Here is a 55162-nt window from a genome sequence, read left to right as displayed (position 1 = left end):
CGCGGGCGAGCCGTTCGGCCGTGGCGGAGGCGGAGGCCGAGGAAGCAGTGGAGGCGGCGGAGGCCGAGGCCGAGGAAGCAGTGGAGGGAGTGGGGGGAGTGGGAGCGCCGGGGATCATGCGCGGTCCCCCGTTCCGACGGGCACGCCGCGGGCGACGCCGGTGCGCATCTCCAGGGCGAGGGCGACGTCACGGTGGTCAGGCCGGTCGTGTCCGGCCAGGTCGGCGACGGTCCAGGCGACGCGCAGGACGCGGTCGAGGCCGCGGGCGGTGAGCAGTCCGCGTTCGATGTCGCGTTCGGCCTCGGCGAGGGCTCCGGGCGCTGCGTGGTACCGGGTGCGGAGCTCGTGGCCGGGGATCTCGCTGTTGACCCTCCAGGGAGTGTCGGCGAGCCGGGCGGCGGCCCGGGCGCGGGCCTCGCGGACGCGCTCGGCGACGACGGCGGTGGTCTCTCCCCTGCCGCCCTGTCCGAGGAGGTCGGCGCGGGTGACGGGCTCGGCCTCGACGCGCAGGTCGACCCGGTCGAGCAGGGGCCCGGAGAGGCGCGCCTGGTAGCGGCGGACGAGCGCGGGCGGGCATTCGCAGCCGGCGCCGTACAGCGTGTGCCGGCCGCAGGGGCAGGGGTTGGCGGCGAGGGCGAGGAGGAAACGGGCGGGGAGGCGGACGACGCCGGCGGCGCGGGCGATGACGACGTGTCCGGATTCGAGGGGCTGGCGGAGCGCGTCCAGTGCCTTGCCCGAGAATTCGGGGGCTTCGTCGAGGAAGAGGATGCCGCGGTGGGCGAGGGAGACCGCGCCGGGCCTCGGGAGGCCGTTCCCGCCGCCGACGAGGGACTGCATGGTGGCGGAGTGGTGGGGCGCGCAGTAGGGGGCGCGGCGGACGAGGGGTTCGCCGGGCGGGAGGATGCCGGCGACGGAGTGGACGGCGGTGACCTCCAGGGACTCCTGTCGGGTGAGGGGCGGGAGGATGCCGGGGAGGCGCTCGGCCAGCATGGTCTTCCCCGCTCCGGGCGGTCCCGAGAGCAGGAGGTGGTGGCTGCCGGCGGCGGCGATCTCCAGGGCGCGGCGGGCGCGGCGCTGACCGGCGACGTCGGCGAGGTCGGGCCCTTCGGCGGGGTCGGCGGCGAGGCCGGTGCCGATGCCGGCTCCGGGGACGAGGAGCCCGGCGAGCATGGCGTCGGGCCGTCCCTCCTCGGTGGGTTCCTCGTCGGGGACGGGTTCGTCCGTGAGGACGGCGATCAATTGGCGGAGGCTGCGGACGCCGAGGACGGAGACCCCGGGGACGAGCGAGGCCTCGCCCGCGGTCTGCTCGGGGACGACGACCTGCCGGTATCCGGCGTCGGCGGCGGCGAGGACGGCGGGCAGGATGCCGCGGACGGGGCGGACGCGTCCGTCGAGTCCGAGTTCGCCGATGAGGACGAGGTCGGCGATGGTGCGCGGGTCGATCCGCTCGGCGGCGCCGAGTACGGCGGCGGCGACGGCCAAATCGAAACCGCTGCCCCCTTTCGGGACGGACGCCGGGCTGAGGCCGACGGTGAGTTTCTTCTGGGGCCATTCGCCGCCGGAATTGACGACGGCGGCGCGGACGCGGTCGCGGCTCTCGGTGAGGCTCTTGTCGGGGAGGCCGACGAGGGCGAAGGCGGCAACGCCGGGTTCGAGGTCGGCCTGTACTTCGACGACGACGCCCTCGACGCCGACGAGGGCGACGGAGCAGGTGCGGGCGAATCCCATCAGGCCACCCCCTGGGCGTGGGTGAGGACGGGGGCGCCGCGGCGGGGCAGGACGATGCCGACGAGGTCGATGCGGACGCCTCCGGCGGGGGCCGGAGTGCCGCTGCGGTCGAGCCAGCAGTCGGCGAGGCGGCGGAGCCGGGCGGCCTTGCGGGGCGTGACGGCGGCCATCGGGTGCTCGTAGGCGCCGTGGCGCCGGGTCTTGACCTCGCAGATGACGAGGGTGTCGCCGTCGCGGGCGACGATGTCGATCTCGCCCGCCCGGCCGCAGCGCCAGTTGCGGGCGAGGATGTGCATGCCGGTCGCGGTGAGCCGGCGGGTCGCCAGCTCCTCCCCGTACCGTCCGAGCGCGCGGGTGGCGCCGGTCCTGTCCGTCGTGCCGGTCGTGTCGGTCGTGTTCATACGGACCACCTCCGTCACCGACTGTGACGGGTTGGGGCGTTCCGTGTGCGAGGCTGTGGATGACCGAGGTGCTGTGGAGAACCCCCTCACCCGCGGGGGTGATCGTCCGGCGGCTCCCCTGCCGCCGAACCCGACTGCCGCCAGACCCGACTGCTACCGGACCCGACTGCCGCCAGACCCGACTGCCGCCGAGCTCGATTACTACCGGGCTCGACTACCGCCGGCCTCAGCTACCGGGAAGTTCGAGGTCGCTCTTGTTGAGCTCCTCGATGTTCACGTCCTTGAACGTGAGGACACGGACCTGCTTGACGAACCTGGCCGGCCTGTACATGTCCCAGACCCAGGCGTCGGCCATGCTGACCTCGAAGAAGACCTCGCCCTGCACCGAGTGCACCTGCATCTCGTAGTCATTGGTGAGGTAGAAGCGTCGCTCGGTCTCGATCACGTATTTGAACAGGCCGACGACGTCGCGGTACTCCCGGTAGAGCTTCAGCTCCATCTCGGTCTCGTACTTCTCGAGGTCCTCGGCGCTCATGGCATGTTCCCCTTCAGCCGTGCGTCCCCCCATTGTGCGCCAGCCGTACGCGTCCCCTAGACGATTTCCGGGGCGAGGACGACCGGTGCACGCGGAGGCCCCTCGTCGAGCAGCGTGCGCAGCAGCTCGGCGAGCCTGGTCGGGTACACCGTCTCACGGGCGGCCGACAGTTCGGCGGAGGTCCACCATCTCAGGCCCGAGAGACTGCGGGTCTCCAGCTCCGTGAGGGCCCGCGGCCCGGGTGCGGCTCCGGCCCGGCGGGTGCGGGCGAGGTAGTACCACTCGTCCTGGTCCCAGCGCCGTCCGGCGAAGGGGAAGGAGCAGTGCCGGGTCCAGAGGACGGGGCCGAGGTCGACGTCGGTGATGCCGGTCTCCTCCGCGAGTTCGCGCAGCGCCGCCGCTTCCCGGGTCTCGTCGCCCTCCAGTCCCCCGCCGGGGGTGAACCACCAGGAGAGGCCGGGGTCCTCGGGCTCGTGGCCGTGCAGCAGCAGGACGCGGTCCTCCGGATCGAGCAGGACCACCCGCGCGACCTTCCGGACCACGGGCGCCGGACCCGGCACGAACTCCTCCGCGCCCACCGCGGGCTCCCCCGCACCAGGCACAGTCTCCCCCGCACCCACCACGAACTCCCCCGTACCCGTACCCGTCCTCGTCCTCGTCTCCGCCTCCATCTCCGTCTCCCGCACAGGCTCCGTCATACCCCCGCCCCCTCCCGGGCCCCGGTCCCCCGGGCGCCCGGTCGTCGGTTCAGGAGCCGCGCCACCGGCCCGTACGCGGCCCCCACGAAGACCAGGGCGCCGCCGGCCACGATCACCGTGAGGAGGGTCGTGAACGGCCCCGGCCGCGAGACGCCGCCCGGAAGGCCCGCGAAGCCCGTGGGGCGGTCCAGGAGGCCCTTGGCGGGCCAGACGACGGCGTCGACCCTGGCGACGACCGTGGAGCGGGGCACCGAGCCGTGTCCGGCCTCTTCGAGGTGGGTGCGGGAGTCGAGGGAGGTGTGCCGGTCGTCGCCGAGGAGGAAGAGGCTGTCCTCGGGGACGGTCACGGAGAACTCCTGGCCGGAGGCGATCGTAAGGCCGCCCATTCCGGGCCTGAGGTACGGCTCGTCGACGGCCCGGCCGTTGACGGTGAGCCGCCCCTGCGCGTCGCAGCAGGCTACGGTGTCGCCGCCGACGGCCACGACCCGCTTGACCATGGGCGAGGAGCTCCAGAGGGGGTCGTTGAAGACGACGACGTCGCCGCGCTTCACCTCGGCCCCGTCGATGCGCTCGGCGAGCACGCGCGAGTTCACGTCGAGGGTGGGGGTCATGGAGTCGGTGGGGACGGTGAACGGCCGGTAGAGCACGGCGCCCCAGACGAACCCTCCGAGGAAGAGCACACAGCCGACGGCCACGGTCAGCCCCGACAGCACGCTGCCGAGGCGGCCGCGGCCGCCCTTGGTCCGTATGGTTCCGCTCATGTGCACCCCAGAGGTCTGTCGACGGTCCGGGACGGCACACTACCCGCGGGTCGTTACCCGGCGGTATGCCGCGCGAGCTGCTTCTTCCGGCGCCACAGCACCAGCGGGAGCGCTCCGGCGACGCTCGCCGCGCCCAGGGGGGCGGCGGCCACCGCCTTGTTCAGGGCCGGGTTGTCGAAGATGCCGGGCACGGGGAGCGTGGCCCAGCGGGTGACCGGCCAGGCGACGACGACGGCGCGGCCCACGACCAGGTCGTTGGCGACGGTGCCGCCGCCCGGGAGCTCCTGGTGGAAGCGGGAGTCCAGGGAGTTCTGCCGGTTGTCGCCCATGACCCAGATGCGGCCCTCGGGGACCTTGATCGGGCCGAAGGAGTCCTGGCAGGGCACGGAGCCGGGGTAGAGGTACGAGGTCTCGTCGAGCGCCACCCCGTTGAGGACGACCTTGCCGCCCTCCTTGCAGGAGACGGTGTCGCCGCCGACCGCGATGACGCGCTTGATGAGGTCCTTCTCCTCGGCGGACGGCATGAGGCCGATGAAGCTGAGGAACTTCTGGACGACGTTCGGCTTGGGCGTCTCGGCGGTCTCCAGCCAGCCGCCCGGGTCGTGGAAGACGACGACCTCGCCGCGCTCGGGCTCGGAGCCGAACCACGGCGTCAGCTTGTCGACGAGCACCCGGTCGCCCTTCTTGAGGGTGTTCATCATCGATTCCGAGGGAATCGAGAACGCCTGCACCAGGAAGGTCTTGATCAGCAGTGCGAGCACCAGCGCGATGCCGACGAGGAGCGGCAGTTCCTTCCAGAAGGAACGCTGCTTCTTCGGGGCCCTGCCGGACCCGCCCGTCTCGTCGTCGCGCGGCGCGCCGTCGCCGTGCGACACCTCGTCATCCGTCACGTTGCCACCCGTCACGTCGTCGGCCCTGGCCTCGTCGGCCCTCTTCTCGGGCTCATCGTGTCCGGATCGTGCGCCGACGGCCACATCCCCCACATCCACTCCTCAGTCCGTGCGAACGCCTGCCCCGGAACAGGGACAGGCCCACCACTCCCATAACGAGCAGAAGTTCCGCAGGGGTCGGGAGCCCGGGCAATCCGTTCAGATTCCGCGAGGACACACTATGCGACGGACCGAGCGCCTCACCGGAGCCCGCACGGGCGTCCGGGACTCCGGCGAAGGTGCCCCGTTCCTCCAGGCCCCGCCAGTGGCCGACGGGCCAGACGATCGCCACGGCACGCCCCACGACCTGCTCCTCCGCGACCGTGCCGTGGTCCTCCTCGTCGAGGTGGAAGCGGGAGTCGGCCGAGTCGGAGCGGTGGTCGCCGAGGACGAAGATCCGGCCCTCGGGGACCTTCACCTCGAAGGGGATGGTGGACGGCGGGTTCCCCGGGTGGAGGTACGGCTCGTTCAGGGGTACGCCGTTGACGGTGAGCCGCCCGTCCGCGTCGCAGCAGCGGACGGTGTCGCCGCCGACGGCCACGACCCGCTTGATGAGGTCCCGTTCGTCGGCCGAGGGCAGCAGCCCGATGAAGGTCAGCGCCTGCTTGGCCTGTTTGACGCCGACGGGGTCGTCGGAGGGGGGCACGGGGTCCTCGTGGAGCCAGCCGCCGGGGTCCTTGAAGACGACGACGTCGCCGCGCTCCGGGTGGGAGCCGAACCAGGGGGTGAGCTTGTCGACGACCACCCGGTCGCTGATCCGGATCGTCTGCTCCATGGAGCCGGAGGGGATGACGAACGCCTGGACGAGGAAGGTCTTGAGGACGAGGGCGATGAGCACGGCGACCGTGATCAGGATCGGGATCTCCCGGATCGCGGAGCGCTGCCGGCGCCGCTTGACCTTGCGGGCGAGCTTGCGCCGTTCGGCGCGTCCGGGCCGGGCGGAGCCGCGTTCGGGGGCGTGACCGGCCCCGCCGGCCGGGCGGCCCCGGCTACCCACGGGTCCCCGCCCCGCCGCCCGCGGGCCCCGTTGGGTGTCCGCCGGGGGGTGGCGCCGGTACAGCGTCGAAGCCGTCCGTGCCCGCCACGCCGGTCCAGCGGCCGAAGGGCCAGGCGATCCAGTCGGCGCGTCCGACGACCTTGTCGACGGGGACCATGCCTCCGCCGGGGCTGCCCAGGTGGTCCCGGGAGTCGCTGGACTGGCTGCGGTGGTCGCCCATGACCCAGAGCCGGTCCGGGGGGACGACGATGTCGAAGGGCACGCCGGAGGGCGGGTCCCCGGGCATCAGGTACCGCTCCACGACGGTGACGCCGTTGACGGTGAGCCGGCCGTCCCGGTCGCAGCAGACGACCCGGTCGCCGCCGGTGCCGACGACCCGCTTCACGAAGTCGGTCTCGGCGGGCTCCGCGAGTCCGAGGGCGGCCGCCGCGTCGCGCAGCAGGCCGGTGACGGGGTCGCCCTCGGGCTCCTCCCGTACGAAGGAGCCGGTGCCGTCGAAGACGACGACGTCACCGCGGCGCGGCTCGTCGCCGAAGCGGTACGTCAGTTTGTTCACCAGGATCCGGTCGCCGACCCGGAGCGTCGGTTCCATGGAGCGGCTGGGGATGAGGAACGGCTGCACCACGAAGTGGCTCAGGAGCAGCAGGAAGGCCACGCAGGCGCCGCCCACGAGGGCCGTGCGCCGCCAGGAGGACACGATGCCGGCGTCCTCGGTGCCACCGGAGCCGGGGCCAGTGCCGGGGCCGGGGTCGGAACCGGAACCGGGACCGGGGCCGGAACCGGAGCCCTCCGGACCCCCGGAAACGCGCGCGGAGCGCGGCCCTTCCCCCGTACCGGAGTCCCTGTCGGGATCCGTGTCGGAAGAGGGGCCGCGCTCCGTGTGCTGTGCTTCGGTGTCCATCGCCGGGCAAGCCTATCCGGCTTGCCCGTGCGGGGAGTCGGAAGCGTGGTGCGTGCCGGGAGCCGGGGCTCAGCGGTCGCGCTTCTCCTTGATCTTGGCGGCCTTGCCGCGCAGCTCGCGGAGGTAGTAGAGCTTGGCGCGACGGACGTCACCGCGGGTCACGAGCTCGATCTTCTCGAAGATCGGGCTGTTGACCGGGAAGGTGCGCTCGACGCCGACGGAGAACGAGACCTTGCGGACCGTGAAGGTCTCGCTGACGCCCGAGCCCTGGCGGCGGATGACGACGCCCTTGAACTGCTGGATGCGGGAGCGGTTGCCCTCGATGACGCGGACGTGCACGTTGACGGTGTCGCCCGGGCGGAAGGCGGGGAGGTCGGAGCGGAGCGAAGCCGCGTTGACCTGGTCGAGCAGGGAGGCCATGGAGGTCTCTTTCCTCGCTGATGCCACAGGTCATCAGCGGTACGTTCGAAGGTGATGTCAGAGGCCGTCCGCTCCTGGCGGCGTCGTTCCCCCTGTGGCAGGGGCGCGCGCCGGACGGACGACAGCGGCCTATTCTTCCACGCCCTCGACCCTGCGCCAAAATCGGCCGCCGGGCTCGGGGGCCCACCCCATCATGGAGAGGATCTCCCGGTCCTTCTTGTCGAAGGCGGCCGGGTCACAGCGTTCGATGAGGTCGGGCCGGTGGGCGGCGGTGCGGCGGAAGGCCTCGTCGCGCCGCCAGCGGGCGATCTTCCCGTGGTGGCCGCTGAGGAGGACGTCGGGGATGCCCCGGCCGCGCCACTCGGGGGGCTTGGTGTAGACGGGACCCTCCAGGAGGTTGGCCATGGCCCCGGGGGCGAAGGAGTCGTCCCGGTGGGACTCGGCGTTGCCGAGGACGCCGGGCAGGAGCCGGGCGACGGCCTCGGTGACGACGAGGACGGCGGCCTCCCCGCCGGCCAGGACGTAGTCGCCGATGGAGACCTCGTAGACCGGCATCCGGGTCGCGTACTCGTCCGTGACGCGGCGGTCGATGCCCTCGTAGCGGGCCGGGGTGAAGATCAGCCAGGGCCGCTCGGAGAGTTCGACGGCCAGTTCCTGGGTGAAGGGCCGGCCGCTGGGGGTGGGGACGACGAGGACGGGACCGTGGGCGCCGCCCTCGTACCCGTCGGCGAGCGTCTGGTCGAGCGCGTCGCCCCAGGGCCCGGTCTTCATGACCATGCCGGGGCCGCCGCCGTACGGGGTGTCGTCGACCGTGTTGTGCCGGTCGTGGGTCCACGCGCGCAGGTCGTGGACGTGGACGTCGAGCTGTCCGCGCGCGCGTGCCTTGCCGACGAGGGAGACGTTCAGCGGTTCGAGGTACTCGGGGAAGATCGTGACGACGTCGAGCCTCATGCCCGCTCCTCGCCGGAACCGGAACCGGAACCGGACTCGTCCTCGGACTCCTCGCGGGAGGAGGCGATCTCGGCGCGGTCGTCGATCAGGCCGGGCGGCGGGTCGATCACGGCCCGCTGCTCCTCCAGGTCGATCTCGGTGACGATCTCCCCGACGAAGGGGATCATCAGCTCGGTGCCGTCGGGGCGTTCGACGATGAAGAGGTCCTGGGACGGCAGGTGGGAGATCTCGGTGATGCGCCCGATCTCGGTGCCGTCGGCGAGGACGACGTCGAGGTCCATGAGCTGGTGGTCGTAGTACTCGTCCTCCTCCTCGGGCATCTCCGTGGGGTCGACCTCGGCGATGAGGAGGGTGTTGCGCAGGGCCTCGGCGGCGTTGCGGTCGCGGACGCCCTCGAAGCGGAGCAACAGGCGGCCGCTGTGCACGCGGCCGGTCTCGATGGTCAGCGGCCCGGTGGAGGCCGGGTCGGTGAGCAGGACGGCGCCGGGGCCGAGCCTGAGCTCGGGCTCGTCCGTGCGCACCTCGACGGTGACCTCGCCCTTGATGCCGTGGGCGCGCCCGATCCGCGCGACTACCAACTGCACTGCTTCACTCTCTCCTGTCACACAGCTCGTACGACAACGGGCCGGGGCGGGCTCGTAAGCCCTCCCCGGCCCGTGCCGGCACAACTCAAGGTGATGCTGCCGAACTTCTCAGCGGACCTGGTCCACGTCGACGAGGTCGACCCGGATCCCACGGCCGCCGATGGCCCCCACGACGGTGCGCAGCGCACGCGCGGTGCGGCCGTTGCGGCCGATCACCTTGCCGAGGTCGTCGGGGTGGACCCGGACCTCCAGCACGCGGCCCCGGCGCAGGTTGCGCGAGGCGACCTGCACCTCGTCGGGGTTGTCGACGATGCCCTTCACGAGGTGCTCGAGAGCCTCCTCGAGCATGATCAGGCCTCGGTCGACTCGGTGGACGCGGCCTCGGCCTCGTCCGCCTTCTTGTCGGCCTTCTTGGCCTTCGGGGTGATGGCCTCACCCTTGTCGTCGCCGCCCTCGAGGGTCTTCGCGAACTCGTCGAACGAGGCGCGCTTCGCCTCCTTGGTCGCCGGGACGAGCAGAGCCTTCTCGGGGGCCGGGAGGCCCTTGTGCTTCTGCCAGTCGCCGGTGAGCTTCAGGATGGCGAGGACCGGCTCGGTCGGCTGGGCGCCGACGGACAGCCAGTACTGCGCACGCTCGGAGTCGACCTCGATACGCGACGGGTTGTACGTCGGGTGGTAGAGGCCGATCTCCTCGATCGCGCGACCGTCACGGCGGGTGCGGGAGTCGGCGACGACGATGCGGTAGTGCGGCTGGCGGATCTTGCCGAGGCGCTTGAGCTTGATCTTGACTGCCACTGGAGTGGTGTCTCCTGGTCTATGACGTGGTTGGGCACTTGAGATGCCACGTGGGGTTGCGGTACTCGGATGCCCGATGGACGCGTCAGCCGGAGGAGAGAGGGGTCCTGTGCGACTGTCGAGTACAGCTAGCCATTGTGCCACACGCCGCGGGGTCAGTTGGCGGCGCCCACCGTCTCCGGGATGCGGAAGGGCTTGCCGCAGCCGCCGCAGACGATCGGGGCCTGGGCCAGCACCGACGGGACCACGCGCACGTTGCGCCCGCAGTCGCAGACGGCCTTGACGCGCACGCCGCCGCCCGAGGAACCGTGCCGGGCGGCCGGTCCGCGGAAGGAGCGCTTGGTGTCGGCGGCCGTGGCGACCGTGTGGGCCTTGAGGGCGCGCTGGAGCCGCTCGATGGTGGGGCGGTAGCGCCGCCTGGCCTCGGCGTTGAGCGTGACCAGGGAGAAGCCGCTGCTGGCGTGCGGCTCCTCGGGGTGGTCGAGGCCCATCTCCTCGGCGATCGCGAGGAAGCGGCGGTTGTGGTAGCGGCCGGCGCGGGAGGTGTCCCGGACACCTCTGGCGGCGGCGATGCCGTGGACTGCCTCGTGGAGGAGTCGTTCGAAGGAGAGTTCGGCGCCGCAGGCGGACGAGGACTCTCCGATGAGGGATTCGGGCGCGGCAAGGTCGGGCAGCTCGGGGTGGTGCCGCTGAATGTCGGCCCACGCCTGTGCCAGCTCTGCGGCGAGAACAGGTGGTGTCGTGCTCACGTCGGGTACAACGAGCCGGAACGCCCCCGGGTTCCATTCCGGGGCATCCCAAATATTTTGCACGTACCAGTCAGTTGCCGTTGATGCGTCCCGACGAGGGCCAGTGCGCCGATCTGCGGAGAAGCCGCGCAGGGGGCCGCAAGCCCGTACGTAGCGGCGCATACGCCCCGGCGCGCAGTCCGACCGCGTACGCCCCCGTGCTCCGGGGGATCCGAGCGCGTGCACCCCTCCCGCGAGGGGGCCCGGAACGGGCGCGAAGTGTTGCGGGGACATTACCGGGTCGGCGCACGCGGGCGCACACCGCCCCTCCCTCGGACGAATCGGTCCGCTCCGACCACTGGACGCGGCACCGGATGCGCAGTTCCCTGACTACGGGGGGCTGTCGTCCGAGCACTGATTGGGGCGCTTATCCATGACACCTACGCTCGTCCCGCACCACCCCGCGCGCGACTGGGCCGAGATCCAGGAACGGATGCTCGTCCCCCTCTACGAGGCGGTGTACGACCGCCTCGGCGTGGGCGGGAACTCCCGGGTCCTCGGCCTGGGCTGCGGCTCGGGCCTGGCCCTCCTCATGGCGGCCGCGCGGGGCGCCCGGGTGGCCGGCGCGGACCGGGACCACGCGCGCGTGGAGCTGGCCAGGGAGCGGCTCCCGGAGGACGTGGCCGTCACCGACGAGCCGCCGGAGTGCGCCCCGTACGACGTGGTCACCGCCTTCCACGCGACGGACGCCCTGCTCCCGGAGCTCGCGGCGGTCACCCGTACGGCCCAACCGGGCACGACCGTCGTCCTCGCCGGCTGGGGGCCCCCGGAGCGGTGCGCCACGGAGCCGGTCCTGCGGCTCGCGGCCCGGCTCGCCGACCGCCGCCCGGCGGCGGGGCTCGGGCCCGACCCGGACGCGCTCGCGGCCTCGGCGGGACTGCGGCCGGTCGGCTCGGGCCGGGTGGCCTGCCCCTTCGGGTACGCGGACGGGGCCAGCGCGGTGCGGGGCCTCCTGTCGACGGGCGCCTTCGACGAGGCGGTCCGGGCCACCGACCCCTCGCAGGTGGAGAAGGAGATCGAGGAGGCGCTCGCCCCGTACGTCCGCCCGGACGGGACGGTGTGGATGCCGAACGTCTTCCGGTACGTACTCACCCGCACGCCCTGAGACCCGTACGCCCTGAGACCCGTACGCGCCCCTGCCGTCACGCCCTGGGACCCGCGCGCCCCTGCCGTCACGCTCTGAGGCCCGTACACGCCCCTGCCGCCGCGCCCCGGGACCCGTACGCGCCTCTCCCGTCACGCCCCGGAGCCCGCGCGCGCCCCGCCCCGTCACGCCCCCGGCCGCTCCGGGTTCGGGCCCACGCCCGGCTCGGGGCCCGGGGCCGGGCGGGTGATGCCCGCCGCACGGTAGGCCGCGTCCTCCTCCAGGGTCTCGTTCGCCAGGAGGGCCTCGGCCAGGGCGTCCAGCCTGTCGCGGTGGTCGCCGAGCTGCCGCAGGGCGATCTCGTAGCACTCGTCGACGATCCGCCGCATCTCCCGGTCGACGGTGTCGAGGGTCGCGGGGGCCGCCGACAGGCCGTACGCCTGCTGGGCGTCGCTCGGGATGGCGGTGAGGCGGCCGACGCGCTCGCTCATCCCCCACCGGCCCGCCATGCCCCGGGCGATGGCGGTGACCTGCTCCAGGTCGCTCTCGGCGCCGGTGGTGATCACGCCGAAGACGACCTGCTCGGCCGCCATCCCGCCGAGGGCGCCGACGATCCGGCCGCGCAGGTACTCCTCGGTGTAGGCGTACTTGTCGGCGTCGGGGGTCGACAGGGTCACGCCCAGGGCCCGGCCGCGCGGCACGATGGTGATCTTCCGGACCGGGTCGGCGCCGGGCTGGAGCATGCCGAGCAGGGCGTGGCCGCTCTCGTGGTACGCGGTCCGCCGCCGCTCCTCCTCCGGCATCACCAGCGGCCGCTCCGCGCCGAGCTGGACCTTCTCCAGGGCGTCGGACAGATCGGACTGCGTGACGGCCCTCTGCTCGCGCTTGACCGCGAGGAGCGCGGCCTCGTTGGCGAGGTTGGCGAGCTCGGCGCCGGTCATGCCGGGGGTCGTGCGGGCCACCTGCTCCAGGTCGACGTCCTTGGCGAGCGGGATCTCCCGGGTGTGGATCCGCAGGATGGCCTCGCGGCCGCCCCGGTCCGGCGGGTTGACGTGGACGATCCGGTCGAAGCGGCCGGGCCGGGTGAGGGCGGGGTCGAGGACGTCGGCGCGGTTGGTGGCGGCGAGGACGATGACCCCCTCGGAGCCGGTGAAGCCGTCCATCTCGGTGAGGATCTGGTTGAGGGTCTGCTCGCGCTCGTCGTGGCCGCCCGTCCCGGAGCCGCCGCCCCGGGCCCGGCCGATGGTGTCGATCTCGTCGATGAAGACGATCGCCGGGGCGACCTTGCGGGCCTCGGAGAACAGCTCCCGCACCCGGGAGGCGCCCACGCCCACGATCATCTCGATGAACCCGGAGGCGGAGGCCGAGAAGAACGGCACCCCGGCCTCGCCCGCGACGGCCCGCGCGAGGAGCGTCTTGCCGGTGCCGGGAGGCCCGGCGAGGAGCACGCCGCGGGGCATCTTGGCGCCCATCGCCCGGTAGGCGTCCGGGTTCTTGAGGAAGTCGACGACGTCGTTGAGCTCGCCCTCGACCTCGTCGATGCCGGCGACGTCGGCGAACGTGGTGCGCTTCCCGGTCTCCAGCTCGACCGGCTTGGGGGGCTGCTTGCGGCCCAGCATGCCGCCGGCGCCGCCCATGCCCGCGCTCATCCGGCGGGCGATGAACACCCAGAGCAGGACGAGCAGCAGCATCGGGGCGAGCGAGAGGAGCAGATTGGCCAGGAAGCTGCGCTCCTGGACGACCGGCTCGGCGGTGACGACGACGTTCTGCCTGGTGAGCTGCGCCCACAGGTCGTCGTCGGCGAAGGCGGGCCGCTGGGTGGTGAACTTGGTGTAGTCGCCCTTGCCGTCGGGGACGGGCCGCTTGTCCTTGAGCTGTCCCTGGATCGCGTCGCCCTTGGAGTAGATCTTGGTGACGTTCCCGGCGGCGACCTGCTTGTCGAACTCGGTGTACGAGATCGTCGGGCCGTCGCCGTCGTTGAAGAACGACAGGACGATGTTGGTGATCAGGTACACGACGAGCGCGGTGAGGATCAGTCCGCCCCAGCCGCCCGGCATCCGCTTCTTCGGCGACGGGGGCGGCGGGGCCCCTTCCGAGCGCCAGGGCTGGTCGGTCCGGTCGCGCGGGGGTGCGGGGTCGGCCACGTGACTCTCCTCGGGGCGGCAGTGGCCCCAGTATCGAAGAGCGGGAGGAACCGGGCATCGCGGGCGGTCCGGAGGGATGAAGCGGGACGAGAAGGGGCCCGGGGCGGTTTCCCGCCGCCCCGGGCCCCTTCTCGTACGGGCCGTTCAGCCCATGAACTTCTTGAACTCGTCCGGCAGCTCGAAGTCCTTCGGGCTCTGGCCGCCCGCCGGGAGGCCGAAGGCACCGCCCTGCTGCGCCTGCTCGCGGCGCTCGGCGGCGGCCTGCTCCTCGGCCTTCCGCTTCATCGGGTTGCCGCTCTTGCGCTTGCCCTTGGCCTGCTTGACCTGCTTCTTCTGCCGGCCGGGGCCGCCGCCCATGCCGGGGATGCCGGGCATGCCCGGGAGGCCGCCGCCCTGGGCCATGCGGGACATCATCTTGCGGGCCTCGAAGAACCGCTCGACCAGGCCCTTGACCGCGCTGACCTCGACGCCGGAGCCCTTGGCGATGCGGGCGCGGCGGGAGCCGTTGATGATCGTCGGGTCCTGGCGCTCGCCGGGGGTCATCGACTTGATGATGGCGGCGGTGCGGTCGACGTCCTTCTCGTCGATGTTGTTGATCTGCTCCTTCATCTGGGCCATGCCCGGGAGCATGCCGAGGAGCTTCGAGATGGAGCCCATCTTGCGGACCTGCTCCATCTGGGCCAGGAAGTCGTCGAGCGTGAACTCCTGGCCCTTCTTCGACGCGAGCTTCGAGGCCATCTTGGCGGCCTCTTCCTCGTCGAAGGTCTGCTGGGCCTTCTCGATGAGGGAGAGCATGTCGCCCATGCCGAGGATGCGGGACGCCATGCGGTCCGGGTGGAACGCGTCGAAGTCGTCCAGCTTCTCGCCGTTGGAGGCGAACATGATCTGCTTACCGGTGACGTGCGCGATGGAGAGCGCGGCACCGCCGCGGGCGTCGCCGTCGAGCTTGGAGAGCACGACGCCGTCGAAGCCGACGCCGTCGCGGAAGGCCTCGGCGGTGTTGACCGCGTCCTGGCCGATCATGGCGTCGACGACGAAGAGGATCTCGTCGGGGCTGACGGCGTCGCGGATGTCCGCGGCCTGCTGCATCAGCTCCTGGTCGATGCCGAGGCGGCCGGCGGTGTCGACGATGACGACGTCGTAGAGCTTGGTGCGCGCGTGCTCGATCGAGTCCTTGGCGACCTGGACCGGGTCGCCGACGCCGTTGCCCGGCTGGGGGCCGTAGAAGGCCACGCCCGCGCGGTCGGCGACGACGGAGAGCTGGTTGACGGCGTTGGGGCGCTGGAGGTCGCAGGCGACGAGCAGCGGGGAGTGGCCCTGGCCCTTGAGCCAGAGGCCGAGCTTTCCGGCGAGGGTGGTCTTACCGGCGCCCTGGAGACCGGCGAGCATGATCACGGTGGGCGCGGTCTTGGCGAACCGGAGGCGGCGGGTCTCGCCGCCGAGGATGGAGACCAGCTCGTCGTTGACGATCTTGATGACCTGCTGGCTCGGGTTCAGAGCCTTGGAGACCTCGGCCCCGAGGGACCGCTCCTTGACGTTCCGGATGAACTCGCGCACGACCGGCAGGGCGACGTCGGCCTCGAGGAGGGCGATACGGATCTCCCGGGCCGCGCTGTCGATGTCCTGCTCGGAAAGGCGACCCTTGCCCCGGAGGTTTTTGAAGGTCGCGCTCAGGCGGTCGGAGAGAGTATCGAACACGGCGCTCGTCGGTCCTTGAGGTCGGGGGCGGAGAATCGCCCTCCAGGGTATCCGGCTCGGCAAAGGAATCGTCCCCGCCCGCCGGATCGGACGGGCGGGGACGCGTCCCCGGGTCACCCCAGCGCCGTCTCCAGCGTCCTCGCCAGGTCCACCGCCTCCTCCGGCGGCAGCAGGGAGCCGTCCGGCCGGGTCACGTACAGGGTGTCGACGGCGTTGGCGCCCAGGGTGGAGACGTGCGCGCTCCTGACCCGGACCGCCGCCCCCTCCAGGGCGCGGCCGATCCGGTGCAGGAGACCGGGGGCGTCCTGGGCGCGGACCTCGATGACGGTGGCCAGGCGGGAGTCGGCGGCGGCGACGGTGACCCGGGGCGGCGGGGCGGTGAGGCCCCGCCGCCGGGGGTAGGCGGCCTCGCGTTCGGCGAGCCGGGCGGGGATGTCGAGGGAGCCGTCGAGGGCCCGGACGAGGTCGGCGCGGAGCCGGGCGGCCTCGGGCAGGGAGCCGTACTCGGCGGCGACGCGCCAGTCGAGGACGAGGACGGAGCCGGAGCCGGAGCCGAGGCCGGTGGGGAGGTCGACGGCCCGCAGGTCGGCGGCGCGGACGGTGAGGCGGTGCAGGGCGAGGACGCCGGCGACGGCGGGCAGGACGCCGGGCTGGTCGGGCAGGGCGATGACGAGTTCGACGCCGACGGGCTCGGGAGCGGGTTCGCCGGGGTCGGCCGCGTGCTCGCCGGGACCGGCCGCGTGCTCGTCCCGGGCGTGGAGGGCGAGGACGGGTTCGCCGGTGCGCAGGGCCTCGATGGCGAGGCGTTCCTGTTCGGCGCTGGGGGCGGCAGCCTCGGGGTCGGGCAGGGGTTCGCCGGCGAGGACGCCCGCGACCCGTTTGACCAGGTCGGCGACGAGCGAGGCGCGCCAGGAGGACCAGGCGGCGGGGCCGGTGGCGAGGGCGTCGGCCTCGGTGAGGGCGTGCAGGAGCTCCAGGGTGCCGAGGGTGCCGACGGCGGTGGCGACGGCCTGGACGGTGGCGGGGTCGTCGAGGTCGCGCCGGGTGGCGGTCTCGACGAGGAGCAGGTGGTGGCGGACGGCGGTGGCGACGGTGGCGGTGTCGGTGCGGTCGAAGCCGACGCGGGCGGCGAGGTCGCGGGCGATGGTCTCGCCGGCGACGGAGTGGTCGCCGGGCCAGCCCTTGCCGATGTCGTGGAGGAGGGCGGCGACGAGGAGGAGGTCGGGGCGGCCGACGCGGCGGGTGAGCGAGGCGGCGCGGACGGCGGTCTCGACGAGGTGGCGGTCGACGGTCCAGGTGTGGACGGGATTGCGCTGGGGGCGGCAGCGGACGCGTTCCCAGTCGGGGAGCAGCCGGGTGACGATCCCCTCGGCCTCCAGGGCCTCCCAGACGGGGACGGTGGCCTCGCCGGCGCCGAGGAGGGTGACGAGTTCCTCGCGCGCCTCGGCGGGCCAGGGCACCGGGAGGGGCTTGGCGGTGGCGGCGAGCCGGCGTACGGCGTGCGGGGAGAGCGGCAGGCCGGACTGGGCGGCCGCGGCGGCGGCCCGCAGGGGCAGGACGGGGTCGCGTTCGGGCCGGGCGGTGCGGGCGAGGACGACCTCGCCGTCCATCTCGACCACGCCCTCGGCGAGCGGGGTGCGCTCGACCGGAGGTTTGCCGCCGGAGCGGCCGCCCAGGAGGGACCGGAGCCGGGGGCGGGCCGAGCGGGCCTTGAGGACGCGGTTGACCTCGCGCCAGGTGACGTCGGTGGCGTACGAGATGGTCCGGGCGGCCTCGTACACCTCGCGGAGCAGGGTGTCGGCGTCGAGGAGGCCGAGTTCGGCGGCGACGGCGTCCTGTTCCTGGAGGGCGAGCCGGTCGGTGGCGCGGCCGGTGGTCAGGTGGAGGGCGTCGCGGGTGTCGAGGAGGCGGCGGCGGGCGCGGTCGAGGCCCTCGCGGGGGGCGTCGGCCAGCCAGGAGGCGGCGACGGCGCGGAGGGCCTGGGCGTCGCGCAGTCCGCCGCGGGCCTCCTTGAGGTCGGGTTCGAGGAGGAACTGGAGCTCGCCCATGCGTTCGGCGCGTTCGCGGCAGAGCTCGTCGAGTTCGGGGAGGCGCTTGGGGGCCTGGTTGCGCCAGTCGGCGAGGACGGTGGTGCGCAGGGCGGCGACGAGTCCGGCGTCTCCGGCGAGGGGCCGGGCGTCGAGGAGGCCGAGGTGGACCTTGAGGTCCTCGGCGGCGGTGGTGCGGGCCTCGGCGGGGGTGCGGACCGAGTGGTCGAGGGCGAGGCCGAGGTCCCAGACGGGGTACCAGATCCGGTCGGCGAGGGCGGCGATCGCGGCCTTGTCGGCGGTGCCGTCGTGGAGCAGGAGGATGTCGAGGTCGCTGCGGGGGGAGAGTTCGGAGCGGCCGTAGCCGCCGACGGCGACGAGGGCGGTGCCGCGGGGCGGCGCGGCGGCGGCGAAGAGGCCGGCCAGCCAGTCGTCGGTGAGGCGGGCGAGGGCGGTACGGCGCGGCGGCCCGGACCGCTCCTTCTCGTGGAGGAGGAGCAGCCGGGCCGCCGCGTAACCGCCGGGTCCCGCGTCTTCGTTCTGCGTGCTGACTTCGAGGCTCGTCACCCGGCGGCTCCTCACGTGTTCCTACAGTGCGTCCGGACCGCGCTCGCCGGTGCGGACCCGTACGGCGGTCTCGACCGGCACGCTCCACACCTTGCCGTCTCCGATCTTGCCGGTTCGGGCGGCCTTGACGACGACGTCGATGAGCTGTTCGGCGTCCTCGTCCTCGACGAGGACCTCGATGCGGATCTTGGGGACCAGGTCGACGGTGTACTCGGCGCCCCGGTAGACCTCGGTGTGGCCGCGCTGGCGGCCGTAGCCGCTGGCCTCGGTGACGGTGAGGCCGTGGACGCCGAACGCCTGGAGGGCCTCCTTGATCTCGTCGAGCCGGTGCGGCTTCACGACCGCGGTGATGAGCTTCATGCGTCCACCTTCTTGTTCTGCGTGACGGCCGGGGCGGGGGCGGCGGCGGTGGTGCGGGAGGAGGTGCCGCCGCCGGCGCCGCTGAAGTCGTACGCGGTCTCGGCGTGCTCGACCTGGTCGATGCCGGAGACCTCGTCGTCCTCGGCGACCCGCATCCCGATCGTCTTGTCGACGATCAGGGCGAGGATCGCGGAGGCGATCAGAGAGTAGGCGAGGACCGCGAAGACGCCGACGGCCTGCTTGCCGAGCTGCTCCGGGCCGCCGCCGTAGAAGAGGCCCTTGGCGTCGGACTGGACTCCGCCGGTGGCGAAGAAGCCGACGAGGAGGGAGCCGATGACACCGCCGACGAGGTGGACGCCGACGACGTCGAGGGAGTCGTCGTAGCCGAACTTGTACTTGAGGCCGACGGCCAGGGCGCAGAGGAGGCCGGCGATCGCGCCGACGGCGATGGCGCCGAGGGGGCTGACGGAGCCGCCGGCGGGGGTGATGGCGACGAGGCCGGCGACCGCGCCGGAGGCGGCGCCGAGGGTGGTGAAGGAGCCGTGGCGGATCTTCTCGTACGCGAGCCAGGCGAGCATGGCGGCGGCGGTGGCGACCTGGGTGTTGACGAACATCACGGCGCCGACGCCGTCGTCGTTGCCGAGCCAGGAGCCGGCGTTGAAGCCGAACCAGCCGAACCAGAGGAGCGCGGCGCCGAGCATGACCAGCGGGAGGCTGTGCGGGCGCATCGGGTCCTTCTTGAAGCCGACGCGCTTGCCGATGACGAGGATGACGCCGAGGGCGGCGGCGCCGGCGTTGATGTGGACGGCCGTGCCGCCGGCGAAGTCGATGACGCCCATCTCGAAGAGCCAGCCGCCGGAGCCCCAGACCCAGTGGGCGACGGGGAAGTACACGATCGTGACCCAGAGGGTGATGAAGAGGGCCCAGGCGGTGAACTTGACGCGGTCGGCGAGGGCGCCGCTGATGAGGGCGGGGGTGATGATCGCGAACATCAACTGGAAGACGGCGAAGACGTAGACCGGGATGGTGTAGCCGTCCCACAGTTCGGTGATGCCGATGCCGCTGAGACCGACGTAGTCGGAGGACCAGCCGACGATCGAGCCGACGTCGGTGCCGAAGGCGATGCTGAAGCCGTAGAGCACCCACAGGATCGTGACGATCCCGAGGCTGACGAAGCTCATCATCAGCATGTTGAGGGTGGACTTGACGCGGACCATGCCTCCGTAGAAGAAGGCGAGTCCGGGGGTCATCAGCATGACCAGGGCGGAGCAGATGAGCATGAACCCGGTGTTGGCGGCGGACAGCGCGGGGGCGTCTGCGGCCAGGGTCGTGATGGCTGCTGCCATCGGCGTCTCCTCGTCGTCGGTACGGCCTGTGCGGGGCGGGGCCGGAGAGCGGCCGGCCGTGAGGGATGGCCGGTTATGGGCCAGAGATTCGCGCAGCGCGGTTTCCGGCGGTGCCGCTCGATGTTTCGGAGCCGTGACGAAGGGGTGGGGCGTGTTACGTGACCGTGAACACGCGGGTCACGGGCAGGTAACGGCGTACTCTCCGCCCGTACGGCGCAGGGCGGGCGGCCGGTACGGGCCGGGGGACGCGAACCGGCCGCGTCGGCGTCCGTGTGTCCTTGCGGCGGGGGAGCCGAGTCGGGCAGTACGGGACGTCCGGCGCGGCCGGGGTCCTGGCGGGCGTTCGGGGCCCGGGCGGGAGGGGTCAGACCGCTTCGGCGGCCTCGGGGAGGAGCTGGGCGAGCCGGTCGGTGAGCTGGACGACCTCGGCGACGTCGCCGAAGCCGCGGGCGGCGTGGTCGACGGTCTTGCGGAGCCGGGTGTTGACCCGCTCGGAGCGGATGCTGCGGGCGACGCCGAGGGCCTTCTCGGCGAGGACGACGGACTGCTCGGGCTCGCGCTTGAGGAGGTGGACGGTGGCCAGGCCGATGAGGTTGAGGGCGTAGGACCGCTGGTGGTCGGGGTCCTTCTCGAAGAGCTCGACGGCCCGCTCCATGAGGGGCTCGGCGAGCGAGGCGTACGTCGGGGAGCGTCCGGCGACGTAGGCGAGGTCGCGGTAGGAGTGGGAGTTCTCGCCGTTGAGCTCGGCCTCGGAGAAGAACCTGATCCAGTCGGGCTCGGGCTCGCCCTCGAGTCCGGCGTCGGCGAAGGTGTCCTCGGCCATCCGGACGGCCCGCTTGCACTTGGAGGGCTGGCCCATGTTGGCGTAGGCGCGGGCCTCCATCGCATACAGCATGGCCTGGGTGCGGGCGGTGGCGCAGTCGCGGCTGCCGTACTGGGCGAGGTGGATGAGTTCGAGGGCGTCGTCGGGCCGGCCGAGGTGGATCATCTGGCGGCTCATGGACGACAGGATGTACGAGCCGAGGGGCTTGTCCCCGGCCTCCTTGGCGGCGTGCAGGGCGAGCACGAAGTACTTCTGGGCGGTGGGCTGGAGGCCGACGTCGTAGCTCATCCAGCCGGCGAGCTCGGCGAGTTCGGCGGCGCAGGTGAAGAGGCGCTTGGAGACGTCGAGGGGCTGGGCCTCCTGGAGGAGGTCGGTGACCTCGTGGAGCTGTCCGACGACGGCCTTGCGGCGCAGTCCGCCGCCGCACTGGGCGTCCCACGTGCGGAACATGGCGGTGGTGGACTCCAGGAGGTTGAGCTCGGCCTCGGAGAGCCGGTGCGGACGGCGGGCGTCGGCGGAGGGGGCGGGGCGCTCGACGTCGCCGGCCGGGGTGGGGACGAGCCAGCGCTGCATCGGTTCGATGAGGGCGGGTCCCGCGGCGAGGGAGAGGGAGGAGCCGAGGAAGCCCCGGCGGGCGAGCATGAGGTCGCTGCGGGAGAACTCGCTGAGCAGGGCGACGGTCTGGGGACCGGCCCAGGGGAGGTCGACCCCGGAGACGGAGGGCGACTGGTGGGCGGCGCGCAGGCCGAGGTCCTCGACGGCGACGACGGATCCGAAGCGCTCGGAGAAGAGCTCGGAGAGGATCCGCGGGATGGGCTCGCGGGGCTGCTCGCCGTCGAGCCAGCGGCGCACGCGCGAGGTGTCGGTGGAGATGTGGTGCGCGCCCATCTGCCGTGCCCTGCGGTTCACCTGGCGCGCCAGCTCGCCCTTGGACCAGCCGCTGCGCACGAACCACGAGCCCAACTGCTCGTTCGGGCGCTTGCCGGCAGTCGTACCGTCTGCGCCGTTGCCGCCCACTGGAACGCCCCCATCCACCTGATTGCCTGTCGTGCGAACCCCTACCAGGATGCCGTCTCTCGCGGCCCCCGTCCGGCGTTCCCACTCCTTCGAACGGGAAACCGGGTTGCCACCGGCATACCCACGCGTGCAGTGCGCCCCGTGGTTCGAGTACCGAAAGTAACCCTACGATCACCTCTCTACGAGAGGGATTCAAGAAACGCCACCATTCGCCACCCCTTCGAATGAACCCGCCACCCGTGGAACGCGCTTCACTTGACATGCGACGAACCGGAGTCGGCGGACGGATGCGCGGAGAGGCGCGTGTCGCGGTCCGCGCCACCCCCCGTACGGCCGTGCGCCACTCGCGATGACGGAGCGTGACGGGGAGTGACGACGGCACTCCTGGTCGTAACCACCGGCGCGCTCGACCCGTTGGAGGGGACATGGGTTTCACGATCGGCGGCATTCGTGAGATGCGGTCCGGCGCACGCCGCCGCGTACGCGCCACGGAGTGCACAGCGGTGGCGGAGTACACGGGGCTGTGGGGCTGGGACGTGATCCCCGGCGCGCGGGCCGTCTCGGGTCGGTGCTCCTGCGGCGATCCGGTGTGCGCGGCCCCCGGGGCGCACCCGTTCTCCTTCGCGGAGCCGGTCCCGGCGGGCGCCGGGCTCGACGACGCGACCAGGGCGTGGTCGCAGTACCCGGGCGCGGCGCTGCTCCTTCCGGTGGGCCGGGCCTTCGACGTGATCGAGGTGGCGGAGGCGGCGGGCCGGCGGGCCCTGGTCCGCTTGGAGCGCATGGGCCTTCCGCTCGGCCCGGTGTGCGCGACCCCGACCGGCCGGGCGCGCTTCTTCGTGGCGCCGGGGGCGGCGGCCGAGCTGCCGCGGCTCCTGTACCGGATGGGCTGGGACGACGCCGATCTGGACCTGCACTGTCTGGGCCCCGGCTCCTACGTCACCGCTCCCCCGTCGGACCTGGGCGGCCTCGGCCCCGTGCGCTGGCTGCGGCCCCCGACCCTGGACACGGCGGGCGCGCCGCCGCAGGCGCGGCTGCTGCTCGGCACCCTGGCGTACATCTGCCACCGCACGCACTACTGACGGCCGTACGGATGAAGGGCCCCCGCCGATTCCCGGCGGGGGCCCTTCTACGCGTGCGCGTGGACGTGCGGTCAGTCGCCGATCAGGGCGTCGACGAAGGCGCCCGGCTCGAAGGGGGCCAGGTCGTCCGGGCCCTCGCCCAGGCCGATCAGCTTGACCGGGACGCCCAGCTCGCGCTGGACGGCGATGACGATGCCGCCCTTGGCGGTGCCGTCGAGCTTGGTCAGGACGATGCCGGTGATGTCGACGACCTCGGCGAAGACGCGGGCCTGGATCAGGCCGTTCTGGCCGGTGGTGGCGTCGAGGACGAGGAGGATCTCGTCGAGCGGGCCGTGCTTCTCGACGACGCGCTTGACCTTGCCGAGCTCGTCCATGAGGCCGGTCTTGGTGTGGAGGCGGCCGGCGGTGTCGATGAGGACGACGTCGGCGCCCTCCGCGATGCCCTCCTTGACCGCGTCGAAGGCGATCGACGCCGGGTCGCCGCCCTCCGGGCCGCGGATGGTGCGGGCGCCGACGCGCTCGCCCCAGGTCTGGAGCTGGTCGGCGGCGGCGGCGCGGAAGGTGTCGGCGGCGCCGAGGACGACGGACTTGCCGTCGGCGACGAGGACGCGGGCCAGCTTGCCGGTGGTGGTGGTCTTGCCGGTGCCGTTGACGCCGACGACCATGACGACGCCGGGGACGTCGGCGGGGCTCTCGGTCTTCACCGCGCGGTCGAGGTCGGGGCCGAGGAGGGTGATCAGCTCCTCGCGGAGCAGGCCGCGCAGTTCCTCGGGGGTGCGGGTGCCGAGCACCCTGACGCGCTCGCGCAGCCGCTCGACGAGCTCCTGGGTGGGGGCGACGCCGACGTCGGCGGTGAGGAGGGTCTCCTCGATCTCCTCCCAGGTGTCCTCGTCGAGGTGCTCGCGGGACAGGAGCGTGAGCAGCCCCTTGCCGAGCGAGTTCTGGGAGCGGGCGAGGCGGGCCCGGAGCCGTACGAGACGGCCGGCGGTGGGCTCGGGGACCTCGATCACGGGGGCCGGGGGCTCGGCCACGACCGGGTCCTCGACGGCGGTCGGGGTCCCGGTGGCCTCCTCGGCCGTGGGGAGCTCGACCTCCTCGACCGTGCGGCGTGGTTCTTCCCGCGGTGTCTCCGCCTCATCGCCGACGCGCGGTTCGGCGGGCGGAGCGGTGATGGTCGGCGGGGTGGACGGCGGCTCGGCCGGGGGCAGCTTCTTCTTGCGGCCGCTGACCACGAGCCCGCTCGTCACGGCGACCGCGACGACCAGAGCGATGACTACAGCAAGGATGAGTTCCATAACGGGTCCAGTATGGCGTCACCCCGCCCGCGCCCCCCGTACTCCCCGTGGGGCACGCCTCCGGGCAGCGGACCGGTCCGCCGTTCGGCGGTGCCGGACACGAGGACCGCCCCGGTCCGGGGCGCGGGCCTCGGAGCGGGGCGGTCTCGATGGACGAGGAGAGGGGGCAGCGGGGGTCAGCCCATCTCCTCCAACGCCTTGCCCTTGGTCTCCTTGACGTACCGGAGCACGAAGGGGATCGAGAGCACGGCGAAGACCGTGTAGATGATGTAGGTGCCGGAGAGGTTCCAGTCGGCGAGGGACGGGAAGCTGGCGGTGATGGCCCAGTTGGCGATCCACTGGGCGGAGGCGGCGACGCCGAGGGCGGCGGCGCGGATCCGGTTGGGGAACATCTCGCCGAGGAAGACCCAGACCACCACGCCCCACGAGAGGGCGAAGAAGAGCACGAAGACGTGGGCGGCGACGAGGGCCACGACGCCCTGGGTGTTGGGCAGCTTGCCGTCGACGAGGTCGGCGGAGAAGGCCCAGGCCTCGAAGGCGAGGGCGATCGCCATGCCGGCGGAGCCGACGAGGGCGAGCGGCTTGCGGCCGACCCGGTCGACCAGGACCATCGCGATCACGGTGCCGATGATGTTGATGATCGACGTGGTGAACGAGTAGAGGAACGAGCTGGACGGGTCGATGCCGACGGACTGCCAGAGGGTCGCGGAGTAGTAGAACGCGACGTTGATGCCGACGAGCTGCTGGAAGACCGAGAGTCCGATGCCGACCCAGACGATGGGCAGCAGCTTGAAGCGGCTGCCGGAGACGAACAGGTCCCAGAAGCTGGACTTGTGCTCGCGGCGCATGGCCTGCTCGATCTCGTCCACCCGGTGGTCCAGGTTCACGCCCTTGCCCTCGACCTCGGAGAGCACCTCCTTGGCCTTGTCGATCTTGCCGACGGAGATCAGGAAGCGGGGGGACTCGGGGATCGCGAAGGAGAGCAGGCCGTAGAGGAGGGCGGGGACGACCATGACGCCGAGCATCCACTGCCAGGCCTCCAGGCCGCCGATCTTGCCGCGCTGGTCGCCGTCGGCGAGCTGGAGGATGCCGTAGTTGACCAACTGGGAGATGGCGATGCCGATGACGATGGCGGCCTGCTGGAAGGAGCCGAGCCGGCCGCGGTAGGCGGCGGGGGCCACTTCGGCGATGTAGGCGGGGCCGATGACGGAGGCCATGCCGATGGCGAAGCCGCCGATGATCCGCCAGAAGGCGAGGTCCCAGAGGGCGAAGGGCAGGGCCGAGCCGATCGCGCTGATGGTGAAGAGGACGGCGGCGATCTGCATGCAGCGGATGCGGCCGATGCGGTCGGCGATCCGGCCGGCGGTGGCGGCGCCGATGGCGCAGCCGATCAGCGCGATGGCGATGACCTGGGCGAGGGTGCCGGAGCCGATGTCGTACCGGTGGCGGATCGCCTCCACGGCGCCGTTGATGACGGAGCTGTCGTAGCCGAAGAGGAAACCGCCCATCGCGGCGGAGGCCGTGATGAAGATGACGTGACCGAGGTGGTCCGGGTGGGCGGAGCGGCCTTCGGAGGGGGGCGGCGGGGGCGCCTGCTCAGTGCTGGTCACATGGACTCCTGGGGGCTCCGGCAGCGTTGTCGGGGCATGGGGGGCGAACCCTTCCAGTGGCGCACAACTTCACGCCGCCCACCACTTGAAGGTAAAAGCAACGTTGCAGAGACTATGCCTTCAAGTTTCGAAGTCAATACCCACCCTCTCAACGAACAGAGGACAAGGCAGTGCCTCACGCGTTCAATTCTTGAATGCGGGCTCGGGCGGAGCCGCTAACGCAGCCTTTGGCTGATGACCTTGGATACCCCGTCGCCCTGCATGGAAACGCCGTACAGCGCGTCCGCGACCTCCATCGTCCGCTTCTGGTGCGTGATCACGATGAGCTGCGAGGACTCCTGGAGCTCCTGCATGATCCGGATCAGCCGCTGGAGGTTGGTGTCGTCGAGCGCCGCCTCGACCTCGTCCATCACGTAGAACGGGCTGGGCCTGGCCTTGAAGATGGAGACGAGCAGCGCCACGGCCGTCAGCGAGCGCTCGCCGCCGGAGAGCAGCGAGAGCCGCTTGACCTTCTTGCCCGGCGGGCGGGCCTCCACCTCGACGCCGGTGGTGAGCATGTCGTCCGGATCGGTGAGGACGAGACGGCCCTCGCCGCCCGGGAAGAGGCGCGAGAAGACGCCCTCGAACTCGCGGGCCGTGTCCCGGTACGCCTCGGTGAAGACCTGCTCGACGCGCAGGTCGACCTCCTTCACGACCTGAAGCAGGTCGGCCCGGGTCTTCCTCAGGTCCTCCAACTGCTCCGAGAGGAACTTGTGCCGCTCCTCCAGGGCCGCGAACTCCTCCAGGGCCAGCGGATTCACCTTGCCGAGCTGGTGGTGGGCCCGTTCGGCGGCCTTCAGCCGCTTCTCCTGCTCCGAACGGACGAACGGCCGGGGCTCCGCGGGCCCGGCGCCCTCCTCCCCCTCGACCGCGGGCGGCGGGGGGACGGGCTGGTCGGGGCCGTACTCGGCGACCAGGGCGGCCGCCCCGACGCCGAACTCCTCCAGGGCCTTGGCCTCCAGTTGCTCGATCCGCAGCCGCTTCTCGGCACCGAGGACCTCGCCGCGGTGGACGGAGTCGGTCAGCTTGTCCAGCTCGGCCTTGAGGTCCCGGCCCCGGGCCCTGGCCTCCGCGAGCCCCCGTTCCCGGCCGGCCCTGGCCGCCTCGGCGACCGCCCGCTCCCGCTCGGCACGGGACAGCGAGACCTCGACGTGGGCCAGGAGCGTCCGGGCCCCGGCGGCGACCGCGCCGGCGACCTCCGCCTCGTGGCGGAGCCGGACCCGGCGCTGCTCGGCACGCGCGCGTGCCTCCCGTTCGGCGCGGGCGGCCCGGTCGAGGGAGTCGGCCCGCCCGGCGAGCCCCCTGACCCGCTCCTCGTGGGTACGGACCTGGAGCCGCGCCTCCATCTCGGTCTGGCGCGCCCGGGAGCCGTCGGCCGCGAGCCGGTCGCGGACGGAGGCGTCGGGCTCCTCGTCCCCGCCCTCCCCGGTGGCCTCCTCGGCCACCAGGAGCCGTTCGGCCAGCTCCTCGGCGTCCGCGGCGGCCTTCTCCAGGACCTCCCGGGCGCGGGCGACGGCCGCGTCGGCGCGCTCGGCCTCCTCCGCCGCTCCCCTGGCCTGTCCGGCGAGCCGGCCGAGCCGCTGGGCGACGGCGGACTTCTCGCGCTCGGCGGTACGGCGGCGGGCGTCGAGCTCCTCGACGAGCGCGCTGGCGGTGCGGCGCCGCTCGCCGGCCTCCTCCCGCGCGGCCGCCAGCGCCTCGCACCGCGCGCCCAGTTCGTCGAGCTCGGCGGCGGCCTCGGCCACGGAGGCCTGGACCTCCAGGAGGCTGGGGGCGCCGGCGGAGCCGCCGTGCGCGAAGTGCGCGCCGAGCACGTCCCCCTCGGTGGTGACGGCGGTCAGCGCGGGCCGGGTCCTGACGAGTTCCGCGGCCTCGTCCAGGTCGTCCACGACGACGACGCCGTCGAGCAGGCGGCGGACGGCGCCCATGAGTTCGGCGGGTCCCCGGACGAGGTCGGCGGCGAACGGACGGCCTCCGGGCGCGGGGCCCACCGGCTCCGGGGCCGGGTCCCGGGCCCCGGTGAGGAGCAGCGAGGCGCGGCCCGCGTCCTGCTTGCGCAGCAGGCGGAGGGCCTCGGCGGCGGCGGAGGGCCCGGCGGCGACCCCGTCGGCGGCCGCGCCGAGGGCGGCGGCGACGGGGACCTCGTACCCGGGGGTGACGGTGAGGAGGTCGGCCGCCGGGCCGAGGAGTCCGGCGATCCCGGCGGCGAGCAGGGCGCCCGTGCCGTCCTTGCGGCGCAGTCCGAGGGCGAGGGTGTCGTGGCGGGCGCGGGTCGCGGCGCGGCGGCGCTCGGCGGCGTCGAGGGCTTCGCGGGCGGCGCCCAGGGCGGTCTCGGCCTCGGCGAGCTCGCGACGGGCGGCCTCGTGCCGTCCGGCGTGCCCGGTGTCCTCCGCGTCGAGGCCGTCGACCTCGGCCCTGAGCCGTTCGTACTCCTCCTGGGCGGCGGCGGCCCGCTCGGCCGCCTCGTCCCGGGCGGCGGCGAGCCGGTCGATCTCGGCCCGGGCGGCGGCGGCGCGCGAGCGGGCCGCGTCGACCTGGCCGTGGAGGCGGGCGAGGCCCTCGCGGCGGTCGGCGAGGGCGCGAGCGGCGTCCTTGAGGCGGCGCTCCTCGTCCGTCAGCGCCCGCTCCAGGTCGGAGCGGTGGGCGACGGCGTCCTCCAGGGCGCGTTCGGCGGCCTCCAGGGCGGCTTCGAGCTCGGCCTCCTGCTCGCGGACGCGGGCCGCCTCCCGTTCCAGGTCCTCGGGGTCGCGGCCGCGCCGCTCCTCGGGGGGCGCGGTGGTGGCGCTCTTCACGCGCGCGTCGGCCAGGGAGACGGTGCCCCGGACGCGTTCGGCGAGCTGGGAGAGGTCGTACCAGGTCTGCTGGGCGCGCTCCAGGCGGGGCACGAGCGCGCGTGCCTCGGCCTCCAGGGCGGTCTCCCGCGCGAGGGCGGCGCGCAGCTCGGTCCCGGTGGCCTCCTTGCGCGCGAGGAGGGCCGCCTCGTCGGCGACCTCGGCGTCGAGCGCCGCCCTGAGGTGGACGAGGTCGTCGGCGAGGAGGCGCAGGCGCGCGTCGCGCAGGTCGGCCTGGATGACGACGGCCCGGCGGGCGACGGCGGCCTGCCGGCCCAGCGGCTTGAGCTGCCGGCGCAGTTCGTCGGTGAGGTCCTGCACGCGCGCGAGGTTGGCCTGCATCGCGTCGAGCTTCCGCAGCGCCTTCTCTTTCCGCTTGCGGTGCTTGAGGACGCCGGCGGCCTCCTCGATGAAGGCGCGGCGGCCCATCGGGTCGGCGTGCAGCACGGAGTCGAGCTGTCCCTGTCCGACGATGACGTGCATCTCGCGTCCGATGCCGGAGTCGGACAGCAGGTCCTGGAAGTCGAGCAGGCGGCAGGTGTCGCCGTTGATCTGGTACTCGCTGCTGCCGCCGCGGAACATGATCCGGGTGAGGGTGACCTCGGCGTAGTCGATGGGCAGGGCGCCGTCGGAGTTGTCGATGGTCAGCGAGACCTCGGCGCGGCCGAGCGGGGGGCGCCCGGTCGTGCCGGCGAAGATGACGTCCTCCATCTTGCCGCCGCGCAGCGACTTGGCGCCCTGCTCGCCCATGACCCAGGAGAGGGCGTCCACGACGTTGGACTTGCCCGATCCGTTGGGGCCCACGACACAGGTGATTCCGGGTTCGAACCTCAGCGTGGTGGCCGAGGCGAACGACTTGAATCCGCGGAGCGTCAAGGCCTTGAGGTGCACGTCGGGGACTCTACCGGGGCCCGCGCGTTTCACCCGCGAACGTGCAGGGCAGATCCTCGGATGAGAAAGGGGGAGGAGTGGGGGACTCCGGGGAAACAGCGGGTGAAAGCAAGAAGGGACGCCGAAGCGCCCCTTGCGTGTTCAGCCGACATGCGTCGAGCCCCATATGCGGCTGTGTGGCGGCCGGCCTCGCCGACCTGTGTGTTTCCCACCTGGCCCCTCGGGGCTGGGTTGTCAGGTGAGCGCAGGCTCCGCCTGGGGTACGTCGAGGTCGATGCTGTCCAGCAGCGACTCTCCCTGGTGCTGAGCGGCGGCAGCGGCGAGCGCGTCGTTCTCGGACTGGATCCGTACCAGCTCGGATTCGAGGTCCTGGACGCGCTGCTGGAGCCGTCGCATCTCGGCGAGGAGTCGCGGGTCGGAGCCGCCGACGTATCCGAGAAGCGCCTTTGCCATGATGGATGGTCCTCCACAATGAGTGACCGACCGAAGCGGTGTGGGTCGTGAGGGATTGGCACCCGCGGTGTTCGGCAGTGACTTGTTGTGCCGGTTCCACTGCCCCACAGCCAAGGTGCGCGGGGCTTCCAGAGTCTCACCAAAAAGTTTGACGGTCAACACGATCACGCCCCGTTCGGAGGGACGGCCGGGGAGTCCACGGCCGCTCAGGGGCGGCGGTGCGTCTCGACCCGGCGCCTCGGGGCGTCGCGATCAACCTCATCGGGCAGCCTTCCACGGCGGGCGCTCCTTGGCAACCACCAGGCGCTTTTCCCTTCACACGCCCGTTACGGCGCGTTCGCACGGAACCCCGACGGGTCACCGGAAGGGGTGTCGGAGAGTGATCGTCAGCGGATGGCGAATCCTTCGTAGCCTCCGCGCGGGGTGTCCCAGATCTCAGTGACTCCGTCCACGCGTCCGGGTGTGTCGTCGGAGTGGAGCCAGCCGAGCAGACGGTGGCAATTCTCACGCGGTCCCTCGGCCACGACCTGGACCCGGCCGTCGTCGAGGTTGAGGGCGAAGCCCACCAGGCCGCCGATCTCCAGGGCGTTTGCCCTGGTGAACCAGCGGAAGCCCACTCCCTGTACCCGGCCGCGCACCCAGGCGGTCATCCGTACGTCGTCGCTCATGGCTGCACGCTAACGGGCAGCCCGGTCGAAGAGCACATCGCCCCCCGCTTCCCACTCGCGTACAGTCCCGACGAACGCGTCTCACCCGTTCGGGCGCGCGCCGTTCGACGGTCGGACCGCAACGGTACCGACCGCAAAGATCAGCAAAGACCAGCAGGAGGGCAGAGCCATGGGACGCCACCGTCGCTCCGGCGCCGCACCCGCCGCAGAAGACTACGCGGCCGGTACGGACCGCCGGCACCGGGGTGACCGCCGCAGGCGGACCGTGCGCACCGGCCTGCTCGGCGCCTCCGCGGCGGTCGCGGTCGGCGCGGTCGCGGTCGCCTCGGGCCTCCTGCCGGGCGGGGACACCCTCACGGTCGGCAGCACCGACACGGTCGAGCACCGGGCGCCGTCCCGGCAGGCCCCGGAGCTGACCACGCAGGGCGGGGCGACGGAGACCCCGACGACCACGCGCACGGGGACCGGCAGCGGGAAGCCTGCCTCCCCCTCGGCGAAGCCCGGCCCGAAGCCGAAGGCCACGAAGACGGCGACCCCGAAGCCCTCGAAGACCACCGCCTCCCCGAGCGCGAAGCCCAAGCCGAAGCCGACGTCGACCCCCTCCCCCGCGCCGAAGGCCACGAAGAAGACGGCCCCGAAGCCCGTGCGGACGGCCGCCCCGAAGACCTCGGCCGCGCCCACCACCGAGGCGCCCGCGCCGAAGCCCGACCCGACCACGCAGGCCCCCACCGCCAAGGCCCCGGTCCGGAAGGCCGCGCCGGCCTCCACCGCCAACCGGAACGACGCCGCCGAGGCGGAGGTCCTCCGCCTGGTCAACACCGAGCGCGCCACCGTGGGCTGCACCCCGGTGACCGCCGACGCGCGGCTCGCCTCGCTGGCGGGCGCGTTCAGCGCGGACATGGCCGCCCGCGGCTTCTTCGACCACACGGACCCCGACGGGAACACCCCGTGGGCGCGCGCCCAGAAGGTGGGCGTCTCGACCCTGGCCGGCGAGAACATAGCCCGCGGCCAGGCGGACGCGGCGGCCGTGATGGAGTCCTGGATGAACAGCGACGGCCACCGCGCCAACATCCTGAACTGCGACTTCAAGACGATGGGCGTCGGCGTGCACTTCGGCGACGGCGGCCCGTGGTGGACCCAGGACTTCGGCTACTGAGATTCCCGCGGGCCACCGTGCGGGCCGTCTCGGAGCCGTGACCGGCATCCGGGGCGGCCCGCGCCGCGTCGACGGGGCCGACGAGCGGCTCCGCGACCGCATCGGCGCGGTTCTTCAAGCGGTACGCGATCGTCCACGAGGACGTGTTCTTCGGATGCGGCCCGGTCCGCCCGCATAAGGTCGTCGCCCGGGGCGAGACGACCGGGAACCACGACCTCGTGGGCGAGGGCGGCGAGACGTCCGACGGAGCCCGGCGGGTCCAGCGACCCCGGATGCGGTCCGGCAGCACCCGGGAGACCACCGGAAGGAACTTCGACCGTGACGCACACCGACCCCCTCACCGAGATCCTGGCGAACGCCCGCGTCCTCCTCTTCGACTTCGACGGCCCCGTGTGCGACGTGTTCGCGGGACTGCCGGCCCCCGAGGTCGCACGAGAGCTGACCGCACTCCTCTCCGCCCGGGACGCAGCCGCGGGCGCGAAGGCCGCCCGGACCGACGACCCGATCGAAGTCCTGCGCATCGCGCACGAGGCCGGCACCGAACCGGGCCGGAGGATCGAGCAGGCCCTGACGTCCGCCGAGGTACGAGCCGTCGCGGTGGCCGGACAGCCGACTCCGGGAGCGGCCGAAGCCCTCCGGGCAGCACGCGCGGCCGGCCGGGGGGTCGCGGTGGTGAGCGACAACTCCGCCGAGTGCGTCCAGGCCTTCCTGGAACTCCACGGCCTCCAGGAGCACGTCACGCACATCGTGGGCCGCCCCTCCGAACAGCCCCACCTGATGAAGCCGAACCCGTTCCCGCTCATCACGGCGGCCGAACAGATGCACATCGACGTCACGAGCTGCACCCTGATCGGCGACTCCCTCACCGACGTCCGGGCCGCCCACGCGGCCGGGGCGAAGGTCATCGGCTACGCCGACGAGCCCCACAAGGCGGACCTCTTCAGCGAGGCGCAGGCCGACGCCGTCACCGAGCACATGCAGGACATCGCCGACGCCCTCACAGCGGAGTAGCCGGGGAGCAGCGGGGCGGAGTCCCCCACGTCGACGCCGGCCCCGGCTCCGCGCGGCCGGCTCACCCCGTGACGACGCGTGGCGGGCGCTGGCAGCGGGGGCAGAAGTAGCTGGAGCGGTTCATCCAGGGGCGGCGGCGCATCGGGGTGCCGCAACGGCGGCAGGGCTCGTCCTCGCGGCCGTAGGCGTCGAGGGAGCGGTCGAAGTAGCCGGATTCGCCGTTGACGTTGACGTACAGGCTGTCGAAGCTGGTGCCGCCGACGGCGAGCGCCGCGTTCATCACGTCCCGGACGTGTCCGAGGAGTTCGGCCGAGCGCGGCCGGGTCAGGGTGGCGGTCGGCCGGTCGTAGTGCAGCCGTGAGCGCCAGAGCGCCTCGTCCGCGTAGATGTTGCCGACGCCGCTGATCAGCGACTGGTCCAGGAGGGCCCGCTTGATCGTCGTACGGCGCAGGCGCAGCGCGGCCTGGAAGGCGGCGTCGTCGAACGCCGGGTCCAGCGGGTCGCGGGCGATGTGCGCGATGACGTCCGGGAGCCCGTCGGGGCTCTGGTCGTGGAGCGAGAGCCCGCCGAAGGTGCGCTGGTCGACGAAGCGGAGCTCGGTGCCGACGGCGTCGTCGAAGCGGACCCGGATGCGCAGGTGCTTCTCGTCGGGGGCGTCGTGCGGCTGGACGAGCAACTGTCCGCTCATGCCGAGGTGTCCGAGGACGGCCGTCCCGGTGTCGGCCAGCGGCAGCCAGAGGTACTTGCCGCGCCGCCGCGCGCCCTCGACCCGCCGGCCCTTCAGCCGGGCCGCGAAGTCCTCGCCGCCCGCCAGGTGGCGGCGCACGGCCCTGGGGTGCAGGACCTCGGCCTCGGTCACGGTCCGGCCGGCGATCCAGCGCTCCAGACCGCGCCGGACGACCTCGACCTCGGGCAGCTCGGGCACGGTGTTCCTCCGGAGTCGTTCGTCACTTCTTCACTTCTTCGACGGCGGAACCACCCTACTGCCGTCCGGATCGCGCGTGAGAAGCCCGGAAAAGACGGGAACCCCGCCCTGGGGCGGGGTTCCCGGAAGGCTCCGGAAGCGAGCAGGACGAAAGGTCAGGCCGAGGCCCGGTCCTTGGCAGGAGAGGGGTCGGCGACCGCTCCCGCCTCGGCCGCGGCCTTCGCCGCCGCCACACGCTCGTCCGCGGCCGCGCGGATCGCGCGCCACGCGGACTCCGCCGCCTGCTGTTCCGCTTCCTTCTTGCTGCGGCCGGTGCCGGTGCCGTACGAGACACCACCGACGCGGGCGGCAGCGGTGAAGGTCTTCTCGTGGTCCGGGCCCTCCTCGGAGACGAGGTACTCCGGGACGCCCAGGCCCTCGGCCGCGGTGAGCTCCTGGAGGCTGGTCTTCCAGTCCAGGCCGGCACCGAGGTTCGAGGACTTCTCGATCAGCGGGTCGAAGAGCCGGTGCACCAGCTCGGACGCCGCTTCGAGGCCCTGGTCGAGATAGACCGCGCCGATCACCGCTTCGAGGGTGTCGGCGAGGATGGACGCCTTGTCCCGGCCGCCCGTGCCCTCTTCGCCCCGGCCGAGCCGGATGAAGGAGCCGAGGTCGAGTCCGCGGCCCACGTCCGCCAGTGCACGAGAGTTGACCACCGCGGCCCGCAGCTTGGCCAGTTGGCCTTCGGGCAGGTCGGGGTGGGTGCGGTACAGCGTGTCGGTGACCACCAGGCCGAGCACGGAGTCCCCGAGGAACTCCAGACGCTCGTTGGTGGGCAGACCGCCGTTCTCGTACGCGTACGAACGGTGGGTCAGCGCACGCACCAGAAGGGCGGACTCGAGCTTGTAGCCGAGCCGCCCTTCCAGAAGCGTGTGGGACGAGGCATGGTCCGTCTTGTCGTCCGTCTTGCGGGACTCAGACATTGCGCCTCTCACCAGCCCAATCAGACCGAGAGGACCTGGCGCTTGTTGTAGGTGCCGCAGCTCGGGCACGCGATGTGCTGCAGCTTCGGCTCCTGGCAACGCTCACACGAAACCAGGGTGGGGACCGCAGCCTTCCACTGCGACCGGCGGTGGCGCGTGTTGCTGCGCGACATCTTCCGCTTCGGAACAGCCACGGCTACTTCTCCTGCTTCTCGGCGGCGCTTCGGACGTCCCCGTCAGAGGCTTTGCCGCTCATGTTGTCCTTCTCATCGGTTCCCAGCGAACCGGCGAGTCCCTGCAGTGCCGCCCAACGGATGTCGACGGCGTCGTGGTGGTGGTCCGGGTTCTCGTTCAGGTTGGTTCCGCACTCGGAACACAGGCCCGCACAGTCCTCCCGGCACACCGGCTGCATCGGCAGTGCGAGCACCACCGCATCACGCAGCACGGGTTCGAGGTCGAACATGCCGTCCTCGAGGGGGATCATGTCCTCTTCGCCCTCGGCCTCGTCGTCCGCGGCCGCCTTGGAGCGGCCCCGGTCGTCGGACTCGGGGTACGAGAACATCTCCTGGAAGTCCACGTCGAGCTCCAGCTCGACGGGCTCCAGACACCTTACGCACTCCCCCTCGGCCGACGCACGGGCGGTGCCTGTGACAAGCACCCCTTCCATGACCGACTCAAGACGGAGATCGATGTCGATCGGGGCGCCCTCGGGCACTCCGATCACTCCTTCGACGCCCATGGCCGCGGGGGCCTCGACCGATCGCGAGAGCCGCTGCAGGGCACCAGGACGCCGCCCCAGCTCGTGCGTGTCGAACACGAGGGGGTTGCGGTGGTCGAGGCGCGTGCTCAGGGCTCTTCCTGCTTTCGGATCGTTCTGCGTCGTGGAAGGTTCGTGGGCCGCCGACCGTGGGCAGCACGGGTCGCGGACATACGCGCGACCGAAGAGCCAGGATACTGGACGCTTCGCCCAGGGCCCAATCCGGGCCCTTCGCCCGTTCCCGCGTCCGCTCGCCTACTGCTGCTGCCCCTGGTCGTACTGCTGCTCGTACCGGCGCAACTGGTCCAGGTCGATCATGCTCGTGTCGAAGAAGCTGGTCTCGTCGAGCGCGGCGGCCTGCTGGGGCTGCTGGGCCGGCTGCTGGTACGCGTAGGGGTCCTGCTGCTGGTAGCCGTACGGATCGGCCTGCTGCTGGTACGCGTAGGGGTCCGGCTGCTGCTGGACCTGCTGGTACCCGTAGGGGTCCTGCTGGTAGCCGTACGGGTCGGGCTGCTGCTGCGGCGGGTCGGGGACGTGCGCCGGGGGCTGGACCGGGGCCTGCGCCGGGATCGGGGCCGGCTCGGGGTCGGAGAGTTCCGCGAGGCCGGCCAGGTAGTCGGCGTCGCTGGTGTGGACCGTGCCGCCGAGGCCGTCCTGGGCGGCCATGTGCTCGCCGAGGTCGTCGGTGGCGATCCGGCCGTGCAGCTTCTGCCGGCCGCGCCCGACGGCCTCCAGGGTCTTGCTGAGCACCGCCTCGAAGGCGCCCAGCTTGGCGGCGATGAAGTCGTCGGCCCCGTCCGCCCGGTGAATCAGCGTCTGCGGGTCTGCGCTGTACTCGGGGGCGTCCTCGTCGGCGTAGCCGTCCGGCCCGAGCCCCGGGCCGCGGCCGAGGAGCTTCTCGCGGCCCCGGTCGACGGAGCCGATGGTCTTGTTGAGGACGACCTCGAAGTTGGCGAGCTTGGAGTCGACGTAGTCGTCGGCCTCGGCGCGGATCTCCTCGGCCTCGCGGCGGGCCTCGGAGAGGATCCGGTCGGCCTCCTCCTGCGACTGCCGGGCGACCTGCGTGTCGGAGACGATCGAGCCCCGCTCGGCGTGGGCGGCCTCGATGATCCGCTCGGCCTCCCGGCGGGCCTCCTCGACCATCTGCTCGCGGCCGCCGATCAGCTCCCGGGCCTGGGCGAGGGAGCCGGGCAGGGCCTCCCGCACCTCTTCGAGCAGGGAGAGCAGTTCGGCGCGGTTGACCACGCAGGATGCCGACATGGGCATGGAGCGGGCGCCCCGCACGGTCGCCACGATCTCGTCGAGCTTCTTCTGCACGTCCACCTGGTGCTCGCCACTCTCTACAGCCGGTTGGAGAAGGACGGGACGACTGTAAGGGCAGTCGGCGCCCGTCCGACACCAGGTGACGGAGCGTCAGCGGCGGTGGCCGCGCGTCACTTCTGCGCGAGCCGTTCGGTCAGGTGCCCGAGGACCAGCGGCGGGACCAGGTGGGAGACGTCGCCGCCCCAGGCCGCGACCTCCTTGACCAGGGAGGAGGAGAGGAAGCTGTACGTCGGGTTGGTGGGGACGAAGAGGGTCTCCACGCCCGAGAGGCCGTTGTTCATCTGGGCCATCTGCAGCTCGTAGTCGAAGTCGCTGACCGCGCGCAGGCCCTTGACGATGGCGGGGATCTCGCGCTGCTTGCAGAAGTCGACGAGGAGGCCGTGGAAGGACTCCACCCGGACGTTGCCGAAGTCGGCGGTGACCTCGCGGATCAGCTCGATCCGCTCGTCGACCGTGAAGAGGCCCTTCTTCGACTGGTTGATCATCACGGCCACGTGTACGACGTCGTACAGCTTGGAGGCGCGGGCGATGATGTCGAGGTGTCCGTTGGTGATGGGGTCGAATGACCCCGGACAGACGGCGCGGCGCAACGTGGGTCCCTCGCTCTCCGGTCCGGTCATCGTGCGTCTTCGCACGTAGAGGCGGCGCGACCGTACCAAAACGTTCCCTCGCCGTAACGACGGGCCCGCAGTGGCTCGAAACCGGCCGGCCAGCCGAATTCTCCGCCTCGGGTGCTGCGCTCCACGGTGACGAGGGCATCCTCGCCCAGCCAGCCCCCCGAGCGCAGTGTGAGGAGAATCTCCCGGAGACCGGCGTCCTCGACGGCGTACGGCGGGTCGAGGAAGACCAGGTCGTACGGGTCGGCGGGGGCCGGTCCGGTCACGATCTGCTCGGCCTTGCCGGTACGGAGCTCCGCGCCCGGCAGGCCGATCGCCCGGACGTTCTCCCGGATCGTCCGCGCGGCGCGGGGGTCGGCCTCGACGAGGAGGGCGTGGGCGGCGCCCCGGGAGAGCGCTTCGAGGCCGACGGCGCCGGAGCCCGCGTACAGGTCGGCGACCCGGGTCCCGTCGAGGGTGCCGAGGAACGCCTCCCAGGTGGAGAAGAGGCCCTCGCGCGCCCGGTCGGAGGTGGGGCGGGTGCCGTTGCCGGGCGGCACGGCCAGGCGCCGGCCGCCGGCCGTACCGGCGATCACGCGGGTCATCGGTGTCCTCGTCCTGCGTCGTCCAGTGCGTACGTCCAGTGCGTACGTCTCAGGATATGGCCGCGGTCGGACCGGTGGACGGTCAGCCCTTCTCCAGGTACTCCTCCCGGTCCTTGTCGAGGAGGGCGTCGAGGGCGGTGCGCAGGCCCGGGTGGGCGGTGAGGTCGGGGTCGGCGAGGACGAGGGCGGTGGCCTCCTCGCGGGCGGCGGTGATGACCTCCTCGTCGTCGATGACGGTGAGGACCCGCAGGGAGGAGCGGACGCCGGACTGGGCCTGGCCGAGGACGTCGCCCTCGCGCCGCTGTTCGAGGTCGATGCGGGAGAGCTCGAAGCCGTCGAGGGTGGAGGCGACGGCGCCGAGGCGCTGGCGGGCGGGGCTCGCCTCGGGCATCTCGGTGACGAGGAGGCAGAGGCCGGGGGCGGAGCCGCGGCCCACGCGGCCGCGGAGCTGGTGGAGCTGGGAGACGCCGAAGCGGTCCGCGTCCATGATGACCATGGCGGTGGCGTTGGGGACGTTGACGCCGACCTCGATGACGGTGGTGGCGACGAGGACGTCGAGGTCGCCGGCGGCGAAGCGGCGCATGACGTCGTCCTTGTCGTCGGGGTGCATGCGGCCGTGCAGGACGGCGATCCGCAGGCCCGTGAGGGGGCCGGTGCGGAGCTTCTCGGCGACGTCGAGGACGGCGAGCGGGGGCCGCTTCTCGGCCTCGTCCTCCGCGGACGCCCCGGACTTCTTCTTCCGGTCCTCCTCGTCGCCGATCCGGGGGCAGACCACGTACGCCTGGTGTCCGTTCTCGACCTCCTCGCGGACCCGTTCCCACGCGCGCGCGAGGAAGTGCGGCTTGTCGGCGGCGGGGACGACGTGGCTGGCGATCGGGGAGCGGCCGGCGGGCAACTGGTCGAGGACGGAGGTCTCCAGGTCGCCGAAGACGGTCATGGCGACCGTGCGCGGGATGGGTGTCGCGGTCATGACGAGGAGGTGCGGGGGCTGCTTGCCCTTGCCGCGCAGGGCGTCGCGCTGCTCGACGCCGAAGCGGTGCTGCTCGTCGACGACGACCAGGCCCAGGTCGTGGAACTGCACCTTGTCCTCGATCAGCGCGTGCGTGCCGATGACGACCCCGGCCTCGCCGGTGACCAGGTCGAGCAGGGCCTGACGGCGGGCGGCGACGCCCATGGACCCGGTGAGCAGGACGACCTTGGTGGCCCGGTCCGCACCGCCGAGCATCCCGCCCTCGGCCAGCTCGCCCATCATCTCGGTGACGGAGCGGTGGTGCTGCTGGGCGAGGACCTCGGTGGGCGCGAGCATCGCGGCCTGCCCCCCGGAGTCGACGACGGCGAGCATGGCGCGCAGGGCGACCATGGTCTTCCCGCTTCCGACCTCGCCCTGGAGGAGGCGGTGCATGGGGTGGTCGGTGGCGAGGTCGTCGAAGATCTCCTTCGAGACCTTCCGCTGGCCGTCGGTGAGGGTGAAGGGGAGCTTGGCGTCGAAGGCGTCGAGGATGCCTTCGGGGGCCGGCCTCCGGGGGACGGCGGGCAGTTGGGTGTCGGCGTGCCGGCGGCGGGCGAGGGCGACCTGGAGGACGAAGGCCTCGTCCCACTTGAGCCGGTCCCGGGCGGCGGCGATGTCGGCCTTGGTGCGGGGCCGGTGGATCATCCGGAGGGCGTCGGGCAGTTCGGCGAGGCCGCGGCCCTCGCGCAGGGCGTCCGGGAGCGGGTCGACGGCGTCGGTGACGCTCGGCAGGACCGCGTCGACGGCCTTGGCGATCTTCCAGGACTCCAGCTTGGTGGTGGCCGGGTAGATCGGGATGAGGGCCCCGGCCCAGACGTCCACGGCCTCCTCGCGGTCGCCGCGCAGGAGTTCGTACGACGGGTGGGCGAGCTGGAGGCGCCGGTTGAAGAGCGAGACCTTGCCCGCGAACATCGCTCGGGTGCCGGGCAGCAGGTCCTTGTGCGGCTTGTGCACGCCCTTGCCGAAGAAGACGAGCTGCACGCGGCCGCTGCCGTCGGTGATGGTCACTTCGAGGCGCTGGCCGCGCCCCTTGGAGCCGTTGAAGGTGAGCACACGGGCGTCGGCGACCTGCGCGACCACCGTGACGTGCTCGTCGAGCGGCAGGTCGGAGAGGGTGGTCAGCTCCCCCCGCTCGGCGTACCGGCGGGGGTAGTGGTGCAGCAGGTCCCCGACCGTGTGCAGGTCGAGCGCCTCGGCCATGACCTTGGCGGTGGCGGGGCCGAGGGACTTCTTGAGTGGTTCGTCGAGCGCGGGCACGCGTTCCATTGCACACCACGGGACCGACAGTCGGGGCGAGGCCTGTGGACGACCGCCGGGAGCGGCGCCTATTCCACCCCGATGAGCAGCGGCGGAGCCTCCGCGCCCGCGTGGTACGTGGTGGTGTCGACGGCCAGGTAGCCGCGCCGGACGTGGCGTTCGAGGTCGGCGGCGAGGCCGGGCGGGGTGCCGTCGGCGACGACGAGGGTGACGAGTTCGCCGCCCGCCGAGAGCATCCGGTCCAGGACGGTGCGGGCGGTCTCGGTGAGGTCCTGGCCGATGACGGCGACGTCCCCCTCGATGAGGCCGAGGACGTCGCCGGCCTGGCAGACGCCGGCCGAGGTGAAGGACCGGTGCTCGGCGACGGCGAGTTCGGCGTAGCGGGTGGCTCCGGCGGCGGCCGTCATGGCGACGACGTCCTCGTCGAAGCGCCGGTCGGGCTCGTGGACGGCGAGGGCGGCGATGCCCTGGACGGCGGCCCGGGTGGGGATGAGGGCGACGCGGACGCCCTCGGCCCTGACGCGTTCGGCGGCCGCTGCGGCGGTCTCGCGCAGGTCGGTGTCGTTGGGCAGGAGGACGACCTCGCGCGCGTGCGCCCGCCGGACGGCCTCGACGAGTTCGTCCTCGGCGGGGGGTTCGCCGGGGCGGGTCCGGACGGTGGTCGCGCCGGCCTCGGCGCAGAGCCCGGCGAGGCCTTCGCCGGGGACGACGGCGACGACCGCGCGCCGGGCGCGGGGTGCGCCTCCGGCGGGGTCGGTGGGGCCGGGGCGTCCGGTGGTCCCCCGCTCCTCGTTCCCGTGGCCGGTCGCGTGACCGGGTCCGTCACCGGCTCGGGGACCGTCCCCGGCCTCGTACCCCGCTCCGTACCCCGCCCCGTGACCGGCCTCGTATCCGTCCTCCCGGGCCGGAGGAGTCGGCGCGGTGGACGCGAAGTGGGTGATCCGGATGCGGTGGGGGCGGCCGGCCTCGACGCCGGCCTCGACGGCGGCGCCCGCGTCGTCCGCGTGCACGTGGACGTTCCAGAGGCCGTCGCCGCCGACGACGACCAGGGACTCCCCCAGGGCGTCGAGGCGGGCGCGCAGCAGCTCGACGGCCGTGTCGTCGGCCTCCAGGAGGTAGATCACCTCGTAGGCGGGCCCGTCCTCGCCCGCGCACTCCTCGCGGGGGGCGGCCGGCGGGAGCGGCGCGGCCCCGGACCGGTCCGGGCTCCGCCCTGTGACGGTCTCCAGGAGGGCGCCGAGGACGGCCACCAGGCCCCTGCCGCCCGCGTCCACGACCCCGGCGCGTTCGAGGACGTCCAACTGGCCGGAGGTGGCCGCCAGCGCGGTCGCGGCCCCCTCGTGGGCGCAGCGGGCCACCTCCACGAGCGTGCCGCCCGCCGCGCACGCCTCGGCGGCGGCGCTCGCCACGGTGAGGATGGTGCCCTCCACGGGGCGGGCGACGGCCTGCCGGGCCGCGCGCGCGGCCTCGGCGAGGGCGCGGGCGAGGTGATCCCCGTCACGTCCGTCGGCGAGGACGGTCGCCATGCCGCGCAGGAGCTGGGAGAGGATGGTCCCGGAGTTGCCGCGGGCCCCGAGGAGGGCACCGTGGGCCATGGCCCGCACGGCCTCTGCCGTGTCCGGGCCGGAGGCCGCGAAGACGGCTTCGACGGCCCGGTGGGCGGCTTCCGCCGTCAGGTAGAGGTTGGTGCCGGTGTCCCCGTCCGCGACCGGGTAGACGTTGATCGCGTCGATCTCCTCGCGCTCCCGTCCGAGGGCGTCGAAGGCCCTCGCGCACCAGGTCCGGACCGCTTCGGCGTCGAGCTCGACGAGCTCCTCGTCAGGCTGAAGGGCTCGCGACAACGGGGGGTCCTCCTTCGGCGGTGAGCTCACCGCAGGGTAGACCGGAGGTGTCCCGGGCGTGACCGGGGCCCGGGGCGGGGCCGGCGGGGAACATGGTAGTTTCGTTCCACGGAAGCAGGCGTTGTATGCTGCTTCGGTTGCCCGGTTCAGTCCGGGCCGTTCCCCGGCAAGCCACTTCAGACTCCTGATTCCGGTGCGCCGGATTTCACTGTAATTCTGAAGTCTTTGGAGTGACCCGTGGCTGCCAACTGCGACGTCTGCGGCAAGGGGCCGGGCTTCGGCAACAACATTTCGCACTCGCACCGCCGTACGTCCCGTCGCTGGAACCCGAACATCCAGCGCGTGCGTGCCGTGGTCGGTCGGACGCCGAAGCGGCTCAACGTCTGCACCTCGTGCATCAAGGCCGGCAAGGTCTCGCGCTAACCGCGACGTTCCGTCGTAGCGCAGCCCCTGCGGTTGCCTTGAGAGGCCGGTTCACCTCGGTGAACCGGCCTTTTGCCATGCCCTGGGGCAGGTACGGGGCGGGCCCGGGAGCCGTCGGCGCCCCCGGGCCCCTCGTACCGCTCAGTCCCTGATCAGTCCCTGAACCGCCAGCCGTGGTCGACCGGGCCTATGCCCGCGCCCAGGGCGAATCCGGCGGCGATGGCCCCGGTCACGTACCCCTTGGCCTCCCGCACCGCCTCCGGCACCGTGCGCCCCTTGGCGAGCCCGGAGGCGACCGCCGAGGCGAGCGTGCAGCCCGTCCCGTGGGTGTGCCGGTTGTCGTGGCGCGGGGCGCGGAGCCAGTGCTCCTCCTCGCCGTCGGTGAGCAGGTCCACGGCCTCCCCGCCCGTGGGCAGGTGCCCGCCCTTGATCAGGACCCAGGCCGGTCCGTACGCCAGGACGGCCCCGGCGGCGGTCCTCATGTCGGCCTCGTGCGCGACGCGCACGCCCGTGAGCTGCGTCACCTCGTCCAGGTTGGGCGTGGCGACGGTCGCGAGGGGCAGCAGTTTCGTGCGGACGGAGTCGAGCGCGGACGCGGCGAGGAGCGGGTCGCCGTGCTTGGAGACCCCGACCGGGTCGACGACGACGGGCGCTCCGGTGTCCGCGAGGAGTTCCGCGACGGTCTCCACGAGCGGGGCGGTGGCCAGCATGCCGGTCTTCACGGCCTGGACGCCGATGTCGTCGACGACGGACCGGTACTGGGCGCGCACGGCCTCCGCCGGCAGTTCCCAGACGCCCTGGACGCCCCGGGAGTTCTGCGCGGTGACGGCGGTGAGGACGCTCATGCCGTGGACGCCGAGCGCCAGCATCGTCTTCAGGTCGGCCTGGATGCCCGCGCCGCCGCCGGAGTCGGACCCGGCGACGGTGAGGACCAGCGGCGGCCGCCCCGGGTCTCCCGTACTCACTTCATCCCCCGCACTCACTCCGTCTCCCGTACTCACTCCGTCTCCCGTACTCACTCCGTCTCCCCGAAGTGGTCCCAGCCGCCGACCGCGTGCCAGGGCGCGCCGTCCACGGTGACCTGGGGCAGCGCCGAGGGGTTGAGGACCTCGCCGATGACCTTCCAGCGGGCGGGCAGCTTCACGTCCGGCGGGAAGGTGGCGACGATGGCGTGGTCCTCTCCCCCGGTGAGCACCCACTGCATGGGGTCGACGCCGACGGCCTGGCCGATGTCGTTCATCTGGGTGGGGATGTCGATGAGTCCGGAGCGCAGGTCGATGCGGACCTTGCTGGCCTCCGCGATGTGGCCGAGGTCGGCGATGAGGCCGTCGCTGACGTCGCACATGGCGGTGGCGCCGAGCCCGGCGGCGGCGGGGCCCGCGTGGTACGGCGGTTCGGGCCTGCGGTGCGCCTCGACGAAGGCGCGCGGGGAGCGGAAGCCGCGCGAGAGGACCGCGTATCCGGCGGCGGACCAGCCGAGCCAGCCGGTGTAGGCGACGACGTCGCCGGGCTGCGCGCCGCCCCGGGTGACCGGGTCGTGGTTGCGCAGGTCGCCCAGGGCGGTGATGGAGACCGTGATCGTGTCGCCGCGCACGACGTCGCCGCCGACCACGGCCGCGCCCGCGACCTGACATTCGTCGCGCAGGCCGTCCATGAGTTCGGTGGGCCAGGTGACGGGGAGTTCGGCGGGGACGACGAGGCCGAGGAGGAGGGCGGTGGGGACCGCGCCCATGGCGGCGATGTCGGCGAGGTTCTGCGCGGCGGCCTTGCGGCCGACGTCGTACGCCGTCGACCAGTCGCGGCGGAAGTGACGTCCTTCGAGGAGGATGTCCGTGCTGGCCACCACGCGCCGGTCGGGGGCGGAGACGACCGCGGCGTCGTCGCCGGGTCCGATCCGTACCGCCGGGGTGGAGGTGAGCCGGGACGTGAGCTCTCTGATGAGCCCGAACTCGCCCAGCTCTCCGACTGTGCCCTTCACCGCGTCTCACCTCGTGTCGTCGTGCCGGCCGGCGGGCGGGGGCGCGTCCGTGCGCGCCGCGGGTCGCGGGCCGTCACCGTGCTGGGTACCGTCAAGTAGACCGTCAACTTCTGTCCTGCGTACGCCACGCCCCGGGTGCGCCGGGACGCGCGGGTCTCCCCGTGGCCCGCGGCGACGCGGTACCGTGGCGTCCCTTTCTCCCACAAGATCCTCGTGGTCGCCCTGGAGGTTCCGTGGTACAGGCGTACATCCTCATTCAGACCGAGGTGGGCAAGGCGTCGACCGTCGCCGACACCATCTCCAAGATCCCGGGGGTGATCCAGGCGGAGGACGTGACCGGTCCGTACGACGTCATCGTGCGCGCGCAGGCGGACACGGTCGACGAGCTGGGCCGCATGGTGGTCGCCAAGGTCCAGCAAGTGGACGGCATCACGCGCACCCTCACCTGCCCGGTCGTTCATCTGTAGCCCCCGTCTACGCTTGGCCGGTGACGTCTTCCCACCGGCCCTTCGGCCTGTCCGCCGCCGTCGCGGCCGCCGTGCTGCTGCTGGCGTCCGTCGGCTGTTCCTCGTCCGGCGCATCGGCGTCCGTCGCGGTTCCCAGCCCTCCCGCGGAGGAGGCCGCCCTCTGCCAGGCGCTGGCGAAGGAGCTGCCCGACACCGTGGCGGGGCTGGAGCGGAGTGACCCGGAGCCCGGCTCCGAGTTGACCGCCGGGTGGGGTGACGGTGCGATCGTACTGCGCTGCGGCGTCCCCCGGCCCGAAAAGATGAGCGATCCGAAGGCGCAGGGCGTCGAGGTGAACGGGGTCAACTGGATGCTGGAGCGTCCGGAGGGCTCCGGGCCCCGGTTCACGTCGGTGTACCGGAAGACGTACGTCGAGGTGAGCCTCGACGCGCGGTACGAGCACGACGCGGGGCCGCTCGGCGATCTCGCCGCCCCCGTGGCGAGGGCGGTTCCGTGCGCGCTCGCGGAGGAGTGTTCCTGAGGTCGTCCGGACGTGCCCGGGGAAGGCGTGCTCCCGACGCCGTACGGATGTTCCCCCGGAGGTGTGCTCCCGACGCCGTACGGACGTGCCCGGGGAGCCGGTCGCGCGGGCGCGTCCGGCTCCCCGGTCGCGGTCCGCTAGCGCAGGCCCGTGGAGCGGGTCAGGGCGGCCTGGAGGAGCCGGTCGACCAGCTCGGGGTAGCTCACGCCGCTCTCCTGCCACATGCGCGGGTACATGGAGATGGGCGTGAAGCCCGGCATGGTGTTGATCTCGTTGATGACGAACTCGCCGTCCTCGGTGAGGAAGAAGTCGGCGCGGACCAGGCCCTCGCAGGAGACGGCCTCGTAGGCGGCGACGGCGAGGCGCTGGAGCTCGGCGGTGGCCCCGTCCCCGATGGGGGCGGGCACGATGCCGGAGGCGGAGTCGATGTACTTCGCCTCGAAGTCGTAGAAGTCGTGGTCGGTGACGGGCGGGATCTCGGCCGGCACGCTGGCGCGGGGGCCGTCCTCGAACTCCAGGACGCCGCACTCGATCTCGCGGCCGCGGACCAGCGCCTCCACGATGACCTTGGGGTCGTGGCGGCGGGCCTCCTCGATCGCCTCGTCGAGGCCGGAGAGGTCGTCGACCTTGGTGATGCCCACGGACGAGCCGCCGCGGGCGGGCTTCACGAAGAGCGGCCAGCCGTGGTCGGCGGCGAACTCGACGATCTTCTTGCGGGCGGCGGCCGGGTTCTGGTCCCACTCGCGCGGCCGGACGACCTCGTACGGGCCGACCGGGAGGCCGAAGGAGACGAAGACCCGCTTCATGTACTCCTTGTCCTGGCCGACGGCGGAGGCGAGGACGCCCGCGCCGACGTAGGGGACGCCGGAGAGTTCCAGGAGGCCCTGGAGGGTGCCGTCCTCGCCGTACGGGCCGTGGAGGACGGGGAAGACCACGTCGACCTCGCCGAGGGCGCGCGGCACGGCGCCGGGCTCGGCGAGGACGACCTCGCGGTTGGCGGGGTCGACGGAGAGGACGACGCCGCCCTGCTCGGACTCGGCGAGGTCGGCGACGTTCGGCAGGGCGCGGTCGGCGATGGCCATGCGCTCCGGGGCGTCGGCGGTGAGCGCCCAGCGCCCGTCCGTCGTGATGCCGATGGGCAGCACGTCGTACTTGTCCCGGTCGATGGCGCTCAGGACGGCGCCGGCCGTGACGACGGAGATGGCGTGCTCGGAGCTGCGTCCGCCGAAGACGACGGCCACGCGCGGCTTGCGGGGGCTCTGGGTGTTCTCGCTCATATCGCGATGAGGGTACCTTGCGGTTCCCGAACTCCTGAGCGCCCCGCCGCGCGCGCGTCCGAGTCGTCCGGGCTCGCGCGGACTCGCCCCGGTCTCCGGCCCCGGCCCCCGCTCCGGCCCCGGGTCAGCGGCGCTCGGACTTCGCCGAGCGCGACATGAGTTCCTTGAGGGCGACGATCGGCGGCTTGCCCTCGTGGACGATCGAGACGACCGTCTCGGTGATCGGCATGTCGACGCCGTGGCGGCGGGCCAGATCGAGCACGGACTCGCAGGACTTGACGCCCTCGGCGGTCTGCCGGGTGGCCGCGATGGTCTCCTGGAGGGTCATCCCGCGGCCCAGGTTGGTGCCGAAGGTGTTGTTCCGGGAGAGCGGCGAGGAGCAGGTGGCGACCAGGTCGCCGAGGCCGGCGAGGCCGGCGAAGGTGAGCGGGTCGGCGCCCATGGCGAGGCCGAGCCGGGTGGTCTCGGCCAGGCCGCGGGTGATGAGCGTGGCCTTGGAGTTGTCGCCGAGTCCCATGCCGTTGGCGATGCCGACGGCGAGGCCGATGACGTTCTTCACGGCCCCGCCGAGCTCGCAGCCCACCACGTCGGTGTTGGTGTACGGGCGGAAGTACGGGGTCATGCAGGCGGTCTGGAACCGCTGGGCGACCGTCTCGTCGACGCAGGCGACGACGGCGGCGGCGGGCTGCCGGGAGGCGATCTCCAGGGCCAGGTTGGGGCCGGAGAGGACGGCGACGCGCTCGGCGGGGACGTCCGCGACCTCCATGACGACCTCGCTCATCCGCTCGGCGGTGCCGAGTTCGACGCCCTTCATGAGGGAGACGAGGACGGTGTCGGGGGCGAGCAGCGGCTTCCAGGCGGCGAGGTTGCCGCGGAGGGTCTGGGAGGGGACGACCAGGACGGTGAAGTCGGCGTCCGCGGCGGCCTCGGCCGGGTCGGCGGTGGCCGTGATCGCGCCGGGGAGCTCGATCCCCGGCAGGTAGTCGGGGTTGGTCCGGGTGGTGTTGATCTCCTTCGCGAGCTCGGCGCGGCGGCCCCAGAGGCTCACCTCGCAGCCCGCGTCGGCGAGCACCATGGCGAAGGCGGTGCCCCAGGATCCGTTGCCGAAGACGGCTGCCCTGGTCATTTGGCGTTCCCTTCGGCGGCCTTGCGCCGCTGTTCCAGGCGGGCCCTGCGGTGGTCGTACGGTTCGGCGGGCGCCTTCTCGCCGCGGACCTCCTCCAGGAGGGCGGTGATGGCGGCCATGATGGTCTCGGTGGCCTCGCGGAGCACCTCGGGCGTGGGGTCGAGCCCGTGGAAGCGGGAGAGGTCGACCGGCGGACCGGCCTGCACGATCAGCGTCTTGCGGGGGAACAGCCGGAACTTGTTCTCCTTGGCGTACGGCGGCATCGCGAGGTTCGCGCCCCACTGGGCCACCGGGATGACGGGGGCCTCGGTGAGCAGCGCGACGCGGGCGGCGCCGGTCTTGCCGGCCATGGGCCACATGTCGGGGTCGCGGGTCAGGGTGCCCTCGGGGTAGAAGGCGACGCACTCGCCGCGCTCGATGGCGTCCACGGCGGCGCGGAAGGCGTCGAGCGCGTCGGTCGTCTCGCGGTAGACGGGGATCTGGCCGGTGCCGCGCAGCATCGTGCCGACGAAGGAGCCCTTGAAGAGGGCGGCCTTGGCGAGGAAGCGCGGGACGCGGCCGGTGTTGTACTGGTAGTGCGCGTAGGAGAGCGGGTCCAGGTAGGAGTTGTGGTTCACGGCGGTGATGAATCCGCCGTCGGCCGGGATGTGCTCCGTGCCGCGCCAGTCCCGCTTGAACAGAACCACCAGGGGGGGTTTGGCGATGACCGCCGCGAGGCGGTACCAGAAGCCGATTCTGCGGCGGGGCACGCGGACACCTTTCTCCGGGACTGGCTGGCAGGGGGTCAGTGTCGCCCCATGCTCCTGCTCTGTCGAGTGACACCGTACGCCCCGGCCCCTCGGGCGGGCCGCACGGGCGGGACAGAATGGTCGGCGATGAACACCGATGCGGACGACGGCTGGTCCCTCGTCGTACCCCTGAAGCCCCTTGCCCTGGCGAAGAGCAGACTGGCCGCGGCGGCGGGCGCGCGACTGCGTCCCCGGCTCGCGCTCGCGTTCGCCGAGGACACGGTGGGGGCGGTGCTGGAGTGCGCGCGGGTGCGGGAGGCGGTGGTCGTCACCGACGATCCCGCGGCCGGGGCGGCCCTCGCGGCGCTGGGCGCGCGGATCGTGCCGGACGCGCCGGCGGCGGGGCTCAACGCGGCGCTCGCGCACGGGGCGCGGGCCGTGCGGGCCCGGCGTCCGCACGCGCGCGTGGCGGCGCTCAACGCGGACCTCCCCGCGCTGCGCCCGGCGGAGCTGGCCCGGGTCCTGGACGCGGCCCTGGGATTTCCGAGGGCATTTCTCGCGGACGCCGCCGAAATCGGTACGACATTCCTCTCGGCTGCTCCGGGAGTGGAATTGGCACCGGCATTCGGGGGCGCGTCGAGGCGGCGGCATTTGTCGACGGGCGCGGTGGAAATCCGGCTCGCGGGGGTGGATTCCGTACGCCGGGACGTGGACACCGGGGAGGACCTGGCGGCGGCCCGGGAGCTGGGGCTCGGCCCGCGGACGGCCGCCCGGTGGCTGCCGGCGGCCGGATAGGCTGCGGTCCATGCAGGCGACCGCGTACACGTACGACCCCGAGACCCGCAGCGGCAGCGTGCTGCTCGACGACGGCACCCCGGTGGAGTTCGGGGCGGAGGCCTTCGAGGCGGGCGGGCTCCTGCTGCTGCGGCCGGGCCAGCGGGTGCGGATCGAGACGGAGCCGGGCGGCCCGGGGGCCGGCCCGCGCATCACCCTGGTGACGCTCCAGACGTTCTAGGAGCTGTTCGACGCGCCGCGGGCCGGGCTCCCCGAGGGGAGCCCGGCCCGGCGGATCGTTCCCGCACGTCCTACTTCTTGGCGGCGGTCTTCTTGGCGGTGGTCTTGCGCGCCGTCGTCTTCTTGGCGGGCGCCTTCGTCGCCGTGGCCTTCTTCGCGGCCGGCGCGGTCTTCTTGGCGGCCGAGGTCTTCTTGGCCGCGGCGGCCGTGGTGGTCTTCTTCGCGGCGGCGGAGGTCTTCTTGGCCGCGGCGGTGGTCGCGGTCTTCTTCGCCGGGGTGGCCTTCTTGGCGGCCGCCGCGGTGGTCTTCTTCGTGGGCGTCGCCTTCTTCGCGACGGCCGCGGTGGTCTTCTTGGCCGGGGTCGCCTTCTTCGCGGCGGCCTTCTTGGCGGTGGTGGCCTTCTTGGCGGCGGCCTTCTTGACCGTCGCGGAGGCGCCGCCGGTGAGGCTGCCCTTGGGGGCCTTCTTGACGGAGACCTCGCCGCCCTTGGGGAGCTTCTTCGAGCCGCTGACCAGGTCCTTGAAGCCCTGACCGGCGCGGAAGCGGGGGACGGAGGTCTTCTTCACGCGGACCCGCTCACCCGTCTGCGGGTTCCGGGCGTAGCGGGCCGGCCGGTCGACCTTCTCGAACGAGCCGAAACCCGTGACGGAGACCCGGTCGCCCCCGACCACGGCACGCACGATGGCGTCGAGCACGTGGTCGACGGCTTCGGCGGCCTGCTGGCGACCGCCCATCTTGTCGGCAATCGCTTCTACGAGCTGCGCCTTGTTCACGTCTTCCCCTTCGGAGACATTGCCAGAACGAAAGTGTTCAAGCTTTTTCGCACGTTAGGCATGTATATACCGCAAATCAAACACGAAACGGTCTAATCACCCTAGTGCCGCAACGCGGAAGAGCCGTTGCGGAGTTCCTGGTGTCAGTCGTCCTCTGGGAATCGGCCCTCGTCGAGGTCCTTCATCAACCGGTCCAGACGCGTCGCCGCGTCCTTGAGATCGTGCTTCGCCGCGGCCGTCACGACCAGCAGCTTCCGGGACAGCGCCATCCTTACGCCCTCCGGGACTTGCAGTGAGCGCACCCTTGCGTGCGCTTCCTTCAATCGGGCGGCGACTGCCTCGTAGAGCTCGAGTTGGCTGTCGCGTTCCATGCACCGATTGTGCCATCTAGGGCGAGTTGTCGCCCGACAGGGGCCCAACAAGCGACTGCGCCCCCCACCGGAGGGTGGGGGGCGCAGTCGTGGAAAAGCGCTGCTCAGACCGTAATCGTACGGGGTTTGAAGGAGGGCCTGGCCTCCTCGTAGGCCGCGATGTCGGCTTCGTTCTGAAGGGTGAGGCTGATGTCGTCGAGTCCGTTCAGGAGGCGCCAGCGGGCGTTCTCGTCGAGCTCGAAGTCGGCGTCGATCCCGGCGGCCAGGACCTTGCGGCGCTCCAGGTCGACGGTGACCTCGGCGGTCGGGTCGGCCTCGGTCAGCTCCCAGAGCGCGTCCACCGTCTCCTGCGGCAGGACGACGGTCAGCAGGCCGTTCTTCAGCGAGTTGCCGCGGAAGATGTCGGCGAAGCGGGAGGAGATCACGGTCTGGAAGCCGTAGTTCTGGAGCGCCCAGACGGCGTGCTCGCGGGAGGAGCCGGTGCCGAAGTCGGGGCCGGCGACCAGGACCGTGGCGCCCTGCCGCTCGGGGCGGTTGAGGACGAACTCGGAGTCCTTGCGCCAGGCCTCGAAGAGGCCGTCCTCGAAGCCGTCGCGGGTGACCTTCTTCAGCCAGTGCGCGGGGATGATCTGGTCGGTGTCGACGTTGCTGCGGCGCAGCGGGACGGCCCGGCCGGTGTGCGTGGTGAAAGCTTCCATGGTTCCTCAGACTCCCGCGGGCGTGGCGACGTCGGACAGGTCGGCCGGGGAGGCCAGATGGCCCAGTACGGCGGTGGCGGCGGCGACCTGGGGGGAGACCAGGTGGGTCCGGCCGCCCTTGCCCTGCCGGCCCTCGAAGTTGCGGTTGGAGGTGGACGCGGAGCGCTCGCCGGGGGCCAGTTGGTCGGGGTTCATGCCCAGGCACATCGAGCAGCCCGCGTGCCGCCATTCGGCGCCGGCCTCCTTGAAGACCTTGTCCAGGCCCTCCTCGACGGCCTGGAGGGCGACCCGGACGGAGCCGGGGACGACCAGCATCCGGACGCCGTCGGCGACCCTGCGGCCCTGGAGCAGGTCCGCGGCGTTGCGCAGGTCCTCGATGCGGCCGTTGGTGCAGGAGCCTACGAAGACGGTGTCGACCTTGATGTCGCGCAGCGGCTGCCCGGCGGTCAACCCCATGTACTCCAGGGCCTTTTCGGCGGCGAGGCGCTCCGAAGCGTCTTCGTACGAAGCCGGGTCGGGGACGTTCGCCGAAAGCGGGGCGCCCTGGCCGGGGTTGGTGCCCCAGGTGACGAACGGCGCCAGGGAGGCGGCGTCGATGACGACCTCGGCGTCGAAGACCGCGTCCTCGTCGGACCTCAGGGTCTTCCAGTACGCGACGGCGGCGTCCCAGTCCTCGCCCTCGGGGGCGTGGGCGCGGCCCTTCAGGTAGGCGAAGGTGGTCTCGTCGGGGGCGATCATGCCCGCGCGGGCGCCGGCCTCGATCGACATGTTGCAGATGGTCATCCGGGCCTCCATCGAGAGCTTCTCGACGGCGGAGCCGCGGTACTCCAGGATGTAGCCCTGGCCGCCGCCGGTGCCGATCTTCGCGATGATCGCCAGGATCAGGTCCTTGGCCGTGACGTCCTCGGGCAGCTCGCCGTCGACCGTGATGGCCATGGTCTTCGGGCGGGCCAGCGGCAGGGTCTGGGTGGCGAGGACGTGCTCGACCTGGCTGGTGCCGATGCCGAACGCCAGCGCGCCGAAGGCGCCGTGCGTGGAGGTGTGGGAGTCGCCGCAGACCACGGTGGTGCCGGGCTGGGTCAGGCCGAGCTGGGGGCCCACGACGTGGACGACGCCCTGCTCGACGTCGCCCAGCGGGTGCAGCCGGACGCCGAACTCGGCACAGTTCTTGCGGAGGGTCTCGAGCTGGGCGCGGGAGACGGGGTCGGCGATCGGCTTGTCGATGTCGAGGGTCGGGGTGTTGTGGTCCTCGGTGGCGATGGTGAGGTCGAGGCGCCGCACCTGGCGGCCGTTCTGGCGGAGACCGTCGAAGGCCTGCGGGCTGGTCACCTCGTGCAGCAGGTGCAGATCGATGAAGAGGAGGTCGGGCTCGCCCTCGGCGCGCCGGACGACGTGGTCGTCCCAGACCTTCTCCGCGAGTGTCCTACCCATCGCTTTCCCTCCGGCCGACGTCTACGCCGGCACAACTAGAGACCCGTTTCGCGGGCCGTTGTGCGGCCGCCCCACCAGAGTGACAAGTTCCCCGGGAAATTGAACTTGCGTTTCACAGAGTGAGACGCGAATATCGTTGCATGGACAACTCTAGCGGCGTAGGCGTTCTCGACAAGGCAGCCCTTGTCCTGAGCGCCCTGGAGTCCGGTCCGGCCACCCTCGCAGGACTGGTCGCGGCGACGGGACTCGCACGACCCACGGCACATCGTCTCGCCGTGGCACTGGAACACCACCGGATGGTGGCGCGTGACATGCAGGGCCGGTTCATCCTCGGACCGCGCCTCGCGGAGCTCGCCGCCGCGGCCGGCGAGGACCGCCTCCTCGCGACCGCGGGTCCGGTGCTCACGCACCTGCGCGACGTCACCGGCGAGAGCGCCCAGCTCTACCGGCGCCAGGGCGACATGCGCATCTGCGTGGCGGCGGCCGAGCGGCTCTCCGGCCTCCGGGACACGGTCCCGGTCGGTTCGACGCTGACGATGAAGGCCGGCTCGTCGGCGCAGATCCTGATGGCCTGGGAGGAGCCCGAGCGGCTGCACCGCGGCCTCCAGGGCGCCCGCTTCACGGCGACCGCCCTGTCGGGCGTGCGGCGCCGCGGCTGGGCCCAGTCGATCGGCGAGCGGGAGCCGGGCGTGGCGTCCGTCTCCGCGCCCGTGCGCGGCCCCTCGAACCGCGTGGTGGCCGCCGTGTCGGTCTCGGGCCCCATCGAGCGCCTGACGCGCCACCCGGGCCGCATGCACGCCCAGGCCGTCATCGACGCCGCCGCCCGCCTCTCCGAGGCGCTCCGCCGCAACGGCTGACGCTCCACCGCTCCCCCGTTCGTCCCGGCCCACCGCTCCAACGCCGCAGCGGTGGGCCGGAGTTGTGTCCGGGTCCGGACGCCGCGGAGACGGTGAGGAGGGAGACGGCGAAGAAGCCCTCCCCCGAAGGGAAGGGCTTCTTCTGTGCGTACCCCCGACCGGATTCGAACCGGCGCTACCGCCTTGAGAGGGCGGCGTGCTAGGCCGCTACACAACGGGGGCCTTGTGGATGATCGTCCACGGTGTGCAGATGAGCTCTGCGAGCTGGCCTACCTGGACTCGAACCAAGAATGACGGTACCAGAAACCGTAGTGTTGCCAATTACACCATAGGCCATGGTGGTTAAACCGTACCCCCGACCGGATTCGAACCGGCGCTACCGCCTTGAGAGGGCGGCGTGCTAGGCCGCTACACAACGGGGGCCCTAGCGATCCTGCATCGGGTTCACCGGGAGCTACCCAAGTGATCCCGCGGGAAGGATCTGTACCCCCGACCGGATTCGAACCGGCGCTACCGCCTTGAGAGGGCGGCGTGCTAGGCCGCTACACAACGGGGGCTTTGTGGATGATCGTCCACGGTGTGCAGATGAGCTCTGCGAGCTGGCCTACCTGGACTCGAACCAAGACTAACTGAACCAGAATCAGTCGTGCTGCCAATTACACCATAGGCCACCGGGGCAACTTCCCCACCAGGGGGATCCTGCTCGGCTTGCGCTTTCCGGGCTCTTGCCTTTCGGCTTGCTCCCCTCGGCGCAGGAAGAACATTACCCGAAGGTGGACCGCGCTCCAAAACGGGTATCCCGGCGCAGCAGGTCGGGGAGGGCGCTCAGCTCCGTGATCCGGTGCAGCTCGGGCCGGCCGCCGGTGTCCGAGCGGTCCAGCCAGATGCCCAGGAGCCCCGCCTCCGCCGCGCCCCGGGCGTCGATGTCCGGCTGGTCCCCGACGTACGCCACCTGGTGCGGGGGCAGGCCGAGGGCGGTGCAGGCGGCGTGGAAGGCCTCCGGGGCGGGCTTGGCCACGCCGAGCTCGGCGGCGCACAGGACGGCCTCGAAGCGGTCCCGGATGCCCAGGATCCGGAGCTTGCGCTCCTGGTTGCGGATGCTGGAGTTCGACAGGACCGCGTGACGGTAGTCACGGGCCAGGAGGTCGAGCACGGGCACGGTGTCGGGGAAGAGCGCCCAGGCCGCCTCGTAGTGGACGACGTACCGGTCGAACCAGGCGTCGGCCTCGCCGGGGGTGAGCTCCGGCCTGCCGAGGAAGTCGCGGACCCGGTCGCGGCGCTGGTCCAGGAAGTCGCCGCCCTCCCGCTCGAAGCGGCGCCAGTGGAGGACGGTGAGCTCCCGCCACCGGTCGAGGGCCGCCTCCACCGAGCCGAACCCTTCGAGGAGCCCCTCGGCCGCGAGGTGGCCGCGCATCCCGGCCGTGTCGGCGGTGGCGTAGTCGAAGATCGTGTCGTCGATGTCCCAGAGGACCGCCCGGATGGTCATGGGGCCACGGTACCGACGGCGGGTGTGCGGAAGGAGGGCGGCGACCGGATCCGGTCGCCGCCCTCCTTCCGCACACCGGTGCGGTGCCTACGCGGCCAGCTTCGCCCGGGCCGCGGGGTCGCGGGCCCGGGGGGTGTACGTGGCCAGGGTCTCC

The 55162-nt window shown here is 72.5% G+C and carries 55 protein-coding genes and 5 tRNA genes (1 of these 60 running past the window's edge); 10 read left to right on the top strand and 50 right to left on the bottom strand.

Annotation, left to right across the window (positions count from 1 at the left end; translation table 11 throughout):
* The 15 genes from dprA to ACFYNX_RS04705 form a co-directional block, all read right to left on the bottom strand.
* Positions 1-118, bottom strand: partial view of a DNA-processing protein DprA gene (dprA, locus tag ACFYNX_RS04775; RefSeq protein ID WP_388657601.1) — the 5' end (the start) only. 1250 nt of this gene lie to the left of the window's left edge; the window shows 118 of its 1368 coding nt (coding positions 1-118); its start codon is at positions 116-118; its stop codon lies off the left edge, out of view.
* A complete protein-coding gene (locus ACFYNX_RS04770) occupies positions 115-1728 on the bottom strand; it encodes a YifB family Mg chelatase-like AAA ATPase (RefSeq protein WP_388657599.1) in 1614 nt (537 codons plus the stop codon). The genes dprA and ACFYNX_RS04770 overlap by 4 nt, the downstream gene beginning before the upstream one ends.
* Complete coding sequence (locus ACFYNX_RS04765; protein WP_365546407.1) at positions 1728-2129, bottom strand: YraN family protein; 402 nt, start codon at positions 2127-2129, stop codon at positions 1728-1730. Before ACFYNX_RS04765 ends, ACFYNX_RS04770 begins: the two co-directional genes overlap by 1 nt.
* Positions 2130-2355: 226 nt before the next feature.
* Complete coding sequence (locus ACFYNX_RS04760; protein WP_005311352.1) at positions 2356-2664, bottom strand: DUF2469 domain-containing protein; 309 nt, start codon at positions 2662-2664, stop codon at positions 2356-2358.
* Between the two features lie 56 nt (positions 2665-2720).
* Positions 2721-3335, bottom strand: coding sequence for an NUDIX hydrolase (locus tag ACFYNX_RS04755; protein ID WP_388657848.1), 615 nt, complete (start codon positions 3333-3335; stop codon positions 2721-2723).
* A 23-nt stretch (positions 3336-3358) separates the two neighbouring features.
* Entirely contained in the window at positions 3359-4123 is a 765-nt protein-coding gene (gene lepB, locus ACFYNX_RS04750; protein WP_388657596.1) for a signal peptidase I, read from the bottom strand.
* Positions 4124-4176: 53 nt separating this feature from the next.
* Complete coding sequence (gene lepB, locus ACFYNX_RS04745; RefSeq protein WP_388657845.1) at positions 4177-5097, bottom strand: signal peptidase I; 921 nt, start codon at positions 5095-5097, stop codon at positions 4177-4179.
* Entirely contained in the window at positions 5066-6049 is a 984-nt protein-coding gene (gene lepB / locus ACFYNX_RS04740; protein WP_365546411.1) for a signal peptidase I, read from the bottom strand. The genes lepB (ACFYNX_RS04745) and lepB (ACFYNX_RS04740) overlap by 32 nt, the downstream gene beginning before the upstream one ends.
* Complete coding sequence (gene lepB / locus ACFYNX_RS04735; RefSeq protein WP_388657593.1) at positions 6042-6950, bottom strand: signal peptidase I; 909 nt, start codon at positions 6948-6950, stop codon at positions 6042-6044. The genes lepB (ACFYNX_RS04740) and lepB (ACFYNX_RS04735) overlap by 8 nt, the downstream gene beginning before the upstream one ends.
* A 69-nt stretch (positions 6951-7019) precedes the next feature.
* On the bottom strand, positions 7020-7370 hold the full coding sequence (gene rplS / locus ACFYNX_RS04730) for a 50S ribosomal protein L19 (protein ID WP_030223083.1): 351 nt from the start codon (positions 7368-7370) through the stop codon (positions 7020-7022).
* A gap of 129 nt (positions 7371-7499) precedes the next feature.
* Complete coding sequence (gene trmD / locus ACFYNX_RS04725) at positions 7500-8321, bottom strand: tRNA (guanosine(37)-N1)-methyltransferase TrmD (RefSeq protein WP_365546417.1); 822 nt, start codon at positions 8319-8321, stop codon at positions 7500-7502.
* The gene (gene rimM / locus ACFYNX_RS04720) at positions 8318-8905 is read right to left on the bottom strand and encodes a ribosome maturation factor RimM (RefSeq protein ID WP_388657590.1); all 588 of its coding nucleotides are present in this window, start codon (positions 8903-8905) and stop codon (positions 8318-8320) included. Before rimM ends, trmD begins: the two co-directional genes overlap by 4 nt.
* A gap of 108 nt (positions 8906-9013) precedes the next feature.
* Positions 9014-9253 carry an RNA-binding protein gene (locus ACFYNX_RS04715; RefSeq protein WP_020868149.1) on the bottom strand — a complete coding sequence of 80 codons (240 nt, stop codon included), beginning with the start codon at positions 9251-9253 and terminating at the stop codon, positions 9014-9016.
* A 2-nt stretch (positions 9254-9255) separates the two neighbouring features.
* On the bottom strand, positions 9256-9699 hold the full coding sequence (gene rpsP, locus ACFYNX_RS04710) for a 30S ribosomal protein S16 (protein ID WP_015036470.1): 444 nt from the start codon (positions 9697-9699) through the stop codon (positions 9256-9258).
* Positions 9700-9854: 155 nt separating this feature from the next.
* Positions 9855-10448, bottom strand: coding sequence for a hypothetical protein (locus ACFYNX_RS04705; protein WP_030223094.1), 594 nt, complete (start codon positions 10446-10448; stop codon positions 9855-9857).
* Between the two features lie 412 nt (positions 10449-10860).
* Here ACFYNX_RS04705 and ACFYNX_RS04700 point away from each other — a divergent pair, with 412 nt between their 5' ends.
* Positions 10861-11592, top strand: coding sequence for a class I SAM-dependent methyltransferase (locus ACFYNX_RS04700; RefSeq protein WP_388657585.1), 732 nt, complete (start codon positions 10861-10863; stop codon positions 11590-11592).
* Between the two features lie 164 nt (positions 11593-11756).
* Here ACFYNX_RS04700 and ftsH read toward each other — a convergent pair whose 3' ends face one another.
* From ftsH to ACFYNX_RS04670, 6 genes are all read right to left on the bottom strand, one after another.
* On the bottom strand, positions 11757-13715 hold the full coding sequence (ftsH, locus tag ACFYNX_RS04695; RefSeq protein WP_388657582.1) for an ATP-dependent zinc metalloprotease FtsH: 1959 nt from the start codon (positions 13713-13715) through the stop codon (positions 11757-11759).
* Between the two features lie 144 nt (positions 13716-13859).
* A complete protein-coding gene (gene ffh / locus ACFYNX_RS04690) occupies positions 13860-15413 on the bottom strand; it encodes a signal recognition particle protein (protein ID WP_125665213.1) in 1554 nt (517 codons plus the stop codon).
* A gap of 113 nt (positions 15414-15526) precedes the next feature.
* On the bottom strand, positions 15527-18007 hold the full coding sequence (locus tag ACFYNX_RS04685; RefSeq protein WP_388657579.1) for a [protein-PII] uridylyltransferase: 2481 nt from the start codon (positions 18005-18007) through the stop codon (positions 15527-15529).
* Between the two features lie 21 nt (positions 18008-18028).
* Positions 18029-18367: a P-II family nitrogen regulator gene (locus ACFYNX_RS04680; RefSeq protein ID WP_015036464.1), complete on the bottom strand. Its 339-nt coding sequence runs from the start codon at positions 18365-18367 to the stop codon at positions 18029-18031.
* Complete coding sequence (locus ACFYNX_RS04675) at positions 18364-19713, bottom strand: ammonium transporter (RefSeq protein ID WP_388657576.1); 1350 nt, start codon at positions 19711-19713, stop codon at positions 18364-18366. The genes ACFYNX_RS04680 and ACFYNX_RS04675 overlap by 4 nt, the downstream gene beginning before the upstream one ends.
* A gap of 364 nt (positions 19714-20077) precedes the next feature.
* The gene (locus ACFYNX_RS04670) at positions 20078-21553 is read right to left on the bottom strand and encodes a hypothetical protein (RefSeq protein WP_365546436.1); all 1476 of its coding nucleotides are present in this window, start codon (positions 21551-21553) and stop codon (positions 20078-20080) included.
* 425 nt (positions 21554-21978) lie between these two features.
* Here ACFYNX_RS04670 and ACFYNX_RS04665 point away from each other — a divergent pair, with 425 nt between their 5' ends.
* Complete coding sequence (locus ACFYNX_RS04665) at positions 21979-22632, top strand: bifunctional DNA primase/polymerase (RefSeq protein ID WP_388657573.1); 654 nt, start codon at positions 21979-21981, stop codon at positions 22630-22632.
* Positions 22633-22703: 71 nt separating this feature from the next.
* Here the strand turns inward: ACFYNX_RS04665 and ftsY are convergent, their stop codons facing one another.
* From ftsY to ACFYNX_RS04640, 5 genes are all read right to left on the bottom strand, one after another.
* On the bottom strand, positions 22704-23927 hold the full coding sequence (gene ftsY, locus ACFYNX_RS04660) for a signal recognition particle-docking protein FtsY (RefSeq protein ID WP_365546441.1): 1224 nt from the start codon (positions 23925-23927) through the stop codon (positions 22704-22706).
* Positions 23928-24103: 176 nt separating this feature from the next.
* Positions 24104-25537 carry a sugar porter family MFS transporter gene (locus tag ACFYNX_RS04655; RefSeq protein WP_365546444.1) on the bottom strand — a complete coding sequence of 478 codons (1434 nt, stop codon included), beginning with the start codon at positions 25535-25537 and terminating at the stop codon, positions 24104-24106.
* A 215-nt stretch (positions 25538-25752) separates the two neighbouring features.
* The gene (smc, locus tag ACFYNX_RS04650; RefSeq protein ID WP_388657569.1) at positions 25753-29298 is read right to left on the bottom strand and encodes a chromosome segregation protein SMC; all 3546 of its coding nucleotides are present in this window, start codon (positions 29296-29298) and stop codon (positions 25753-25755) included.
* 234 nt (positions 29299-29532) lie between these two features.
* On the bottom strand, positions 29533-29751 hold the full coding sequence (locus ACFYNX_RS04645; RefSeq protein ID WP_030220558.1) for a hypothetical protein: 219 nt from the start codon (positions 29749-29751) through the stop codon (positions 29533-29535).
* 386 nt (positions 29752-30137) lie between these two features.
* Positions 30138-30419 (bottom strand): acylphosphatase, encoded by a 282-nt coding sequence (locus ACFYNX_RS04640; protein WP_388657566.1) that lies wholly within the window; start codon positions 30417-30419, stop codon positions 30138-30140.
* Between the two features lie 169 nt (positions 30420-30588).
* Here ACFYNX_RS04640 and ACFYNX_RS04635 point away from each other — a divergent pair, with 169 nt between their 5' ends.
* Both ACFYNX_RS04635 and ACFYNX_RS04630 read left to right on the top strand, forming a co-directional pair.
* Positions 30589-31575, top strand: coding sequence for a CAP domain-containing protein (locus ACFYNX_RS04635; protein ID WP_388657564.1), 987 nt, complete (start codon positions 30589-30591; stop codon positions 31573-31575).
* A 318-nt stretch (positions 31576-31893) separates the two neighbouring features.
* Entirely contained in the window at positions 31894-32586 is a 693-nt protein-coding gene (locus ACFYNX_RS04630) for an HAD family hydrolase (protein WP_388657561.1), read from the top strand.
* A gap of 61 nt (positions 32587-32647) precedes the next feature.
* On the opposite strand, the gene mutM is transcribed toward ACFYNX_RS04630, so the two are convergent.
* The 9 genes from mutM to ACFYNX_RS04585 form a co-directional block, all read right to left on the bottom strand.
* Positions 32648-33511 carry a bifunctional DNA-formamidopyrimidine glycosylase/DNA-(apurinic or apyrimidinic site) lyase gene (gene mutM, locus ACFYNX_RS04625; protein ID WP_388657558.1) on the bottom strand — a complete coding sequence of 288 codons (864 nt, stop codon included), beginning with the start codon at positions 33509-33511 and terminating at the stop codon, positions 32648-32650.
* Positions 33512-33666: 155 nt separating this feature from the next.
* A complete protein-coding gene (gene rnc / locus ACFYNX_RS04620) occupies positions 33667-34473 on the bottom strand; it encodes a ribonuclease III (protein ID WP_125662750.1) in 807 nt (268 codons plus the stop codon).
* Between the two features lie 20 nt (positions 34474-34493).
* Positions 34494-34667 (bottom strand): 50S ribosomal protein L32, encoded by a 174-nt coding sequence (gene rpmF, locus ACFYNX_RS04615; RefSeq protein WP_015036448.1) that lies wholly within the window; start codon positions 34665-34667, stop codon positions 34494-34496.
* A 2-nt stretch (positions 34668-34669) separates the two neighbouring features.
* Entirely contained in the window at positions 34670-35323 is a 654-nt protein-coding gene (locus ACFYNX_RS04610) for a DUF177 domain-containing protein (RefSeq protein ID WP_125662753.1), read from the bottom strand.
* Positions 35324-35485: 162 nt separating this feature from the next.
* The gene (locus ACFYNX_RS04605; protein WP_388657554.1) at positions 35486-36553 is read right to left on the bottom strand and encodes an ATP synthase F0 subunit B; all 1068 of its coding nucleotides are present in this window, start codon (positions 36551-36553) and stop codon (positions 35486-35488) included.
* 110 nt (positions 36554-36663) lie between these two features.
* Positions 36664-37143 carry a pantetheine-phosphate adenylyltransferase gene (gene coaD / locus ACFYNX_RS04600; RefSeq protein WP_365546523.1) on the bottom strand — a complete coding sequence of 160 codons (480 nt, stop codon included), beginning with the start codon at positions 37141-37143 and terminating at the stop codon, positions 36664-36666.
* A 26-nt stretch (positions 37144-37169) separates the two neighbouring features.
* Positions 37170-37754 carry a 16S rRNA (guanine(966)-N(2))-methyltransferase RsmD gene (gene rsmD, locus ACFYNX_RS04595; RefSeq protein ID WP_365546464.1) on the bottom strand — a complete coding sequence of 195 codons (585 nt, stop codon included), beginning with the start codon at positions 37752-37754 and terminating at the stop codon, positions 37170-37172.
* An 82-nt stretch (positions 37755-37836) separates the two neighbouring features.
* Positions 37837-40029: an ATP-dependent DNA helicase RecG gene (gene recG, locus ACFYNX_RS04590; protein WP_365546466.1), complete on the bottom strand. Its 2193-nt coding sequence runs from the start codon at positions 40027-40029 to the stop codon at positions 37837-37839.
* Between the two features lie 59 nt (positions 40030-40088).
* Entirely contained in the window at positions 40089-41861 is a 1773-nt protein-coding gene (locus ACFYNX_RS04585; RefSeq protein WP_388657550.1) for a DAK2 domain-containing protein, read from the bottom strand.
* 237 nt (positions 41862-42098) lie between these two features.
* Here ACFYNX_RS04585 and rpmB point away from each other — a divergent pair, with 237 nt between their 5' ends.
* A complete protein-coding gene (gene rpmB, locus ACFYNX_RS04580) occupies positions 42099-42284 on the top strand; it encodes a 50S ribosomal protein L28 (protein ID WP_003957616.1) in 186 nt (61 codons plus the stop codon).
* Positions 42285-42436: 152 nt separating this feature from the next.
* Here rpmB and thiD read toward each other — a convergent pair whose 3' ends face one another.
* Both thiD and ACFYNX_RS04570 read right to left on the bottom strand, forming a co-directional pair.
* Positions 42437-43249, bottom strand: a complete 813-nt coding sequence (gene thiD, locus ACFYNX_RS04575) for a bifunctional hydroxymethylpyrimidine kinase/phosphomethylpyrimidine kinase (RefSeq protein WP_388657547.1) — start codon at positions 43247-43249, stop codon at positions 42437-42439.
* 50 nt (positions 43250-43299) lie between these two features.
* Positions 43300-44262, bottom strand: coding sequence for a thiamine-phosphate kinase (locus tag ACFYNX_RS04570; protein WP_365546475.1), 963 nt, complete (start codon positions 44260-44262; stop codon positions 43300-43302).
* Positions 44263-44495: 233 nt separating this feature from the next.
* Here ACFYNX_RS04570 and ACFYNX_RS04565 point away from each other — a divergent pair, with 233 nt between their 5' ends.
* Together ACFYNX_RS04565 and ACFYNX_RS04560 are read left to right on the top strand one after the other, a co-directional pair.
* Entirely contained in the window at positions 44496-44729 is a 234-nt protein-coding gene (locus ACFYNX_RS04565) for an Lrp/AsnC family transcriptional regulator (protein ID WP_017947604.1), read from the top strand.
* A 20-nt stretch (positions 44730-44749) separates the two neighbouring features.
* Positions 44750-45247 carry a DUF3515 domain-containing protein gene (locus ACFYNX_RS04560; protein ID WP_388657544.1) on the top strand — a complete coding sequence of 166 codons (498 nt, stop codon included), beginning with the start codon at positions 44750-44752 and terminating at the stop codon, positions 45245-45247.
* A 137-nt stretch (positions 45248-45384) separates the two neighbouring features.
* Here the strand turns inward: ACFYNX_RS04560 and ACFYNX_RS04555 are convergent, their stop codons facing one another.
* From ACFYNX_RS04555 to ACFYNX_RS04545, 3 genes are all read right to left on the bottom strand, one after another.
* A complete protein-coding gene (locus ACFYNX_RS04555) occupies positions 45385-46524 on the bottom strand; it encodes a D-alanine--D-alanine ligase family protein (protein ID WP_388657541.1) in 1140 nt (379 codons plus the stop codon).
* A 124-nt stretch (positions 46525-46648) separates the two neighbouring features.
* A complete protein-coding gene (locus tag ACFYNX_RS04550; RefSeq protein WP_125663985.1) occupies positions 46649-47650 on the bottom strand; it encodes an NAD(P)H-dependent glycerol-3-phosphate dehydrogenase in 1002 nt (333 codons plus the stop codon).
* The gene (locus ACFYNX_RS04545) at positions 47647-48399 is read right to left on the bottom strand and encodes a lysophospholipid acyltransferase family protein (protein ID WP_365546482.1); all 753 of its coding nucleotides are present in this window, start codon (positions 48397-48399) and stop codon (positions 47647-47649) included. Before ACFYNX_RS04545 ends, ACFYNX_RS04550 begins: the two co-directional genes overlap by 4 nt.
* Before the next feature lie 126 nt (positions 48400-48525).
* Between ACFYNX_RS04545 and cofC the strand changes: the two genes are divergently transcribed.
* Entirely contained in the window at positions 48526-49173 is a 648-nt protein-coding gene (cofC, locus tag ACFYNX_RS04540) for a 2-phospho-L-lactate guanylyltransferase (RefSeq protein ID WP_365546485.1), read from the top strand.
* A gap of 10 nt (positions 49174-49183) precedes the next feature.
* On the top strand, positions 49184-49393 hold the full coding sequence (locus tag ACFYNX_RS04535; protein ID WP_365546488.1) for a hypothetical protein: 210 nt from the start codon (positions 49184-49186) through the stop codon (positions 49391-49393).
* Between the two features lie 70 nt (positions 49394-49463).
* Here the strand turns inward: ACFYNX_RS04535 and ACFYNX_RS04530 are convergent, their stop codons facing one another.
* The 4 genes from ACFYNX_RS04530 to leuC all read right to left on the bottom strand — a co-directional run bounded on the left by ACFYNX_RS04530 (position 49464) and on the right by leuC (position 52665).
* Entirely contained in the window at positions 49464-50165 is a 702-nt protein-coding gene (locus tag ACFYNX_RS04530; protein WP_125663976.1) for an HU family DNA-binding protein, read from the bottom strand.
* Between the two features lie 143 nt (positions 50166-50308).
* On the bottom strand, positions 50309-50536 hold the full coding sequence (locus ACFYNX_RS04525) for a hypothetical protein (protein WP_388657536.1): 228 nt from the start codon (positions 50534-50536) through the stop codon (positions 50309-50311).
* A gap of 104 nt (positions 50537-50640) precedes the next feature.
* Complete coding sequence (gene leuD / locus ACFYNX_RS04520; protein WP_365546493.1) at positions 50641-51234, bottom strand: 3-isopropylmalate dehydratase small subunit; 594 nt, start codon at positions 51232-51234, stop codon at positions 50641-50643.
* Positions 51235-51240: 6 nt separating this feature from the next.
* Positions 51241-52665, bottom strand: a complete 1425-nt coding sequence (leuC, locus tag ACFYNX_RS04515; protein ID WP_365546496.1) for a 3-isopropylmalate dehydratase large subunit — start codon at positions 52663-52665, stop codon at positions 51241-51243.
* A gap of 140 nt (positions 52666-52805) precedes the next feature.
* Between leuC and ndgR the strand changes: the two genes are divergently transcribed.
* Entirely contained in the window at positions 52806-53522 is a 717-nt protein-coding gene (ndgR, locus tag ACFYNX_RS04510; protein ID WP_005311436.1) for an IclR family transcriptional regulator NdgR, read from the top strand.
* Between the two features lie 149 nt (positions 53523-53671).
* Here the strand turns inward: ndgR and ACFYNX_RS04505 are convergent.
* From ACFYNX_RS04505 to ACFYNX_RS04480, 6 genes are all read right to left on the bottom strand, one after another.
* Positions 53672-53744: transfer RNA gene (locus ACFYNX_RS04505), tRNA-Glu, on the bottom strand.
* A gap of 42 nt (positions 53745-53786) precedes the next feature.
* Positions 53787-53858 (bottom strand) — tRNA-Gln (locus tag ACFYNX_RS04500).
* Positions 53859-53872: 14 nt separating this feature from the next.
* Positions 53873-53945, bottom strand: a tRNA-Glu gene (locus ACFYNX_RS04495).
* A gap of 61 nt (positions 53946-54006) precedes the next feature.
* Positions 54007-54079 (bottom strand) — tRNA-Glu (locus ACFYNX_RS04490).
* 42 nt (positions 54080-54121) lie between these two features.
* Positions 54122-54193 (bottom strand) — tRNA-Gln (locus ACFYNX_RS04485).
* A gap of 92 nt (positions 54194-54285) precedes the next feature.
* Positions 54286-55008, bottom strand: a complete 723-nt coding sequence (locus tag ACFYNX_RS04480; protein WP_365546499.1) for an HAD family hydrolase — start codon at positions 55006-55008, stop codon at positions 54286-54288.
* Between the last annotated feature and the right edge of the window lie 154 nt (positions 55009-55162).

The organism is Streptomyces sp. NPDC007872 (assembly GCF_042868165.1).
GTDB lineage: Bacteria > Actinomycetota > Actinomycetes > Streptomycetales > Streptomycetaceae > Streptomyces.
Note: the sequence above shows the minus strand (reverse complement) of the source record. Positions and strands in the feature narration are given on the sequence as shown.

What these genes read in the sequence shown, in the direction of transcription:
- ACFYNX_RS04770 (WP_388657599.1), bottom strand. Translation starts at nt 1,728, where the DNA reads ATGGGATTCGCCCGCACCTGCTCCGTCGCCCTCGTCGGCGTCGAGGGC.
- ACFYNX_RS04765 (WP_365546407.1), bottom strand. Translation starts at nt 2,129, where the DNA reads ATGAACACGACCGACACGACCGGCACGACGGACAGGACCGGCGCCACC.
- ACFYNX_RS04760 (WP_005311352.1), bottom strand. Translation starts at nt 2,664, where the DNA reads ATGAGCGCCGAGGACCTCGAGAAGTACGAGACCGAGATGGAGCTGAAG.
- ACFYNX_RS04755 (WP_388657848.1), bottom strand. Translation starts at nt 3,335, where the DNA reads ATGGAGGCGGAGACGAGGACGAGGACGGGTACGGGTACGGGGGAGTTC.
- lepB (WP_388657596.1), bottom strand. Translation starts at nt 4,123, where the DNA reads ATGAGCGGAACCATACGGACCAAGGGCGGCCGCGGCCGCCTCGGCAGC.
- lepB (WP_388657593.1), bottom strand. Translation starts at nt 6,950, where the DNA reads ATGGACACCGAAGCACAGCACACGGAGCGCGGCCCCTCTTCCGACACG.
- rplS (WP_030223083.1), bottom strand. Translation starts at nt 7,370, where the DNA reads ATGGCCTCCCTGCTCGACCAGGTCAACGCGGCTTCGCTCCGCTCCGAC.
- trmD (WP_365546417.1), bottom strand. Translation starts at nt 8,321, where the DNA reads ATGAGGCTCGACGTCGTCACGATCTTCCCCGAGTACCTCGAACCGCTG.
- ACFYNX_RS04715 (WP_020868149.1), bottom strand. Translation starts at nt 9,253, where the DNA reads ATGCTCGAGGAGGCTCTCGAGCACCTCGTGAAGGGCATCGTCGACAAC.
- ACFYNX_RS04700 (WP_388657585.1), top strand. Translation starts at nt 10,861, where the DNA reads ATGACACCTACGCTCGTCCCGCACCACCCCGCGCGCGACTGGGCCGAG.
- ACFYNX_RS04680 (WP_015036464.1), bottom strand. Translation starts at nt 18,367, where the DNA reads ATGAAGCTCATCACCGCGGTCGTGAAGCCGCACCGGCTCGACGAGATC.
- ACFYNX_RS04675 (WP_388657576.1), bottom strand. Translation starts at nt 19,713, where the DNA reads ATGGCAGCAGCCATCACGACCCTGGCCGCAGACGCCCCCGCGCTGTCC.
- ACFYNX_RS04665 (WP_388657573.1), top strand. Translation starts at nt 21,979, where the DNA reads ATGGGTTTCACGATCGGCGGCATTCGTGAGATGCGGTCCGGCGCACGC.
- ftsY (WP_365546441.1), bottom strand. Translation starts at nt 23,927, where the DNA reads ATGGAACTCATCCTTGCTGTAGTCATCGCTCTGGTCGTCGCGGTCGCC.
- ACFYNX_RS04645 (WP_030220558.1), bottom strand. Translation starts at nt 29,751, where the DNA reads ATGGCAAAGGCGCTTCTCGGATACGTCGGCGGCTCCGACCCGCGACTC.
- ACFYNX_RS04640 (WP_388657566.1), bottom strand. Translation starts at nt 30,419, where the DNA reads ATGAGCGACGACGTACGGATGACCGCCTGGGTGCGCGGCCGGGTACAG.
- ACFYNX_RS04635 (WP_388657564.1), top strand. Translation starts at nt 30,589, where the DNA reads ATGGGACGCCACCGTCGCTCCGGCGCCGCACCCGCCGCAGAAGACTAC.
- rnc (WP_125662750.1), bottom strand. Translation starts at nt 34,473, where the DNA reads ATGTCTGAGTCCCGCAAGACGGACGACAAGACGGACCATGCCTCGTCC.
- rsmD (WP_365546464.1), bottom strand. Translation starts at nt 37,754, where the DNA reads ATGACCCGCGTGATCGCCGGTACGGCCGGCGGCCGGCGCCTGGCCGTG.
- recG (WP_365546466.1), bottom strand. Translation starts at nt 40,029, where the DNA reads ATGGAACGCGTGCCCGCGCTCGACGAACCACTCAAGAAGTCCCTCGGC.
- ACFYNX_RS04555 (WP_388657541.1), bottom strand. Translation starts at nt 46,524, where the DNA reads ATGAGCGAGAACACCCAGAGCCCCCGCAAGCCGCGCGTGGCCGTCGTC.
- ACFYNX_RS04550 (WP_125663985.1), bottom strand. Translation starts at nt 47,650, where the DNA reads ATGACCAGGGCAGCCGTCTTCGGCAACGGATCCTGGGGCACCGCCTTC.
- cofC (WP_365546485.1), top strand. Translation starts at nt 48,526, where the DNA reads ATGAACACCGATGCGGACGACGGCTGGTCCCTCGTCGTACCCCTGAAG.
- ACFYNX_RS04535 (WP_365546488.1), top strand. Translation starts at nt 49,184, where the DNA reads ATGCAGGCGACCGCGTACACGTACGACCCCGAGACCCGCAGCGGCAGC.
- ACFYNX_RS04525 (WP_388657536.1), bottom strand. Translation starts at nt 50,536, where the DNA reads ATGGAACGCGACAGCCAACTCGAGCTCTACGAGGCAGTCGCCGCCCGA.
- leuD (WP_365546493.1), bottom strand. Translation starts at nt 51,234, where the DNA reads ATGGAAGCTTTCACCACGCACACCGGCCGGGCCGTCCCGCTGCGCCGC.
- leuC (WP_365546496.1), bottom strand. Translation starts at nt 52,665, where the DNA reads ATGGGTAGGACACTCGCGGAGAAGGTCTGGGACGACCACGTCGTCCGG.
- ndgR (WP_005311436.1), top strand. Translation starts at nt 52,806, where the DNA reads ATGGACAACTCTAGCGGCGTAGGCGTTCTCGACAAGGCAGCCCTTGTC.
- ACFYNX_RS04480 (WP_365546499.1), bottom strand. Translation starts at nt 55,008, where the DNA reads ATGACCATCCGGGCGGTCCTCTGGGACATCGACGACACGATCTTCGAC.